Annotated in this window: 52 protein-coding genes and 4 pseudogenes; 28 read left to right on the top strand and 28 right to left on the bottom strand. The window is 69.4% G+C overall.

The features are described from left to right. Window positions 1-50: 50 nt before the first annotated feature. The 6 genes from AB0B64_RS55620 (at window position 51) to AB0B64_RS55595 (ending at window position 8,986) form a co-directional block, all read left to right on the top strand. Window positions 51-3,146 carry a serine hydrolase gene (locus tag AB0B64_RS55620; protein ID WP_358203152.1) on the top strand — a complete coding sequence of 1,032 codons (3,096 nt, stop codon included), beginning with the start codon at window positions 51-53 and terminating at the stop codon, window positions 3,144-3,146. After that, window positions 3,143-3,937 carry a GNAT family N-acetyltransferase gene (locus tag AB0B64_RS55615; RefSeq protein ID WP_358203144.1) on the top strand — a complete coding sequence of 265 codons (795 nt, stop codon included), beginning with the start codon at window positions 3,143-3,145 and terminating at the stop codon, window positions 3,935-3,937. The genes AB0B64_RS55620 and AB0B64_RS55615 overlap by 4 nt, the downstream gene beginning before the upstream one ends. Before the next feature lie 2 nt (window positions 3,938-3,939). Then, window positions 3,940-5,067, top strand: a complete 1,128-nt coding sequence (menC, locus tag AB0B64_RS55610) for an o-succinylbenzoate synthase (protein ID WP_225301994.1) — start codon at window positions 3,940-3,942, stop codon at window positions 5,065-5,067. A 24-nt stretch (window positions 5,068-5,091) separates the two neighbouring features. Beyond that, window positions 5,092-6,642: a GMC oxidoreductase gene (locus AB0B64_RS55605; RefSeq protein ID WP_357961196.1), complete on the top strand. Its 1,551-nt coding sequence runs from the start codon at window positions 5,092-5,094 to the stop codon at window positions 6,640-6,642. Window positions 6,643-6,672: 30 nt separating this feature from the next. Further along, on the top strand, window positions 6,673-8,100 hold the full coding sequence (locus AB0B64_RS55600) for an aldehyde dehydrogenase family protein (protein ID WP_357961193.1): 1,428 nt from the start codon (window positions 6,673-6,675) through the stop codon (window positions 8,098-8,100). Between the two features lie 184 nt (window positions 8,101-8,284). Beyond that, window positions 8,285-8,986, top strand: a complete 702-nt coding sequence (locus tag AB0B64_RS55595; RefSeq protein ID WP_357961191.1) for a hypothetical protein — start codon at window positions 8,285-8,287, stop codon at window positions 8,984-8,986. Here AB0B64_RS55595 and AB0B64_RS55590 read toward each other — a convergent pair whose 3' ends face one another. The 4 genes and pseudogenes from AB0B64_RS55590 to AB0B64_RS55575 all read right to left on the bottom strand — a co-directional run bounded on the left by AB0B64_RS55590 (window position 8,987) and on the right by AB0B64_RS55575 (window position 11,116). Next, window positions 8,987-9,499, bottom strand: coding sequence for an NAD(P)-dependent oxidoreductase (locus AB0B64_RS55590; RefSeq protein WP_358203290.1), 513 nt, complete (start codon window positions 9,497-9,499; stop codon window positions 8,987-8,989). 3 nt (window positions 9,500-9,502) lie between these two features. Next, window positions 9,503-9,622: pseudogene (locus tag AB0B64_RS55585) on the bottom strand (IS5/IS1182 family transposase); the annotation flags it as partial. 124 nt (window positions 9,623-9,746) lie between these two features. Beyond that, on the bottom strand, window positions 9,747-10,478 hold the full coding sequence (locus AB0B64_RS55580) for a phenylalanine--tRNA ligase beta subunit-related protein (RefSeq protein WP_357961188.1): 732 nt from the start codon (window positions 10,476-10,478) through the stop codon (window positions 9,747-9,749). Between the two features lie 26 nt (window positions 10,479-10,504). Further along, window positions 10,505-11,116 (bottom strand): LysE family translocator, encoded by a 612-nt coding sequence (locus AB0B64_RS55575; protein WP_358203127.1) that lies wholly within the window; start codon window positions 11,114-11,116, stop codon window positions 10,505-10,507. A 69-nt stretch (window positions 11,117-11,185) separates the two neighbouring features. Here AB0B64_RS55575 and AB0B64_RS55570 point away from each other — a divergent pair, with 69 nt between their 5' ends. The 3 genes from AB0B64_RS55570 to AB0B64_RS55560 all read left to right on the top strand — a co-directional run bounded on the left by AB0B64_RS55570 (window position 11,186) and on the right by AB0B64_RS55560 (window position 13,969). Continuing rightward, the gene (locus AB0B64_RS55570; protein ID WP_357961182.1) at window positions 11,186-12,676 is read left to right on the top strand and encodes a PLP-dependent aminotransferase family protein; all 1,491 of its coding nucleotides are present in this window, start codon (window positions 11,186-11,188) and stop codon (window positions 12,674-12,676) included. A gap of 380 nt (window positions 12,677-13,056) precedes the next feature. Further along, on the top strand, window positions 13,057-13,347 hold the full coding sequence (locus tag AB0B64_RS55565) for a hypothetical protein (protein WP_358203118.1): 291 nt from the start codon (window positions 13,057-13,059) through the stop codon (window positions 13,345-13,347). Window positions 13,348-13,510: 163 nt separating this feature from the next. Next, window positions 13,511-13,969: a cupin domain-containing protein gene (locus AB0B64_RS55560; protein WP_358203111.1), complete on the top strand. Its 459-nt coding sequence runs from the start codon at window positions 13,511-13,513 to the stop codon at window positions 13,967-13,969. Window positions 13,970-14,491: 522 nt separating this feature from the next. Here the strand turns inward: AB0B64_RS55560 and AB0B64_RS55555 are convergent. Both AB0B64_RS55555 and AB0B64_RS55550 read right to left on the bottom strand, forming a co-directional pair. Next, a complete protein-coding gene (locus AB0B64_RS55555) occupies window positions 14,492-14,875 on the bottom strand; it encodes a tyrosine-type recombinase/integrase (RefSeq protein WP_358203103.1) in 384 nt (127 codons plus the stop codon). Window positions 14,876-15,075: 200 nt separating this feature from the next. After that, window positions 15,076-18,303: a BTAD domain-containing putative transcriptional regulator gene (locus tag AB0B64_RS55550; RefSeq protein WP_358203095.1), complete on the bottom strand. Its 3,228-nt coding sequence runs from the start codon at window positions 18,301-18,303 to the stop codon at window positions 15,076-15,078. Window positions 18,304-18,405: 102 nt separating this feature from the next. On the opposite strand from AB0B64_RS55550, the gene AB0B64_RS55545 reads away from it, so the two are divergent. The 3 genes from AB0B64_RS55545 (at window position 18,406) to AB0B64_RS55535 (ending at window position 20,888) form a co-directional block, all read left to right on the top strand. Continuing rightward, window positions 18,406-19,044 (top strand): hemerythrin domain-containing protein, encoded by a 639-nt coding sequence (locus AB0B64_RS55545; RefSeq protein WP_225302058.1) that lies wholly within the window; start codon window positions 18,406-18,408, stop codon window positions 19,042-19,044. Window positions 19,045-19,085: 41 nt separating this feature from the next. Further along, window positions 19,086-19,514 carry a DUF4267 domain-containing protein gene (locus AB0B64_RS55540; RefSeq protein ID WP_357961166.1) on the top strand — a complete coding sequence of 143 codons (429 nt, stop codon included), beginning with the start codon at window positions 19,086-19,088 and terminating at the stop codon, window positions 19,512-19,514. A gap of 63 nt (window positions 19,515-19,577) precedes the next feature. Continuing rightward, window positions 19,578-20,888 carry an FAD-binding oxidoreductase gene (locus AB0B64_RS55535; RefSeq protein ID WP_358203081.1) on the top strand — a complete coding sequence of 437 codons (1,311 nt, stop codon included), beginning with the start codon at window positions 19,578-19,580 and terminating at the stop codon, window positions 20,886-20,888. Between the two features lie 298 nt (window positions 20,889-21,186). Here the strand turns inward: AB0B64_RS55535 and AB0B64_RS55530 are convergent, their stop codons facing one another. From AB0B64_RS55530 to AB0B64_RS55515, 4 genes are all read right to left on the bottom strand, one after another. Continuing rightward, complete coding sequence (locus AB0B64_RS55530; RefSeq protein WP_358203072.1) at window positions 21,187-21,624, bottom strand: Tn3 family transposase; 438 nt, start codon at window positions 21,622-21,624, stop codon at window positions 21,187-21,189. Then, the gene (locus AB0B64_RS55525; protein WP_358203066.1) at window positions 21,537-21,758 is read right to left on the bottom strand and encodes a Tn3 family transposase; all 222 of its coding nucleotides are present in this window, start codon (window positions 21,756-21,758) and stop codon (window positions 21,537-21,539) included. The genes AB0B64_RS55530 and AB0B64_RS55525 overlap by 88 nt, the downstream gene beginning before the upstream one ends. A gap of 4 nt (window positions 21,759-21,762) precedes the next feature. Continuing rightward, window positions 21,763-22,380, bottom strand: coding sequence for a Tn3 family transposase (locus AB0B64_RS55520; protein WP_358203061.1), 618 nt, complete (start codon window positions 22,378-22,380; stop codon window positions 21,763-21,765). Window positions 22,381-22,556: 176 nt separating this feature from the next. Then, window positions 22,557-22,718, bottom strand: coding sequence for a hypothetical protein (locus AB0B64_RS55515; protein WP_357961154.1), 162 nt, complete (start codon window positions 22,716-22,718; stop codon window positions 22,557-22,559). A gap of 41 nt (window positions 22,719-22,759) precedes the next feature. On the opposite strand from AB0B64_RS55515, the pseudogene AB0B64_RS55510 reads away from it, so the two are divergent. Beyond that, window positions 22,760-22,957, top strand: a pseudogene (locus AB0B64_RS55510) (GH32 C-terminal domain-containing protein); the annotation flags it as partial. 257 nt (window positions 22,958-23,214) lie between these two features. After that, window positions 23,215-23,874, top strand: coding sequence for a TetR family transcriptional regulator (locus AB0B64_RS55505; RefSeq protein ID WP_357961151.1), 660 nt, complete (start codon window positions 23,215-23,217; stop codon window positions 23,872-23,874). A 492-nt stretch (window positions 23,875-24,366) separates the two neighbouring features. Here the strand turns inward: AB0B64_RS55505 and AB0B64_RS55500 are convergent, their stop codons facing one another. After that, on the bottom strand, window positions 24,367-25,092 hold the full coding sequence (locus tag AB0B64_RS55500; protein ID WP_357961148.1) for a helix-turn-helix domain-containing protein: 726 nt from the start codon (window positions 25,090-25,092) through the stop codon (window positions 24,367-24,369). 231 nt (window positions 25,093-25,323) lie between these two features. On the opposite strand from AB0B64_RS55500, the gene AB0B64_RS55495 reads away from it, so the two are divergent. The 3 genes from AB0B64_RS55495 (at window position 25,324) to AB0B64_RS55485 (ending at window position 28,837) form a co-directional block, all read left to right on the top strand. Next, the gene (locus AB0B64_RS55495) at window positions 25,324-26,262 is read left to right on the top strand and encodes an alpha/beta hydrolase (RefSeq protein WP_358203046.1); all 939 of its coding nucleotides are present in this window, start codon (window positions 25,324-25,326) and stop codon (window positions 26,260-26,262) included. Window positions 26,263-26,335: 73 nt separating this feature from the next. Further along, a complete protein-coding gene (locus AB0B64_RS55490; protein ID WP_358203040.1) occupies window positions 26,336-27,346 on the top strand; it encodes an NAD(P)/FAD-dependent oxidoreductase in 1,011 nt (336 codons plus the stop codon). A gap of 249 nt (window positions 27,347-27,595) precedes the next feature. Beyond that, window positions 27,596-28,837, top strand: a complete 1,242-nt coding sequence (locus AB0B64_RS55485; RefSeq protein ID WP_358203033.1) for an FAD-dependent monooxygenase — start codon at window positions 27,596-27,598, stop codon at window positions 28,835-28,837. 140 nt (window positions 28,838-28,977) lie between these two features. Here the strand turns inward: AB0B64_RS55485 and AB0B64_RS55480 are convergent, their stop codons facing one another. The 6 genes and pseudogenes from AB0B64_RS55480 to AB0B64_RS55455 form a co-directional block, all read right to left on the bottom strand. Beyond that, complete coding sequence (locus tag AB0B64_RS55480; RefSeq protein ID WP_358203022.1) at window positions 28,978-29,187, bottom strand: hypothetical protein; 210 nt, start codon at window positions 29,185-29,187, stop codon at window positions 28,978-28,980. A 112-nt stretch (window positions 29,188-29,299) separates the two neighbouring features. After that, the gene (locus AB0B64_RS55475) at window positions 29,300-29,503 is read right to left on the bottom strand and encodes a hypothetical protein (RefSeq protein ID WP_358203017.1); all 204 of its coding nucleotides are present in this window, start codon (window positions 29,501-29,503) and stop codon (window positions 29,300-29,302) included. A gap of 108 nt (window positions 29,504-29,611) precedes the next feature. Beyond that, on the bottom strand, window positions 29,612-30,832 hold the full coding sequence (locus AB0B64_RS55470) for a serine hydrolase domain-containing protein (protein ID WP_358203008.1): 1,221 nt from the start codon (window positions 30,830-30,832) through the stop codon (window positions 29,612-29,614). 323 nt (window positions 30,833-31,155) lie between these two features. Next, entirely contained in the window at window positions 31,156-31,818 is a 663-nt protein-coding gene (locus AB0B64_RS55465; protein ID WP_358203002.1) for a DUF4097 family beta strand repeat-containing protein, read from the bottom strand. Between the two features lie 207 nt (window positions 31,819-32,025). Next, a pseudogene (locus AB0B64_RS55460) lies at window positions 32,026-32,519 on the bottom strand (SDR family oxidoreductase). Window positions 32,520-32,774: 255 nt separating this feature from the next. Then, entirely contained in the window at window positions 32,775-33,521 is a 747-nt protein-coding gene (locus AB0B64_RS55455) for a TetR/AcrR family transcriptional regulator (protein WP_357961127.1), read from the bottom strand. 133 nt (window positions 33,522-33,654) lie between these two features. On the opposite strand from AB0B64_RS55455, the gene AB0B64_RS55450 reads away from it, so the two are divergent. Then, window positions 33,655-34,230: a dihydrofolate reductase family protein gene (locus AB0B64_RS55450; protein ID WP_357961124.1), complete on the top strand. Its 576-nt coding sequence runs from the start codon at window positions 33,655-33,657 to the stop codon at window positions 34,228-34,230. Between the two features lie 432 nt (window positions 34,231-34,662). Here the strand turns inward: AB0B64_RS55450 and AB0B64_RS55445 are convergent, their stop codons facing one another. The 5 genes and pseudogenes from AB0B64_RS55445 to AB0B64_RS55425 all read right to left on the bottom strand — a co-directional run bounded on the left by AB0B64_RS55445 (window position 34,663) and on the right by AB0B64_RS55425 (window position 37,479). Further along, complete coding sequence (locus AB0B64_RS55445; RefSeq protein ID WP_357961121.1) at window positions 34,663-34,779, bottom strand: TetR family transcriptional regulator; 117 nt, start codon at window positions 34,777-34,779, stop codon at window positions 34,663-34,665. Beyond that, a pseudogene (locus tag AB0B64_RS55440) lies at window positions 34,776-35,195 on the bottom strand (recombinase family protein); the annotation flags it as partial. The pseudogene AB0B64_RS55440 and the gene AB0B64_RS55445, both read right to left, overlap by 4 nt. Before the next feature lie 88 nt (window positions 35,196-35,283). Continuing rightward, complete coding sequence (locus AB0B64_RS55435; protein ID WP_358202988.1) at window positions 35,284-36,507, bottom strand: hypothetical protein; 1,224 nt, start codon at window positions 36,505-36,507, stop codon at window positions 35,284-35,286. A 178-nt stretch (window positions 36,508-36,685) separates the two neighbouring features. Beyond that, complete coding sequence (locus AB0B64_RS55430; RefSeq protein WP_357961112.1) at window positions 36,686-37,012, bottom strand: helix-turn-helix transcriptional regulator; 327 nt, start codon at window positions 37,010-37,012, stop codon at window positions 36,686-36,688. Further along, complete coding sequence (locus AB0B64_RS55425) at window positions 37,009-37,479, bottom strand: tyrosine-type recombinase/integrase (RefSeq protein WP_357961238.1); 471 nt, start codon at window positions 37,477-37,479, stop codon at window positions 37,009-37,011. Before AB0B64_RS55425 ends, AB0B64_RS55430 begins: the two co-directional genes overlap by 4 nt. A gap of 894 nt (window positions 37,480-38,373) precedes the next feature. Between AB0B64_RS55425 and AB0B64_RS55420 the strand changes: the two genes are divergently transcribed. From AB0B64_RS55420 to AB0B64_RS55385, 8 genes are all read left to right on the top strand, one after another. Continuing rightward, window positions 38,374-42,276 carry a DNRLRE domain-containing protein gene (locus AB0B64_RS55420; protein WP_357961109.1) on the top strand — a complete coding sequence of 1,301 codons (3,903 nt, stop codon included), beginning with the start codon at window positions 38,374-38,376 and terminating at the stop codon, window positions 42,274-42,276. A 400-nt stretch (window positions 42,277-42,676) separates the two neighbouring features. Further along, complete coding sequence (wecB, locus tag AB0B64_RS55415; protein ID WP_358202975.1) at window positions 42,677-43,939, top strand: UDP-N-acetylglucosamine 2-epimerase (non-hydrolyzing); 1,263 nt, start codon at window positions 42,677-42,679, stop codon at window positions 43,937-43,939. After that, window positions 43,936-45,771 (top strand): DUF2334 domain-containing protein, encoded by a 1,836-nt coding sequence (locus tag AB0B64_RS55410; RefSeq protein WP_358202964.1) that lies wholly within the window; start codon window positions 43,936-43,938, stop codon window positions 45,769-45,771. The genes wecB and AB0B64_RS55410 overlap by 4 nt, the downstream gene beginning before the upstream one ends. A gap of 63 nt (window positions 45,772-45,834) precedes the next feature. Beyond that, a complete protein-coding gene (locus AB0B64_RS55405; protein ID WP_225302465.1) occupies window positions 45,835-45,984 on the top strand; it encodes a hypothetical protein in 150 nt (49 codons plus the stop codon). Further along, entirely contained in the window at window positions 45,981-47,216 is a 1,236-nt protein-coding gene (locus AB0B64_RS55400; RefSeq protein WP_358202957.1) for a glycosyltransferase family 2 protein, read from the top strand. The genes AB0B64_RS55405 and AB0B64_RS55400 overlap by 4 nt, the downstream gene beginning before the upstream one ends. Continuing rightward, complete coding sequence (locus tag AB0B64_RS55395) at window positions 47,213-47,890, top strand: hypothetical protein (protein ID WP_357961097.1); 678 nt, start codon at window positions 47,213-47,215, stop codon at window positions 47,888-47,890. The genes AB0B64_RS55400 and AB0B64_RS55395 overlap by 4 nt, the downstream gene beginning before the upstream one ends. Window positions 47,891-47,989: 99 nt before the next feature. After that, the gene (locus tag AB0B64_RS55390; protein WP_357961094.1) at window positions 47,990-48,742 is read left to right on the top strand and encodes a response regulator transcription factor; all 753 of its coding nucleotides are present in this window, start codon (window positions 47,990-47,992) and stop codon (window positions 48,740-48,742) included. Then, entirely contained in the window at window positions 48,705-49,052 is a 348-nt protein-coding gene (locus AB0B64_RS55385; protein ID WP_357961241.1) for a hypothetical protein, read from the top strand. Before AB0B64_RS55390 ends, AB0B64_RS55385 begins: the two co-directional genes overlap by 38 nt. A gap of 331 nt (window positions 49,053-49,383) precedes the next feature. Here AB0B64_RS55385 and AB0B64_RS55380 read toward each other — a convergent pair whose 3' ends face one another. Then, window positions 49,384-50,679, bottom strand: a complete 1,296-nt coding sequence (locus AB0B64_RS55380) for an alpha/beta fold hydrolase (RefSeq protein WP_358202943.1) — start codon at window positions 50,677-50,679, stop codon at window positions 49,384-49,386. A gap of 135 nt (window positions 50,680-50,814) precedes the next feature. Here AB0B64_RS55380 and AB0B64_RS55375 point away from each other — a divergent pair, with 135 nt between their 5' ends. Beyond that, complete coding sequence (locus tag AB0B64_RS55375) at window positions 50,815-51,423, top strand: class I SAM-dependent methyltransferase (protein ID WP_357961087.1); 609 nt, start codon at window positions 50,815-50,817, stop codon at window positions 51,421-51,423. Between the two features lie 30 nt (window positions 51,424-51,453). After that, window positions 51,454-52,077, top strand: coding sequence for a DUF2218 domain-containing protein (locus AB0B64_RS55370; RefSeq protein WP_357961084.1), 624 nt, complete (start codon window positions 51,454-51,456; stop codon window positions 52,075-52,077). On the opposite strand, the gene AB0B64_RS55365 is transcribed toward AB0B64_RS55370, so the two are convergent. The 5 genes from AB0B64_RS55365 to AB0B64_RS55345 all read right to left on the bottom strand — a co-directional run bounded on the left by AB0B64_RS55365 (window position 52,074) and on the right by AB0B64_RS55345 (window position 56,019). Then, entirely contained in the window at window positions 52,074-52,661 is a 588-nt protein-coding gene (locus AB0B64_RS55365; RefSeq protein ID WP_357961081.1) for a TetR/AcrR family transcriptional regulator, read from the bottom strand. The two genes, AB0B64_RS55370 and AB0B64_RS55365, sit on opposite strands and share 4 nt — an antisense overlap. 186 nt (window positions 52,662-52,847) lie before the next feature. Continuing rightward, window positions 52,848-53,012 (bottom strand): hypothetical protein, encoded by a 165-nt coding sequence (locus AB0B64_RS55360; protein ID WP_357961079.1) that lies wholly within the window; start codon window positions 53,010-53,012, stop codon window positions 52,848-52,850. Window positions 53,013-53,251: 239 nt separating this feature from the next. Next, a complete protein-coding gene (locus tag AB0B64_RS55355) occupies window positions 53,252-54,166 on the bottom strand; it encodes a group II intron maturase-specific domain-containing protein (RefSeq protein ID WP_358203283.1) in 915 nt (304 codons plus the stop codon). A gap of 895 nt (window positions 54,167-55,061) precedes the next feature. Continuing rightward, window positions 55,062-55,610, bottom strand: a complete 549-nt coding sequence (locus tag AB0B64_RS55350) for a glycosyltransferase (RefSeq protein ID WP_358202924.1) — start codon at window positions 55,608-55,610, stop codon at window positions 55,062-55,064. 277 nt (window positions 55,611-55,887) lie between these two features. Then, on the bottom strand, window positions 55,888-56,019 hold the full coding sequence (locus AB0B64_RS55345) for a hypothetical protein (protein ID WP_357961070.1): 132 nt from the start codon (window positions 56,017-56,019) through the stop codon (window positions 55,888-55,890). Window positions 56,020-56,322 lie beyond the last annotated feature (303 nt).

Below are 56,322 nucleotides of genomic sequence, written 5' to 3'. Positions count from 1 at the left end.
TGACCCACGGGCCGACGGATCGAGCACCTCGCATCGTCCCAACGGGGATCATGTTCCTGCGCGATGTCGACGGATTCCCGCAGTTGCATCTCCTGCCGCACATGGGTGAGCCGACGCGGTTGACCGAGCTGCCGCTGGGGGCCGGGGCCGCGGCCGTCAGCCGGGACGGTCGCCGGGTCGCGTTCTCCGCACCCGTGAACCGCGCGCCCGGCGACGCCGCTGCGCCCATCGTCATCGACACGCTCGACCAGAAGGCGGACGAGATCGGCTGGATCGGCAGTGTCCGCCGCCAGATCTTCGTGATGGACCTGGGATCCAGGCAGATCAGACAGGTCACCGACGGCGACTACGACGCGGACGGCCCGGCATGGTCGCCCGACGGCGACCGCCTCGCATTCACGGCCTCCATGGCCCACCGCGCGGACGTCGAGCTCGAACGCCGCGCCTACGCGGTCGAGGTCGACGACCCGCTCGCTCCGGTGCAGGTGCTCGGACAGGCCACAGGAGTGACCGGTCCGGTCATGTGGGCTCGCGACGGCGCGTCGCTGCTCGCCGTGGGATCACCCGCGATGGTGGCAGGTCATGCCCGGCTTCTCCGGCTGTACGGCGACGGCAGGCCCGACACCGACATCACGGCTGGGCTGGACCGCAATGTGCTGCCGGGCGCGACGGGCTACCCAGGTGGCCACCCGGCGCAAAGCCACGACGGCAGCGAGATCGTCTTCTGCCTGCGTGACCGTGGCTGGACCCATCTGTACGGGGTCGGTCCGGATGGCGGAGAGGGCAGGCCGATCGTCGCGGAGCCGCATCAGGTCGTCTCCGCGCTCTCGGTGGCCGCCGAGACACCCCGTGCCGCGATCGTCCTGACCACTCCTGAGTCGTTCGCCGAGGTCGCGATCGTCGACCTCGCCACCGGCGAAGTCGAGGTCCTCACCTCGCTGATGGAAGAGAGCCTCCCCGGGGTCCAGCTCTGTCGACCGGAGCCACGAGAGTTCACGATCAGCGATGGCGTCGTCGTCCACGGGTGGCTGATGGCGGCACCGGACACGACCGGAACCGCTCCGCTCCTGCTCGACATCCACGGTGGGCCGCACAACGCCTGGGCCGGTGTGGCCGACGAGATCCATCTGTACCAACAGCTCCTCGCCGCACGCGGGTGGCGTGTCCTCACGCTCAACCCCCGTGGATCCGACGGGTACGGCGAGGAGTTCTACCGAGCCGTCGACGGCGGCTGGGGACGAGCTGATCTGGCGGACTTCATCGAGCCGATCGACCAGTTGATCGCCGAGGGGATCGCCGACCCCGAGCGACTCGCTGTCGTCGGCTATAGCTACGGCGGCGTCGCGACCTGTGCCCTCACCGCCCACACCGACCGGTTCGCGGCTGCGGTGGCCGGCGGCCTGATCTGCGACTTCGCCTCCATCGCCGGTCAGCGACTGCTGCCGGAAGGCTTCTTCGCCTCGGCGACCGCAGGTGCCGCGCCGACAGACGTGGTCCGGCTCATCGAGAGCTCTCCGATCGCACGCGTCGAGCAGGTGAAGACACCCACGCTCGTGCTGCACGGCGAGAACGACAACACCTGCCCGATCGGACAGGCGCAGCAGTGGTTCTCGGCACTGCGGATCCAGGGTGTGCCGACTCGCCTGGTGGTCTATCCAGGAGGCAGCCACCTCTTCATCGCCGACGGCGAGGTCGATCACCGCGTCGACTACCACGCCCGGGTCGTGGAATGGGTCGAGCTGCACACCCGCGCCGCCGCACGGCCGGCCGCGCTGTCGCCGGCCCCACGTGGGGAGCACTACTGGCGCCGCCGTCTGGACCTCCTCCGAGAACGGCACGGAGTCGTCGGGGCGCAACTCGGGATCGTGCAGCTCGATCGGAGCGGAACGGTCTTCGACCGCATCACGGTCAGCTCCGGGGTCCTGAACGTCTCGACCCGGGAACCCGTCATCGACGACGCCGTCTTTCAGATCGGGTCGATCACGAAGGTCTGGACGACGATGCTCGTCATGCAGCTCGTCGACGAGGGGCTGCTCGATCTCGACGCTCCCGTGCGCGAAATCCTGCCGGACTTCAGGCTGGCCGATGACGAGTCGCCCTCGGTGACGGTACGGGCGTTGCTCAACCACACCAGCGGCATCGACGGGGACGTCTTCACCGACACCGGGAGGGGAGACGACTGCGTCGCGCGGTACGTGGAGCACCTCGCCGCCGTCTCCCACATCCACCCGCTTGGAGAGAGGTTCTCCTACTGCAATGCCGGCTTCGTCGTCGCGGGCCGCATCGTCGAGGTGCTCCGCGACATGACGTGGGACGAGGCGCTGCTCCACTATTTGATCAAGCCGATGGGCCTGCGGCACACCATCACCCTGAGCGAGGACGCACCCAAGTTCGCCACGGCGACCGGCCACGCCGGCTTCGGCGACGAGTCGGCCCCGGTGCCCCAGTGGTCGATCACCCGATCCATGGGACCCGCGGGCCTGATCGTGGCGAGCGTCGGCGACCTGCTGACGTTCGCGGAGATGTCACTGCGCGGAGGGGTGACCCGGGAAGGCGTTCGTCTGCTGTCAGCCGGCAGCGCTCGCCTGATGACCATCGAGCATGTCGATCTGAGACAGAGCGTCGCCACCGTCCAAGGCTGGGGACTGGGCTGGTTCCTCGAGGACTGGCGGGGAACCTTCGTATACGGCCATGACGGCGGCACGATCGGCCAACGTTCATACCTGCGCTTGATCCCCGGTACGAACTACGCGGTGGCGTTGCTGACCAGCGGTGGTCAACCGGATGGTCTCTTCTACGAGCTGTTCGCGGACGTCACGTCGTCGATCGACGGCAGTCTGCCCCCGGTCCGGGTCCGGGCCGACATGACACGTCCGCCCGAACCGCTGGAGGGCGCCTGGGAGTGCGCTGGCTATCGCGCGGAGGTGGCCCCCGACGCGGACGGTCTCAGACTGACACTGTGGGAGCGGAAGGGGCATCTGCGCGACGGCACGGCAGCAGAGCCGGAGTTCGTCGCGCTGCATGCCTCGAACATCCCGGGCGGCTACGCCTACACCACCGCTGAGCTCGCGGGGGAGAAGCAGTTCCGGCCCGTCGCCGGCGGCGTCTACAACGGATCCCGCTTCCTGCGGCAGGAGTGCTCATGACGACCCAGGCGCCGAGCTCGACCTCCATGGAGTTGCGGCTGCTTCACCGCCCGGAGGAGATGTCTGCCGCCTCCGAGCTCGTGGCGCAGATCTGGAAGGTCCAAAACACCCAGTCGCATGTCAGCCCGGAGCTCCTCACGGCGTTCGCGCACGCGGGCAACTACGTCGCCGGTGGTTTCCGCGGCCATGAGCTCATGGCGGTCTGCATCGGGTTCTTCTACCCGCCCCGGGAGAATGCCCTGCACTCCCACATCGCCGGCGTGCGACCAGACGCGGCGGGCACAGGATGGGGCAGAGCCCTCAAGCACCACCAGCGCGACTGGTGCCTGGCCCGCGGTGTCACTCGCGTGACGTGGACCTATGACCCCCTGGTGGCCCGGAACGCGTACTTCAACCTCCACAAGCTCGGCTGTGAGGTCGAGGTCTACCTGCCCGACTTCTACGGACCGATGGGTGACGGGCTCAACCAGGGCCAGCACAGCGACCGGATCATGGTGGCCTGGCACATCGGGCAGGCCACGGCGCCCTCACGAGCCGAGAAGAAGCACGGCCCCGCCGTACTGAGGTCCGTGGACCGGCGACCCCAGCTCGACCTCGGCCGGGCGGAGTCGCTGACCCGATGCGTCGTGGAGATCCCCTCGGACATCGAGGCTCTACGGCGCCACGAACCCGAGCTCGCGATCTCATGGCGGCTCGCGCTACGACGGGCGCTGGGTGGGCTGCTGGAAGAAGGCTGGGTCGTCGTCGATTTCGACCGCCGGGGTCACTACTGCCTCACGAGGAGCACCTGAGAATGCACATCGAGCGTGTCGAGCTCATCACGGTCCGGATGCCGCTGATCCACCCGTTCACCACCTCGTTCTCCACCCAGACGGAGCGCCTTCCGCTCCTGATCCGGGTCACGGCCTCAGACCACGGCGGCACCGTGACAGGGTGGGGTGAGTGCGTCGCCCTCGCCGAGCCGTTCTACTCGCCGGAATACCTTGAGGGAGCACGAGAGGTCCTGCGGCGATTCCTCGTGCCCGCGCTGTTCGAGTGGCAGGCCGCGGGTCACGCCGTGTCGGCATCGACGGTCGGCGCGGCACTTGAGCACGTGGTCGGCCACCGCATGGCCAAGGGCGCTCTGGAGATGGCGATCCTGGATGCCCAGCTGCGGCTTCGGAACATGTCGTTCGCAGCGCAGCTCGGTGTGACCCGCGTCTCGGTGCCCTCGGGGGTCAGCGTCGGCATCGAGAAGTCGATTCCCGACCTGCTCGGCCGGGTGGCCGACTTCGTCGACCAGGGCTACGCGCGCATCAAACTCAAGATCCAGCCCGGGTGGGACCTCGAGCCGGTCAAGGCGGTGCGCGAGCGGTTCGGCGACATCGCGCTGCAGGTTGACGCGAACACCGCCTACCGTCTCTCCGATGCCCAGCGGCTGCGCAGACTCGACCCCTTCGATCTGCTGCTGATCGAACAGCCGCTGGGCGAGGAGGACCTGCGGCAACACGCTCTGCTCGCGGGCCTGCTCACCACGCCGATCTGCCTGGACGAGTCGATCGTTGACGCGCGGTCGGCCGCCGACGCGATCGCGCTGGGGGCGGCGAGTGTCATCAACATCAAGCCTGGAAGAGTGGGGGGATACCTCGAGGCGGCACGCATCCACGACCTCGCGCTGGCGCACGGCGTCGCAGTCTGGTGCGGCGGCATGCTCGAAACCGGCATCGGCCGAGCCGCCAACGCGGCGTTGGCCGGGCTCCCGGGCTTCACGCTGCCCGGCGACATCTCGGGCTCGGATCGGTTCTACGCCCAGGACATCACCGAGCCGATCGTCATGAAGGACGGCGCGGTGTCGATCCCCGGCGGACCCGGGTTCGGCGTCGAACCCCTTCCCGCGGCACTCGGCGAGATGACCGTTCACACGCTCGACCTCACCGCCTAGCGACGAGACCAAGGATCAGGCCAGATGGGATCAGCAGGCAGCTACGACACCATCGTCGTCGGAGCGGGCTCGTCCGGCTCGGCACTCGCGGCACGGCTCGCCGACGCGGGACAGCGGGTGCTGCTGCTCGAGGCCGGCCGGGACTACGCGGCCTCGCAGCTTCCGGAGGCATGGAGGTCGCCGAATCCGTTGAACGCGATCCTGAACTCCGACTACAACGCGTTCTTGTGGGACGGGCATCTGGCCACCAGGACCGAGGCCCAGGAGCCCTACCTGTACTGGCGAGGCAAGGGCCTCGGCGGAAGCTCGACGGTGAACGGGCAGATCGCGATCCGGCCGCCCATCGAGGACTTCGACGAGTGGGCGGCCTCCGGTTGCACCGGATGGTCGTCCGCGGAGGTCATGGCGGACTTCATCGCCCTGGAGTCCGACGCCGGCTTCGGCGACGAGGACTACCACGGCACCGCCGGCCCGATCCCCGTCTACCGGGCCCCGGTCGACACGTGGGGCTCGGTCGACCAGGCGCTCCGCGCGGCAGCGCTCGCCTCGGGTTTCGGGTGGGCCCCGGACGTCAACGCACCCGGCGCGACCGGCGTCTCTCCCTACCCCATCAACTCGATCGACCGTCGACGGGTCTCGTGCCACGACGCCTACCTGGAGCCACGTCGCGACAACCCGGGCCTCACCATCCGCGGCGACAGTCTGGTCGACGTGGTTCTCTTCGAACGTGCTCGGGCAGTCGGCGTCCGGCTGGCCAACGGATCGGCCTTCCACGCGAACCAGGTCGCGCTCAGCGCGGGCGCCACGGCCTCGCCCTCGATCCTCATGCGCTCGGGCATCGGCCCCGCCGATGACCTCCGACGGCTGGGCATCGAGGTCCGTGCCGATCTGCCGGTGGGCCGTGGGCTCCAGGACCATCCGATGGCCCTGATAGGCATCCCGCTCACCGAAGCGGCCTCGGCCGGCCCCGCCGACCGGCACACGAACTGCTGCGTGCGCTACAGCAGCGGCACCGTGCCCGGCGGGAACGACATGATGCTGGCCGCCCTCAACCAGAACGCGCTGGCCATGGCGGCGGCCGAAGTGCGCGCCGGCGCCGGTGCCGTCGGGGTGTTCGTCAACCGGACCTACTCGCGCGGAACGCTGAAGCTTCGAAGCGCCGACCCGAGCACGCAGCCCCGGGTGGCGCTGAACATGTTGTCGGACGAGCGCGACATCGACCGCCTGGAAGCGGGCATCAGGCTCCTCGGCGACCTGGTGGCCCACTCCAGCTTCGCGGAGATCGCCGACGGCGATCTCTGGCGGGTCAATTCGTCGCTGCGCGATGCCCTGGACACACCAGGGCGACTGCGCGACTACCTGCGCGCCAGCGTGGTCGACACGCAGCACGCGACGAGCACGTGCCGGATGGGAGATCCGAACGCGCCGGAGACGGTCGTCGACCCCCGGTGCGAGGTCCTCGGTTTCGAGGGTCTCCGAGTCGTCGATGCCTCCGTCTTCCCCTTTGTCCCACGCGCCAACACCCATCTCGCCTGCGTGATGTTCGGCGAGCATATGGCCCGCAGGCTCCACTGAAGCCGGCTTCGATCCAGAAGGAATGAGCAGATGAAGCGCCTGAGCAACATCATCGACGGCACCCCGGTCGAAGCCGCGGACCCGGAACTCCGCAGCGTCGTCAACCCGGCCACCGAACAGGTCGTCGCACTGATTCCGGCCGGATCGGCCGCCGACGCCGCGGCGGCGGTGGAGTCGGCGCAGGCCGCGCACGCGGGCTGGGCGAGGCTCGACCTCGAGGACCGCCTCGGCCGGCTGAGCCGCACCGCCGACCTCCTCGAACGGCATGTGCGTGAGCTGGCGGAACTCGAGAACCGGGAGATGGGCAAGCCTGTCCCGCTCGCCGAGCAGTTCATCGCGGGCGGAATCGCCTCGTTCCGGCTCGGCATCGAGCGGGCGCGGTCCTATCCGTTCGTCGCCGACGTCACAGCTCCGGGCGAGTCCGGACGGACAGTGGTCATCCGTGAGCCGCTGGGCGTGCTGGCACTCATCGTGCCCTGGAACTTCACGGTGACCTCGATCCTGGGAGCCCTGGGCCCCCTCCTCGCCGCCGGCAACACAGTGGTGATCAAGCCCTCGGAGAAGGCGCCGCTGTCCGCGGCCCGGCTCGTCGAGCTGTGCGACCTTCCGGCAGGCGTGGTGAACCTTCTCCTGGGCGACGCGCGCGCCGGCAAGCCCTTGGCCGAGCATGAGGCGGTCAAGCTGGTGCACTTCACCGGGTCTGTCGAGGCGGGCCGCAGCGTCGCCGTCGCCGCGGCCAAGCGCCTTCAGCGAACGATCCTGGAACTGGGAGGGAACGACCCCGTCCTCGTCGACGCCGACGTCGACGTGGCCGCCACCGCCAAGGCGGTCGCGACGTCGACGTTCCTCAACAGCGGACAGATCTGCACATCGTCGGAGCGGATCTACGTGCACCGCGCGGTCGCGGACGAGTTCATCGCCGCCCTCGTGGCCGAAGCCGAAGGCTGGACGATGAGCGACGACCCCTACTCCCCGGGCCTGGGACCACTGGTCGACGACACCCAGAGGAGGATCGTGCACGACCACGTCCACGAAGCCGTCGACCGCGGGGCGACGCTGCTCTGCGGTGGCGGGCAACCAGACCGGCCCGGATACTTCTACCCCGCGACGGTGCTGACCGAGGTCACCTCGGACATGCGCATCATGAAAGAGGAGACCTTCGGGCCGGTCGCCCCCGTCACCGTGGTCGACTCCTTCGCCGAAGCCATCGACCTGGCCAACACCACAAGCTTCGGACTCGCGGCGACGGTCTATTCCTCGACCCCCGAGAACCTGCGGCGCTGCAGGGAGATCAACGCCGCTCTCGTGTGGATCAACGAGTGGCAACACGGTGGCGTCAACATGGTCTACGAGCCGTGGGGGGTCAGCGGGATGGGTGCGACCGGGGCAGCGGCGTCGTTCGACGCCGCCACCCGCCCGGTGTCGATGCTCTACTCGCCGTCCACGAACCACGGGTAGTACAGGGCCGTGCTCCAGGCAGGGGTCGCGCCGGTCGTGGCGGCCTGAGCAAGGGCCCACTCCGGAGAGCCGAATATGAGTAGGGGCTACTCATGTCCGGCGGTGGGCCGCGGGACAGGATGCGATCACGGGGCTGGGAGTGCCCGCCCGCGATCCGTTCCTTGATCTCTCCCAGAGGAAGAACATGCTCACACGTTCCGGCAAGCTCGCGGCGATGACCGCGTCGGGATGCCTGGCGATGTCGGTGCTCGGGGTCACGGGAGCCGCCGCCGAGACGGCGTTCGCCCCTGACACCTGCGCCAGCGGGTACGTCTGGCGCGGCGCGCGGCCCAGCGACCACGTCTGCGTGGACCCGTCCGTACGCGACCGTACGCGGTCGGAGAACGCCTCCGGCGTCTGGCACGCGTGCACGACCGGGTTCGTCTGGCGGGAGGCGTACACCGGTGACTACCGGTGCGTGGTCCCCAGCTCCCGCTCCCAGGCGCGGCAGGACAACGGCAGCGCGGCCCGCAGGCTCGCCTGGGTCGTCATGGTGAAGCGCAACCACGCCGGTAACGGGCCCTCGTGCGACGGTGAAAGCTGCTCCACCACCAACGAGGGGCCGTACCAGACCGTGGGCGTCCGCGGCTACTACCTGACGCCGGGCACCCAGGTCGCCGTCCAGGTCAGGCGCGCCTCGGATGACCGGGTGCTGTGGCAGGGCCGGGCCACGGCGCAGCCGGGCGGTAACGGACCGGCGGGCAACTACTCGGTCGACACGGGGCGGGTCCTGTGCGGTGGCAGCTCGTTCGCGGCGCCGCTCACCGCGTACGTGGTGGTGCGCGGCGACGGCGGGCAGTGGTCGCCGCGCGTGCCGATCGCCTGGCGGTCCTGCGGACTGGTGTGATCAGCGTGCCAGGGGTTCCGGCCGGGGCCCGGTGAGGATCCTCGCGTTGAGCACCGTGGTGACCTTGAGGGCCCATTCGCTCGGCTCTCGTACGAAGGTTCCGTGTCCCGGCCGTCCCGGGCCGTCGTCACGCGATGCGGGGCGCGTTACCGTGGCGTGGTCGGGGAGCAGCGCGAGGCGGTCGGCGTTCAGCAGGTTCCGGGTCTCGGGCAGCGACGGCGCGTGCAGGGGCACGATGTCGCTGCGGTGCAGCAGGTCAGGCAGCGGAACGAGGGTCGTGCCGAGGGCCTGGGCGTCCGCCTCGGTGGCGTAGGGGTCGCTCGCGAGCACGGTGAGGTCGAAGGACCGCAGCAGGTGTGCCACCCGCCGGCCGGTATGCGACAGGCCGACGATGCCGACGACGCGACCGTAGTTGGACCGACCACCCCCCCACAACTGCTTGGCTGCGACGCAGGTCAGAGACGGATTCGTTGTTTTTTCCGCGATTGCTACCGGGACCCCCGTTACCGACACCCGATGTTCGAGGTGGAGGAGAACTTGGGCGGCTTTGAGGATGGCACCGATCCGCCGAAGGTCGAGACTGACTCGGCGGAGCGCCCTGGAGGTGGGCTTCAGCAGGGAGTTCGTTCGCTCGGCGACCCCGTGGACGCCACGTATGAGCCCCTCCCTGCCAAATGGACAGAGGTAGCAAACGGCGCGATCGGCCGCCCGTCGCAGAAGACGGGCCACAGGTCCGCTACATCTTGCCGGTACGGGTCGGTCAGTGTTGCGTCTCGTCTCCCGCCCCGCTTGGCTGGATGGCGAAGTCAAAGCGCGGCGTGGAGCGGCTCAACGTCGCGGTCGGCATCGAGATCGGCCAGACGCTGCTCAACGCGTCCGTCAGCGCGGCAATGAGGTCCGGGACGTCCTTGGCCGCCGAGGAGTGCAGCCCCTCCGCGATGATCAAGGCCGTATGGGTCTTGTCGCGAACGGCCGAGTGGCCGCTCTGCCGGTTCGTCCATCGCCGGGCGTGGGCGTGCTCCGCGGCGTCGACGAAGGTCACCTCTCCCGGTTCTGGGTTTTCCAGCTCTCCCGACAGTGTCAGGTACTTCTCGTCGCCAGCCGCACGCCGGACTTCGAGGTGCCCGGAGATCCTGGCGACGTCCAGCGCGGCCACCGGGATCGCGAAGGCGAGTGAGGCGGCGTTGCAGAGGTCGACCAACGGGTGGATCCGCGGCAGTGCGCCTTCTTTGCGGAAGCGCCGCAGCAGTGACTCCGAGGCGCATCGATACCGCGTTGGCTTGAGTCCCATCTTCGAAAAGGTGCGCCGCCAGGCCTGGATCTCGGGCAGGTCGGCCTCCGTGCCCGCCGCGAGCCGCGCCTTGGCGAGCAGGTTGAACGCCTCGATCCGGGGCTCGACGACCGCGTCGGCGGTGATCCCCGTGGCGACGAGCACGCCGGCGACGAGCTCGGGGTGCTCAGACCAGATCTCGTCCGAATGCTGGAAGTACATGTTCGGCTCCGTCGTGGGCTCGGCGGTCATCGGACGGCGAGCGCGAGCTTGGCGCCGAGGGCGACGAATGATCCGGCGAAGCCCCTGCGCAGCCAGGCCATCAGCCGCGGCCGCGCGATCACGCGGTCCCGTACCGAGGCAGCAAAGACGCCATAAACGGCGAAGATCGCGAGTGTGGCCAGCATGAACACGGCGCTGAGTTCCAGCATCCGCAGCACGTACCCCGGCTCGCCGGTGTCGACGAACTGCGGCAGGAAGGCGAAGAAGAAGATGGTTAGCTTCGGGTTGAGAAGGTTGATCAAGATGCCGGAGGCGATCACGCGTCCGGCTGGGAGCGGCGTGGTTTCCTCCTCGGCGACGATCGGATCTGTGTCCTTCAGCGTGGCCCACGCCATGTACAGCAGGTAGGCCACGCCCAGGTACTTGACGAGCTGGAACGCCGTCTCGCTGGTGTGCAGCAGCGCCGCCATGCCGGTGATCGCCGCCACCATGTGGGGAACGATGCCCAGCGTGCATCCGATCGCGGCGACGACGCTCGCGCGGCGGCCGTGCGATAGCCCCGCCGACAGTGTGTAGATCGCCCCGGTGCCAGGCGTGGCGACCACGATGAGCGTGGTGACCAGGAACGCGATGCTCAAGGTGGTCCTCCTGATGGGCTCTGGTGATGGCCGTTCTCGTGACCGGAACTCTGCCGCCACAATGGCCTCATGAACAGGTCCAATGAAGACCTCGTCGAGAGGGCCATAAAGGCCGGCTCCGACTTCCTCCAGCTGAACGTCGAGGACGCGCCCGTCGGTGGGCTGTCCGAATGGCTCGCCGACCGATTGCGGTCGGCGATCTGCGACGGCCGCCTGACCGTGGGGAGCAGGTTGCCTGCGAGCAGGGTGCTCGCGCGGGATCTCAGCGTGTCCCGCGGCGTCGTCACCGAGGCCTACCAGCGTTTGAACGAGGAAGGCTATGTCGCAGGGCGCCGCCGGAAGGGGACGATCGTCGTCGGCGCTCCGGGCCGGACGCCACCGGCGCGGCCGCCGTCCCTTCCGGCGGACGTGGTGCCGGAGGACGCGGTGTTCACGGCGTCGCCCGGCGTCGAGGTCTTCGACTTGCTGCGGGCGGCCGCAGCGCGGATCGACCTGTCACCGGGCGTGCCCGACCTGGCCGCCTTCCCGCGGTCAGCGTGGCTGCGTGCCGAACGCTCACTGCTCGCCGACCTGGCATTCTCCGCCCTTGGATACGGAGATCCGCGCGGAACCCCGGCGTTGCGCGTCGCCGTGGCGAACTGGCTGGCCCGCAACCGCGGGATCCTCGTCAACCCGGCAGATGTGATCATCACCGCCGGCACCGCTCAGGCGCTCGGACTGTTCGCCGAGATGCTCGCCGAGGCCGGGATCCGCGAGGTGGCGGTGGAGGATCCCGGATCGCTGGGCGCCCGCCAGCACCTGCACAACCGGCGGCTGGTCACCCCACCGGTGCCGGTCGATGCCGACGGGATAGAGGTCGGCGCGCTGCGCGCGACAGGCGCACCGGCTGTCCTGCTCACGCCGGCGCATCAGTTCCCGACAGGCGTGGTGCTCGGCGGCGATCGGCGCCGCGAGCTGATGCGGTGGGTCGATGACGGCGGCCTGATCATCGAGGACGACTACGACGCCGAGCACCGTTATGACCGGCCTCCGGTTCCGGCGCTACGGTCGGCGCTCGGCGAGCGCGTCTGCTACGCCGGGAGCGTGTCCAAGCTACTGGCGCCGGCGCTGAGGATCGGATGGGTCCTCGCGCCGCCGCGGTATCGGGACGCCGTCGTGGCCGCCAAGCGGTTTGCCGACCTCGGCAACGCAACACTGCCGCAACTGATACTGGCCCGCCTGATGGAGTCGGGGGAGATGGAACGCCATCTGCGACTGCTGCGCGGACGCCACCGCCGCCGTCGGGACGCCATGATCGACGCGATCAGAGCACAGCTACCGGACGCGGCGGTCCACGGCGCCGCAGCGGGCCTGCACCTGACGATCACATTCGACGCCGGGTTTTCCGACGTTGACCTCGCCGCCGCGTCGCTCGCGTGCGGGGTGAAGGTGCAGCCGCTCTCGTGGCACCGGCAATGCCCCGGCCGCCCGGGGCTCGTGCTCGGCTACGCCGCGAGCACCCCGACCGCCATCGGCGAAGCCGTGGCGATCATCGGCGAGGCACTGCGCCGTGTGCGCTGACGCGGCTCCGCAGGGCACCCAGTGCAGCTGATCACACCCTGCCGGTCCACATCCACACTCACACCCTGGACCCGACCGCATCGGAACGGCCAGTATTGGTAACCCGAGCCCCGACGGCTCGCTGACGCGACTGGTCGTTCGGTTCCTGCTCAAGGGCCTGGAAGTCCCAGAGTTCACTGAATTGACGGTTCGTCGGACGGAACCGATGGATCTTCATGCCTCATGACCCATTTCGACCCCTGGGTTCGCCGCGACTGGCGGGGTCTCGCTCTTCAGCTGCGGTGGCCAGCAGGGCGCGGGCGTTCTCGGCACAGCGGATAGCGGATAGCGGTCTTGGGGTCGAGACCGAACACCGCAGCGAGGGGGAGCGGGTCCGGGCCATGCGCGAGGGCTTCTTCGAGCTGCTGATCAACGTGAAGGCGTTCAAGTGCCGCAGCCTGACCGCGCAGCTTCTAAGCGGAATAGATCTTGGATACGAGACCGACGCCGTGGGCGCTCATCTGGTCGATCCACAGGTGAGGATTGACTGTGCTCGGCCAGCGGGTGCGACGGTAGTCGAGCCATTTGAGCAGGATCTGATGGGTGAACTCGTCAATGGGGCACGCGGCGCAGCAGGTCCTCCAGGCCGTCGCGAGCCATCGTGGCTCCGGCGCGCCGATCAGACCAGATGAGCTCCTCGGGAATGCACCGGTGGGACGACGCCCTCTAGCTCATGACCACTCCGCTTGCCCCGCCGACGGATCACGGCTTGACTAACCGGACCGCAGTCCGATAGCTTGCGACCATATTCGGACCATAGTCCGCTTCTCGGATTCTCGCAGCAGAGGGTAAGTCATGCTCAAGAAACTGATTCTGGCCAGCATGGCCAGTTCACTGGCCATGCTGGCGAGCGGAACGGCTAGTTCGCTCGCCGAGTCGCGCCCCGCACAGGCCGCCGGCCAAGTCATCTACCACTCTCACAAGGAGGATGGATCGCCCTGCGAAGGACTGAAGGGATGCACATTCGTCCAATTGAAGGGCGATCCGAAGACCGGCCCTTCGGAGGCGATGTTCACTCTCAAGGCCGGCACTCCCTTCTCCCCGCACTGGCACACCAGCCCAGAGCGCGTCGTCGGAGTCTCGGGGGTCATGCTGTGGCACGTGGAGGGACGCAAGACCTATCGGGTCGGTGCAGGCGATTACCTGTATTACCCAGCGAAGGCGGTGCACTGGGGCAAGTGTGCTCCGGGTGCCGACTGCGTCTACTACGTGTACGACTCCAAGCCCTACGACTTCCATCCCGCCGAACGCTGAAGTGGCGTTGCGTCGACCGACGCCGACTCAGCCGCAAGGAAGCTCAGGCAGAAGCCCGCCGTACAGGAGGGGTGGCCGTTCAGCACACCTGGCGATCACGGGCACAGCCCGACTGATCGGCGACTCCGGCACCGGCAAGTCGCACCTGCTCATCACCTTAGGCACCGAAGCGGCGATGCCTGGATTCCAAGTGAAATAGACCCTGGCCACCTGGCTGGTCAGGGTGGCAGTGGACTCGGCATCGAGGCCCACATCGATGTCGGCTATCAGCGCGGTTCCGGCTGATCAAGGATACGCGGCTGGACTCTCCCATATTGGAAGAGTCCATGCTGGGGCATAGACGAGGAACTGTTGCCGATCGGGCAGTTCGCCAGGCTCGGTCGGCTGAGCGTCAAACGGCCTCGCTGTAGTCCCGGGGAAATTTCCAACAGATTTGCCTGACCTGCGGCGATACACAGGGCCTGGACGGCAGTCGCGAGGCGTCTACGGTGGGATCATGGGCGATGACGAGCCGAGGTTCGGCTACGGCCAAGGACGGCGGCCGCTGTGGAGCCAGCGCGAGCGCGATGCCGAGCAGGTTCTGCGGGTGTGGCCGGTCAGTAGGCGGGGCAGCAGCCGGGCGGTGGGGGTGGCCCAGTGCACGTACTCGATGGCGCCGCCCTTGGAGACGACCCGGGCGCGGCGGAACTCCAGGTCGAGGTCTTCGACGTTGAGGGTGAGGACTTCCTCGGCGCGGGCGGCCGTGTCGTACAGGAGCCGCCACAGCAGGCGTTCCCGCAGGGCGTGCGCGGCGACCGGATACTGAGGCCCGGTCACGGCGGTCAGGCGGGCGAGGGTCTCGGCGTAGCCGGCGCGGGTGGTGGCCGCCTGCACCGACTCCAGGAAGCGCTCGACCGCGGCCGTCATCGACGAGGCGGGCGGGGGCCCGGCGGCCGGGGAAGGACGACGGACACGGACGTCCTCCGGGCAGGCGATGTGACACATAATGTAGCCGAGTCGCCGTCGTGGCGGCAGACGCCGAGCTGGGCGGACACGGCCCTAAGGCCGCCCACGTGACAGATAATGCAAGTTCTGTGTCACAGATGTGGCGGCGCCATGGGCAGAGACTAGGTGGTCGTTCGCAACCGGGCCTCGGCGGCCCAATGAGGTGCGTTCCACCGGTCGGCGATGGTGGCGGCCTGAGCGAAGTGGGCGGCGGCCTCGTCGTCGTGGCCGAGGAAGACGGCCAGCTCGCCGAGGGTGTGGGCGACCGGGCGCAGCTCCACGGACAGGCTCGTGGCGTCCGGCGGGGGGCCGTCGCAGCGCGCAAGCAGCGTCGCGTAGATCTCCTCGGCCGCGGCGCGGTCGTCCAGGGCGATGGCGGCCATCGCGCGGACGGTCGTGAGGAAGGTGAAGAAGTAGTCGGGCCGGATCGGGTCCGAGGTGCGTACCCGGCGGGCTTCGTCGATCAGGCCGTTGGCGTGCAGGGCGAGGACCAGCAGGTCGGAGGCGATCGGGCCGAACGCCTCGTGGAAGGCACGCACCTCCTCCAGGTGCTCGCCGAGCGTGCCGTTGTTCACCCAGATCGCGGCCAGCGCGAGGCGGAGGAAGCCGACGGCGTGCAGGGATCCGGCGCGCCGCATGCCGTCGGCGGCCTCGGTGTAGAGCCGTTCGGCGTCGGCGAACCGGCCCTCGATGAGGGCCAGGGTCGCCAGCACCACCTCGGCGACGCCGATCGCTTCGGGCAGCCGGTAGGTGCGCGCGAGGTCGAGGGCCTCGGCAGCCGCGCGGCGCATGGTGGCCGGGTCGTTGGCCCCGGCGGCGGCGCTGGCCTGGTTGAGCAGCCCGGTGACGCGATAGACGGGCAGGTCGTGCTCGGTGCCGATCGCCACCAGTTCGCGGCAGAGGTTGTCGCGTTCGGGCAAGCCGCGGTGGCCGCGGGTAATGACCTGGAGGGCCGCCGCCCGCAGGCGGGGTGAGGTGGCGAGGTCGAGCGCCTCGCGGGCCGCCGCCAGGGCGGTGGGGTCGTCCTCGCCGACCAGTTCTTCGGCGTAGGCGGCGAGGAGGTGGCTGCGTGCCTCCGGGGCCAGGTCGGTGCGCTTGAGCAGGCGGCTCAGCCTGTCGACGATGGGCCGGTCCACCGTGCCGTACTCGCGGGACTGCCATGGTGTCGGCTCGGTCCAGGCCGTGAACGCGGCGATCATCAAGTCGTCGCGTCCCAGGGACTCGGCGTACTCGACGGCCTGCAGGCGGGTCTGGCGCGCGGCAAGCAAGGCGCCGGCCCGGATCTGCGCCCGCAGCAGCCTGCCATGCAGGTCTATGCGCTCCTCCGGGCCGGTCGAGTTCGCGACCGCGTCGGTGAGGAGATCGGCTGCGACGTCGTGGGCGTAGCGTGCTTCGGCCAGTTCGGCGGCCCGGAGGCAGTAGCCGACGGCCTTGGGGGATCCGGCTCGCGCGTAGTGGTGCGCGAGCGCCGGGATGTCGCCGGTGGCTTCCAGTGCGGCGGCGATGCGGGCGTGCATGCGGGATGCCCGCAGGCGGCTGACGCCGGCGATGAGGGTGTCGCGGACGAGGGCGTGGACGAACCGCACCCGTCCGGGGCCGGGCTCGCTCAGCAGCCCGGCGATCACGCCTGCGTCCAGTGCGTTCAGCACGCCTTCCTCGTCGGTGTCGGCGGCGTCCACGAGGACGTCCACCGAGCTCTCCCGGCCTGCGACCGCGGCCAGTCGCAGCACGGCCACGCCTGCCTCGGGCAGCCGTGCGAGGCGCCGCCGCAGCACGTCCCGTACGCCTTCGGGGACCTCGGAGAGGGCGACCAGCGCGCCCTCTCCGTTCAGCAGTCGCGCGCTCTCCCGCACATAGAACGGGTTGCCGCCGGTGCGCTCGGCGATTCCGGCGACGGTCTCGTCATCGGCCTCACACTCATTCCGTACGATCTGCGCGACAGCCACATCGTCCAGGCCGGGCAGGGGGAGCCGCAGCGGCGTGGCGCGCGCCAGCGAGGCCAGCGTTTCGGCGAGGTGCCCGCTCTCGTCCGCCCGGTAAGCCGCCACGACCAGAACGGGGGCCCGAATGCCGAGGCAGCCGCCGAGCAGCTCCAGCGTGACGGCGTCCGCCCAGTGCAGGTCGTCCAGCACGACGGCGACCGGGCGTTCCGCGGCGACGGCCGCGAGCCACTTCCACACGGCCTGACGCAGGCGGAACCGTCCCGCGGTGGCGTCGACGTTCACCGGCTCGGTGTCGGTGAGCAGCGGCGCGAGGTCGTCCGCGAACTCGCCCGGGGACCTGGTCGCGGCAACGCCTCTCAGCGCCTCAGTCCAGGCCCACGCGGGCGGCGCGCTGTCGACCTCCGAGCAGTGGCCGACGGCGACCAGCCATCCGTCACGTTCGAGCCGCCTGCCGAGGCGTTCCAGAAGCGTCGACTTGCCGAGCCCGGCCTCGCCGGTGACAAGGGCGATGCGCGCTCCGTCGGCGGCGGCCTCGGCAGCGGCCGCGACCAGTGCCGCCAGCTCCTCCTGGCGTCCGACGAACGGCGCCTCGGTGATCGGAACCGTCTGCGGCAGCGGGACAACAGGCGGTGGCAGGAACACGGACGCGTGAAGGACGTCCGTGCGCTGGGTGAGGATCGCCTCCTCCAACGCCGTCAGGTCCGGGCCGGGGTCGAGCCCGAGCTCCTCGGCGAAGATCCCGCGAACGCGGCGGAGCGTCGCCAGCGCGTCGGCTTGGCGGCCACTGCTCCACAAGGCCAGGGCGTGCAGCCGCCAGCCCTCCTCACGCAGAGGCTCGTCGCGGGTGAGCCGCTCAGCCTCGGGAACCACCGCGGCGGGGTCGCCGATGCGCAGACCGGTCGCGACGTGCAGTTCGGTGGCGACCAGGCGCAGCTCGTTCAGCCGGGCCGTCTCCGCGGCGGCCCACGGCTCGTCGGCGACCTCGGCGAACGCCGGTCCCTGCCACAGGCCCAATGCCTCGGCGAGCCGGGCCCGGGCGGCGCGCGGGTCGGTGTCCGTACGGGCCTGGTCGAGCAGGTCCTCGAACCGCCACGCGTCCACCGACTCGCGGGGCAGCCGCAGCGCATAGCCGGGCGCCGCGCTCACCAGCAGCCGGGCCGGCGTGCGTGACGGGCGGCCGGGCTCCAGCAGCCGGCGCAGGTTGGACACGTACGCCTGCAAGGACATCAGCGCCCGCGCGGGCGGCTCCCCGCGCCACAGGTCCTCGATCATCCGGTCGACCGGCACGACCTGCCCGCGCGCCGCCACCAGCAGGGCCAGTACGCCGCGCTGCCGCGGCCCGCCGAGGTGGACGGGCTCACCGTTCACCTCGGCGGCGAATGAGCCCAGTACGCGGATGAAAACCATGATCCGGACATAGTACTTGGGCGGTTCCAAATCGGCTCCAAGTCCCCTCCAAACACCCGAGAGCAACCTGAACACGTCGCAACCGATGAAGGACAGGAACAGATGAGCGTCAATACCCAGGACATGGAGATCGTGCACCGCGTCTTCCGCCGTGAAACACGGCTGCTGGTGGACCTCGTCGCGGCGGTCGCCCCGGGTGACACTGCTCGCGCCAAGGTGATCGCCGACCACTTCCGCATCTACCGGCTGGGCCTGCACCACCATCACGAGGGCGAGGACGAGCTGCTGTGGCCGCCGCTGCTCGCCCGGGTGGACCTGGAGGCCGACATCGTCCTGCGCATGCAGGCCCAGCACGAACGCATCGCGGCCACCCTGACCAGACTGGCCGCCGCGGTCCCCGCCTGGGAGGCCACCGCGGGCGCCGACGAACGCGACACCCTGGTGGCCGCCCTCGCCGAGCACCGCGCGGTCCTGCTGGAACACCTCGACGACGAGGAGGCCACCCTCCTCCCGCTCGCGGCCAAGCACATCACCCAACAGGAGTGGGCCTCCCTGGGCGACCACCTGGTGAACAACACTCCCAAGCTCACCCTGCTCACGCTCTTCGGCGCCGTCCTGGAAGACGCGAACCCGGCCGAGCGCGCCATCGTCCTCAGCGGCCTGCCCGCCCCGGTCCGCGTCATCTGGCACGTCATCGGCCGCCCCCGCTACGCCCGCCACATCCGCCGTGTCCGCGGCTGAACCCTGCTCCGACCCCGTCTGAACATCAAAGGAGAACAACCATGTCGCAGAAGAAGCTCAACACCGTCCTGGCCGCCGCCGTCGTCCTGTTCACCCTCTACCTCGGGTTGTCCTTCGTCCTGCCCCTCGGGACGTCCTTCCCGGGCCTGCCGAACTGGCCCTCTGGCGACAGCGGCTTTCCTATCGTGAAGGGCAGCCGCGAAATCGCGATGGGCCTGGCCATGGGCATCCTGCTGGTGACGGGCCACCGCCGCGCCCTGGGCTGGGTCCTGCTGATGGTGGCCGTCGCCCCGTTCGGCGACATGGTCAACGTGCTGGCCCACCACGGCTCCATGGCCGCCGCGTTCGGCATCCACGGCCTGACCTCGGCGCTGATCGCGGTCACGGGGTTGCTGATCCTCCGCGAGACCAGCAAGGCGCGCAAGGCCCAAGAGACCGCCACCCCAGCGCCCGCCGCGCAGCCCGCCTGACGTTCCCGCAGTGCGGCACGGTGTTCCTTCGCATTTTCTGAGAACTCGAAAAGGGAGACGACGATGACGATCAACGATTTGCGCGGTGTCCTCAAGGGGCGCGTGCTCCTGCCCGGTGACGACGGCTTTGAACAGGCGGCCACCGCGTGGAATCTGACCGTCAGGCAGCCGGTGGCGGCCGTGGCGGAGGCCGTGGATGCCGATGACGTGGCGGCGCTCGTGCGTTACGCGCGGCGGGCGGGTCTGACGGTGACCGCGCAGCCGAGCGGGCATGGCGCCTCGGGTGATGTGGAAGGCCTGATCCTGTTGCGTACCGGCCTGCTGAACGAGGTGGAGGTACGCGCCAAGGAGCGCGTGGTCCGGGTGGGCGCGGGTGTGAAGTGGGGGCAGGTGCTGGCGGCGGCCGGTCCGCTGGGTCTGACCGGCCTGTCCGGTAGCGCGCCGGGGGTCAGCGTGACCGGCTACACCCTGGGCGGTGGGGTCGGCTGGTTCAGCCGCAAGTACGGCTTCGCCTCCGACAGCGTGCGGGCTATCGACATCGTGGACGCCGATGGCGAGCCGGGCCGGGTGAGCGCCGAGTCCGATCCCGAGCTGTTCTGGGCGCTGCGCGGCGGTGGCGGGGACTTCGCGGTGGTGACCGCCCTCGAACTCGAGCTGTATCCCGTGCCAGTCCTGTACGGCGGGCGTGTGATCTGGCCGGAGCACCGGACCAGGGAGGCGTACGACGCGTTCCTGGAGATCACCGCCGAGGCGCCGCGTGAACTCAGTGTCTGGATCAACCGGCTCCAGCCACCCGGCGCGTCGCCGATGGTGACGCTGGATCTGGCTTACCTGGGTGAGGCGGTTCAGGGGGAGGACCTGCTGGCGCGCCTCGACAAGATCGAGGGCGCGATCTCCGACAGCCGCGGCGTCGTCCCGGTTGCCGACCTGGGCGGCATCACCGCCGAGCCCACCGATCCGGCCCCGTCCATCGCTCGTGCGGAGCTGCTCACCGGCCTGGACGCGGACGCGGTGGAGCTCCTGCTGGCCAAGCCGGTCGAACCGCTTATCAACCTGCAGATCAGGCACCTGGGCGGGGCGCTCGCCGAGCCGGAGGGCGGGGCCGGTGCGAGCGGCGCGGTGGCCGAGCCGTACCTGCTCGGCCTGCTGGGTCTCGGCCTGCCGCACGCGGCCGACGCGACGCGCGCCAAGCAGGCCGAGGTCGTGGCCGACCTGGAGGCCTACATCAGCGGCCACAAGCCGTACACCCTGCTGTCCCCCGGTGACACGGCGGCGAAGTCCTTCTCCGGCAGCGCGCTCGTGCGGCTGCGGGAGATCAAGCGGGCCCGTGACCCGCACAACGTGTTCCGCGCCAACTACCCGGTGCACGGATAGATCGGTTCCCACTGCGCGCACGGCACCGCAGATGCGACGGCGACTCGACCGCAGCCCGCGCCCGCCAGGAGCCAGCACCTTCGGTGCCACGTCCGCGAACAGGTTCTCGGATAGCCCCGATCGCGCGGATCGCGGTCAGCTTGTCGATCTCACGCAGCATCGACTCCAGGCTGATGTTGCCCGGCATCGCCTTGATCAGCGCCATCACCGAATCGCCCGTCCGCAGTGACCGGGCCCCGCACGAGGCTGGGCGGGGGACACCGGCGCGGCGCGCAGGCCAGGCGCCGGGAAGCGGCGATCACATCAGAGCTATCTCCGTAGCCACCGGACGCAGTGGCCGCCAGCCGCCGCCATCCAGCTTGGCCAATTCCGCCTCCACGTCGACATTGATCACGCCGAAGAAGTCGATGTTCTCGCTGTGCGCCGGAGAGATGTGGGCCGGCAACTCATCCGGCACGTCCCGGCTGGTCGCCCGCAGTTGCCGCACGGCGAGCGAGTAGTACTCTGTGGTCCAGGTGGTGACGGCGTTGGTCAACACGGTCAAACACCACGCCTGATCGGTCTGATCGGCCAAGGCCGGCTTGGTGACGGTGCCCTGCTGGGCGTAGTGCAGGTCCCGGCGCAGCGCGTGCAGGCTCTCGCCCTTGTTCAGCTGCCGGGCGATCTTCCTGCGGTAGGCCGGGCCGGATCCGACAGATACTTCGCCGCATGCAAGGTGCGGCGCAGCATGCCCCACTCCTTCAAGGCAGCGGCCAGGGTGTTCTGCCGGGAGGCCGCCGACCACTTGCCCACCACCAGCGACGCGGTGGCCTGGCCATACTTCAGCGACCCGGCCATGCGCAGCAGATCGGGCCAGCACTCGGTGATCATGTCTTCATTCCAGCGCGCTCAGCAGCGGCCCGGCATGTGTCTCACGCAGCGTCTCCTCCCGCACGTACCACTCCTGCGTCCAGCGCAGCACGTCATACGGGATGCCGCAGGCCTCCGACATCCTGGACAACCCCAGATTCGTGGCGTTGGCGATGAGCACGCTGAGGATATTGCGCTTGAGATCGGCCGAGCGGGCCTGGTTACGGCCGCCGGCGTGAGTGAAGCAGTCCAGAAAGTGCGTGCGCACGTCAAGCTCGATCAGCAGGGAGGCGATCGGCGCGAACGGCAGCATCCCGGCCGGCTCCGCCCTCAGCTCCTTGGCCTCGCCTGGCACGTCTTCGGCCGACAGCGGCGGGATGACGAGCTTGTCGTCGTCATCGAGCCGGACCGCGCCGGTGTCGTCCGGCAACGCCTGGGCCAGCGTCTGGTCGAGCTGCGTCAGCGCGGCGTGCAGTTCCTCCTTGCTCTGTTCGATCGACTCGGCCGCATCGGCGGGCTTGCCGACCAGCTTGCAGAAGTCGGCCCGCCGCGGCGCCCACTGCTCGGGCGAGTACAGGTAGGTGGCCGGGTCGGCGTAGCGGCGCGAGCCGGGCACGAACACGTCCCGAGCGCAGCCCGTCACGCAGCGCCAGCACCACGCACAGCTCCCAGTAGTGGCGGTAGGCGGTCTCGTCGCCGTCCTTGCGCGCTTTGGCCAGGTACTCGGCGTAGCGGGCCGGGACGAACGAGGTGGGTGCGCCCTCGGGCACCTTGCGGCCGCCGCCCTCGTTCAGCCGCTTCAAGATGGCCACGCCTCCATCAACTCCGCCGTGCCGGTCCCGCCCTGGAAGTCGATCGCCGCCAGCACCTCGGGGTGAACTGGCGCAGGTAGGTGTAGGAGGCGTGCAGCGCCGAGAGCCGGCCGTGATCGCGTGGCAGCTTCTTCCAGCCTTCGGTGACGACCTCGCGCAGCTTGCTCATCCCGATCGTGTTGCGCAGCCCGCTGGCAGGAGAGCCGGACGCCCTTCCACCTGTCCGCCCGCACGGTCCGCCTGCGCGTCCTCGTCGACCGCACGTCCGTCGAGATGTTCGTCGACGACGGCCGGTACGCGCACTCGACCGAGGTCTTCCCCGACCCGTCCGACACCGGGCTGGCCCTGTTCACCATCGACGGGCAGGCGGTGTTCCGGAACATGGTGATCCGGGAGTTCGCGGTCTGATCCGACGGGGGGTGGCCGGTGGGATGGCCGCGACGGACGAGGTCGGCGGCGGCGCCCGGCGCACCGGGGCTCTCGTCGAGGAACAAGCGCGAGGGCCGCACCGGGCGCGCTCGGTTCCGCGTCGGCCGAGCTTCGGGCCACGAGGTGGGGCCGGTCCCGCGTGAGGGAGCGGCCGGTGGGGCGTGATACGGGGGCTTCGGCTCGGCATGACAAAATGGGGGGCCGTTCGTCCGTCCTTTGATGCTGCGAGGTTCTCCGTGAGCAAGCCCGTGGCCCGCGAGCCCCTGCGCCGTAATTCGCGGTCCAACCGGGCGCGCATCCTGGCCACGGCCCGTGAGGAGCTGGGGCGGAACCCCGATGTCACGCTGGAGGAGCTGGCGCGGGCCGCCGGGGTCGTCCGGCGCACCCTCTTCGGGCACTTCCCGGGGCGGGCGGCGCTGCTGGAGGCGCTCGCCGAGGAAGCCGCCGAGACGTTGCGGAGCACGGTGCAGGCCGGGCCGGAGTCGGGGGAGCCGGCGGAGTCGGCCGAGTGGGCGTTGGCGCGGTTCGTACTCAGGATGTGGCCCGTGGGCGACCGCTACCGCATGCTGCTGGCGCTCACCCGGCGGGACCTCGGCTCCGAGCGCCTCGACGAGGTGCTCGCGCCGGCCCGGGAGGCCGCCATCGGGATCCTGGATCGCGGGCAGCGGGACGGCGTCTTCCACTCCCATCTGCCGCCGGCCGTGCAGAGCGCAGGCCTGATGGCGTTGATCGTAGCTCTGGTGGAGTCCGTCAACACCGGCGCGCTGGAGGACGACGGGCACCGGATCGCCACGGCCACCCTCATCGCGGCCGGCGTGCCGGAGGATCGGGCGAGCGCGGTGGTCGAGGAGGTTGCGTCGGCGATGGCTACGGCTCTTCCGGCCCACGGCACCTGATTTCTCTCCGGCCGACCCGTTCGACGAGGTGTCCCGGGCGTCGTCGCGGCCCGCGACCTTGAAGTCCTTGAAGGTGACGCGGTCGCCGGAGGCCGCCGAGACGGTCGTCGTCGCGGTGACCTCGAAGCCGAGGGTGGTCAGGACGCGGGCGCGGATCCGGTCGGAACCGTAACCCCGGGTCAGTTCCAGGCACAGGGCGTCGGACAGGTCCGCGTACGACAGGAAGACGGTCGCCTCCGACGAGCGGGTCCGAGCCTCGCTGTCGTCGTCCGGCTTCGTCAACCCGTCCATCCGCAGGGCGAGGTCGGTCACCGGCAGCGGGCGGTCGGAGCCGTCGGCGGGTTCGTGCGAGTACGAGTACGAAAACTCGCACTCCTGGTCACGGTCGTGCTCGGGGCGGGGGCGGTACATCGGCCCTCCTCCAAAGGGCTTCGGGGGACAGGGAGTTGGGGGCGGACATGTGTGAGTGCGAGGGGGGTGCGGGCACGGGTTTCAGACGGGACTCGGGGGCGACCCGGTCTTCCGTACGTGATCGACCTTCGCGGCGGCGGTGTCCGGGGCGACTCCGGCGGCGATGAGGGCGGCGGTTGCGGCGCCGGTGCCGTCGTCGGGGCACAGGCCGCGGTCGACGCAGTCGAGCAGGGCCAGCAGTTGGGCCTCGATGGCTCGGGCGAGCGGGTCGGGCGGGACGGTGATCTGGAAGACGCCCTGTCGGCGGCCGTGGGCGAAGACTCTCGTGGCCATGTCGCGGGCGGGGGTCAGCAGTTCGTCGACGCGTGCGGGGGCGAGGTCCTGGCCGCGGGCCAGCCGGATGAGGGTGCGGTAGCGGTCGCCGACGGGCCACATCATGAGGACGAATCGCGCCAGGTCCGCGACGGCGTCGGGGGTCGGGGCCGGGGCACCCGCGACGGCGCGCCGGATCGCCTCCGCGGCCTCGGCGGCCAGGCACTCGACGAGCGCGGTCCGGCCGGCGAAGTGGACGTACACGGTGCGCCGGGCCACACCGGCGGCGGCGGCGATGTCCTCCAGGCGGCTGTCGGGGTCGCGGGTCAGTTCCCGCCGAGCGGCGTCGAGGATCCGGGCACGGGTGGCCCGCGCGTCCCGACGCTGCGCCGAAGTCGAGGTCGAAGTCGGAGCAGGAGGGGGCGGCGTCTCGTGGGGCCGGGCCGGAGACCGCCTCGGCCTCGTCGTCGGTGTTCGTGCTGGTCGGCTGGTCACGTCGGTACCTCGAAGGCGGGTGGGAGGAGGGAGTCATCGCGATATTTGCACATCGACGGGCAACAAACTAGTCTGCACATCGATGGGCAATTAAGCGATTCCGCTCAAACATGGTCCAGCAGATCGGCTCCGTGATCGGCGTCAGCGTCCTGGTCGCCGTCAGCCGTACTTGCTGCTTGGTCCGGGCTTGCCGGACCGCGACGCCGCGAAGGCGGCTTGGGGGTTGAACTCATGACACAGGTGACCCAGCGACCGTCGTCTGGCGAGGACTCCCCGGCCAGGGGGTCCCAGGCGACCGACCGCGTCCGTCATCGGACGGTTCAGGCAGGCGGGCTGGACGTTCCGATCCTTGAGGCCGGCAGCGGGCCGCTCGTGGTGTGCCTCCACGGGTTTCCCGACCATGCCGCCAGCTGGGCGGGGATCCTCGACCGCCTTGCGCAGGAAGGGTACTGGGCGGTCGCGCCCGCACAGCGCGGATACTGGCCCGGCGGCGCGGCTCCCGACGGCTCCTATCGCATTGCCTCGACCGGCCAGGACGTCCTGGCCCTGATCGAAGCGCTCGGGCGCGAGCAGGCGGATCTCATCGGCCACGACTTCGGAGCCGCGGCGGCGTACGCGGCTACGAGCCTCGACGCGAGGCGTGTCCGCAAGCTTGTCACCATGGCGGCTCCCCATGGCCGTCAACTGCTGACCGCATTGGTCACTGACGGTGACCAGCAGCGGCGCAGCTGGTACATGTTCTTCTTCCAGACAGCCATGGCGGAGGCGGCCGTCGAGCTCGACGACTTCGCCTTCATCGACCGGCTCTGGCGGGAGTGGTCGCCCGGCTACGAGCTGCCGGATGCGGAGCGTGCCGCGCTCAAGGAAACCCTGGGTGCTCCGGGAGTCCTGACCGAGATCCTGGGCTATTACCGCCAGTTGTTCACGCCGCCGCCCGCGGACGAGGCGGCCCAAGCCCTGGAAGCCCGGGCGTTCGGTGCCATCACCGTCCCGTCGCTCTACCTCCACGGTGCCGGCGACAACTGCTTGTCCGTGGAGGTGAGCGAGGGCATGGACGACCTGTTCACGAACGGCTTCGAACGCATCGTCGTACCCGGCGCAGGGCACTTCCCGCACCTGGAGCAGCCCAAGACAGTCGCCGACCACATCCTGGGCTTCCTGAACAGCTGACCCCCTCCCACCACCCAGAACTCGAAGGGTTGACCGAACCATGACTGACAAGGAAAGGCAGGAGGCCATGGCTGTGACGACTTCTCCGTACGCGAGCGACGCACTGGCCAAGGGGGCCGTCGACGCGGTGGTGATCGGCGGGGGCGCCGCGGGGCTGAACGGTGCACTGATCCTCGCCCGCTCCCGCCGCTCGGTCGTCGTGATCGACAGCGGCTCCCCGCGCAACGCGCCCGCGGAGGCTGTGCACGGCTTGATCGCCTTGGACGGCACCCCGCCGCCCGAGATCCTTCGACGGGGCCGGGAGCAGGTGCGCCAGTACGGCGGACGCGTCGTCCACGGCGAGGTGGTCTCGGCCGAGTCCGCCGCCCCGTCGGCGGACGGGGGCCTGCGGTTCACCGTCACCCTGGCCGACGGCCGCCGCATCACCGCCCGCCGCATCCTGGTGGCCACCGGCCTCACGGATGTGCTGCCCCAGGTGCCCGGGCTCGCCGAGCACTGGGGGCACAGTGTGGTGCACTGCCCGTACTGCCACGGCTGGGAGGTGCGCGACGAGCCCATCGGTATCCTCGCCACCGGTCCGGTCTCCATCGACCACGCGTACCTGTTCCGTCAGCTGACCGAGGACCTGACCTACTTCACCCACGGCACCGACCTGGACGAGGACAGCCGCGCCCGCTTCGCCGCCCGCGGCATCCGCGTCATCGACACCCCGGTCACCGAGGTCGTCGACGACGAGGACGGTGCCCTCGCCGGGGTGCGCCTGGCCGACGGCCAGGTCGTGGCCCGCCGCGTCCTCGCGGTCGCCGCGCAACTGCAGGCCCGCACCCAGGGCCTGGAAGGTCTGGGCCTGCCGGTGCAGGACCTGCCGAAGGGCCGCAGTTTCGCCTCCGGCACGGCCGGCACCACCGAGGTGCCGGGTGTGTGGGTGGCCGGCAACGTCACCGATCTGGTCGCCCAGGTCGGGGCCTCCGCAGCGGCCGGCGCACTGGCCGGCGCCGACATCAACAGGATGCTGGCCATCGCGGACACCGACGCGGCCCTCCAGGGGATCGCCGAGGCAAGCCCACAAGGGGTCACAGGATGATCTTGAAGCCCTGAGATCTCAGCCCGCCACCCGCCCGCCTCACCTTCATCGGCGAGGAAACCGATCTGTTTTCCCGCCTGGAAACTGATCAGTTTCCAGGCGGTTTTCAGTCATGCCCAGCAAGCAGGCAGCAGGAGCGTCCCGCCGAGGTCAACGCCACCCTCCTCGGCTTCCTCGCCCGCCTCGACGACTTCACATCCTCGGCTTCCTGAACGGCCGACCCACCCCAACCAGATGGAGGACACGACAATGTCGGACCGCAATCCCATGGACAAGAACACGACATCGCGACAGCGGGCCCTGGTGGTCGGCCTCGGGATCAGCGGGACCGCCTCCGCGCTGCGACTGCATCGCGCGGGCTGGGACGTGGTGGTGCTGGAGAAGGCCCCCGAGCGGCGCCGCGGCGGATACTTCATCGCCCTGTTCGGGACCGGGCTCGCCGCCGCCGAACGGCTGGGCATCGCCGATGCGGTGCCGAATCGCTTCGCTCCGGAAGGCGTGAGCTACGACGTCGACCGCACGGGCCGGCGCCGCCGCGGTGTGGGCTACGCCGATGTGTTCGGCGGGTCTCGAATGGTGATGCGGGGCGACATCGAAGACGCGGCCTTCACCGCCCTGCCCGACGAGGTCGAGATCCGGTACTCGACCGTGCCGATCGCGCTGGACCAGTACCTCGACGGGGTGGACGTCGAGATCCGCGATCTGACGACGGAGACGACGACCCTCGAACGGTTCGACCTGGTGGTCGGGGCAGACGGACTGCGCTCGACGGTGCGCCGGCTTGCGTTCGAGCCCGAGCAGAGCCCGATCCGTCGGCTGAACTACATGATCGCCGTGTACAGCCTGCCCGAGCCGGTACCCGGCTACCGCCTACAGGACGGGCTGTACATGGGCGAGGCGGGCCGATCGGTGTGGGTGTTCTCGTTCGCCGACCGTCCGCCGTCGGTGCTGTTCTCCTACCGCACCGACGACGTGGACGCCGAGTTCACCCGGCCGGCCATCGACTCGCTGCGCGCCGCCTACGGCCCCGAGCCCACCGGCTCCACGCTCGGTTGGCTGCTCGACCAGTTCGAGAAGGTCCCGGACCACCTGTTCGACTCCGCCGAGCAGGTGCACCTCGACCACTGGCACCGCGGCCGAGTCGTGCTCGTCGGCGACGCCGCGTGGTGCCTGACCGTTTACTCCGGCATGGGGGCATCCACCGGCCTGGCCGGGGCGGACCTGCTCGGCACCATGCTGGAACGCCACCCGCACGACGTGCCACGAGCGCTGCAGGACTGGGAGGACCACCTGCGCCCGTTCATCGACCACCACCTCGGCAGCGGTGTGAGCATGCGCGGTTTCTTCACCCCAGGCAACCGCGCCGAGTTGCTGCTTCGGTCCGCGATGATCCGCCTCGCCCGGCTGCCGATCGCCGGCCGGCTGCTCGCCAAGATGATGACCAACAGGGCGCGAATGAAAAGTCTGGATATCGCCGCCGCTGCAGCGTGAGTGGAGTTCCTCGAATACGAGCGGGAGAACGAGGTCCTCTGGGCCCGCAACTTCGTCGAACGAATGCTCGGACGCAGGTCGCGGGGATGGCCGGGAGGGTCATGTACCGGAGAATAGGCTGTTATCCGGTGCATCGGGGTTCACCCGAGCTGCTTGCTCCACGCGTCGTAGCAGCCGCGGTCGACGAGCCTGGTCCAGTCTGCGTCGAGGGTGGCGACTACCGTGGTCTGGCTGCGGGTGCCGCACCGGCTGCACGCGATCCCGGTCTTGCGGTCGAGGCGGTGCAGCTGCAGCGGACCCTGGGCGGGTTCAGAGCGCACGACGCGGTTGGCGAGGCGGGTCATCGGCACCGCGGCTTGGTCGTGGAATCGCCGCCACCGCGGCGGCCGCGGACGACGAAGGAGCCGGGTCCGATGCTGGTGCGTGCGTTGTTGAGGAACGAACGTGACACCACGCCATGCGCTACCGGAAGAACGCCAGCAGGCCCTGAGCGCGGCCTCGCAGCTGGTTGACCTGCTCGCCGTAGGCCACAACATCCCCGCCGACGCGCAGACTCTGCCCTGCGGGGTCGTCGTGCGCCACGTACTCGACCACCACCTGCGGCACGTCGGCCGGGCCGGAGCCGCTCGAGGGGATCTCACCCTTGGGCGGCCCCGGCCCCGGCAAACAGGGCCAAGCCCAGGCCGCGCGGAAACGTCGACGGTTCTCCCCGGCAATGGCTGACCGTTGTGTGCCGTGGGTTGAGGTCGAGGCCCACCCGGCGCCGGCTCGGTGTCAGTCGTCGATCGCCTGGTACAGCGTGGTCCAGAAGTCGTGGATGAGCCGCGCCGAATCCGGGGTGGACATCCCGACCTGGGTGAGCAGGATGCCGACGAGCTGGTTGTCCGGGTCGGCGTAGACCGCGGTACCGGTTCCGCCGTCCCAGCCGAACTGGCCGATGGGCGCGTAGTCGCCACGGTAGGTGCGCACCGCCATCCCAAAGCCCCAGCCGCCGTGCTGGCCTTGGCCGAACCCCACATGGACGTTGTCGCGGGCCATGGCGGTGCGGGCGGCGTTCTGCTCGGGGGTCAGGCTGTTGGTGGTCATCAGCTCCACAGCGGGCCGCGACAAGATCCGTTCGCCGTCGTGCATCCCGCCGGTGAGCAGCATCCGGAAGTAGGCGTGGTAGTCGTCGGCGGTGGAGACCAGCCCGCCGCCGCCGTCCTGGAACACCGGAGGCCGGCTCCACCGCCCCTCCTTGGCGTCGTCCCATACGTTGAACTCGCCGGTCTGCGGGTCGGGGACGTAGCTCGGCGGCAGCCGGTCGATCTTGTCGGCGGGCACGTGGAAGGCGGTGTCGGTCATCCCCAGCGGATCGAGAACACGCTCGCGCAGAAATGTCGCGAACGACTGGCCGGTGACCCTGGCGACCAGCACGCCGAGCAGATCGCTGCTGGTGTGGTATTGCCAGCGCTCGCCGGGCTGGTCCATCAACGGAAGCGCGCCAAGGCGGCGCATCCACTCATCCGGCTCGAGCATCGGATTGGGGGTGAGCCCCTGCTCGAAGATCGCGTCCATGATCGGAGTGCCCAGGGACGTCAGGTCCATGCCGATCCCGAACGTGCTGGTGAGCAGATCCCGGACGGTGATCGGCCGCCGCGCCGGCACGGTGTCGTCCAACGGGCCGTCGACCCGCTTGAGCACCCGCCGGTCGGCGAGCTCGGGCAACCACGGCTCCACCAGGTCATCCAGCCGCAGCCGGCACTCATCCAGCAACACCATCGCCGCCGCGATCGTGACCGGCTTGGACGTGGACGCCATCCGGAAGATCGTGTCCCGGCGCATCGGCGCGCCGCCGTCATGCCGCATCGTGCCAAGCGCCTCGACGTGCGTCTGGCCGCACCGGCCGACCAGGGCGACCAGCCCGGGGATCTTCCCGGACTCGACATGCCGGGTCAGCACGTCATGCAGCCTGCGCAGCCCACTCGCGGACAAGCCGCTGTCGCTGTTTCCCATGGTGAATCTCCTCACATACAGTGTTCGATTTGTCCGAGCCGCCCCCGGCGTGGCGATCACCGGGCGCGGCATGACTACGCATTCGCCCTGCTCAAGGACGGAGCAGGGGCGAATTGCGCAACGTGTTCTCAACCCGACGGTTCGCAAGGGCTTCGATGAGCGACGTACGGGTGAGCTCGGCGTGGCCCGAGGCCGCGGCCGCCACCGCTCTGATATCGGGTCGTCGCCGTCGTGATGCCGCAGCTGACCTGCGGCGGGAAGGAGCCGGCCGAGCGTGCCCCCGTGGCCGGGCAGTGCTCGGGCACTGCGGGCCGAGCTGTGGATCAGAGGCTGCGGGCGGTGATGTCGCCGTTGGAGGTGGTGGCCTGGATGTCGAGTTCGGCGGTGCCGTTGTTCTTGAGGGCGTTGTTGATGCGGCCGTTGGAGGTGCCGGCGTCCAGGGAGGCCGAGACGCCCACGGCGGCGGTGACCAAGATGTCGCCGGACTGGGTGCGGAGCACGACCTTGCCGCCGGTGGCCTCGGCGATCCGGATGTCGCCCCGTGCGGTGCTGATCTCCGCGGCGCCGCCCAACCGGTCGACCTCGACGTCACCGTCGGTCGCGGTGAGGCGCAGGCTTGCGGTCTCCTCCAGCTTGATCTGGCGGTACGCGCCTTCGAAGGTGACGTCGCCGAGGCGGCCGACGGTCCGGAGTTCGGCGCTCTCCGTCTTCGCCTCGACGCGGGAACCGGTGGGCAGCTGGATCGTCACCTCGATGGCCCCGGTGGGGCCGAGGTACTGGTTCTTCTGCGCGGTCTCGATCCGCAGGACGCCGTCGGCGTAGTCGACCGTGGTCTGCTCGGCGGCCTTGACGTCGCGGCCCTTAGCGGCGCTCGCGGGCAGGACCTCGACGGTGGTGTCGGCCCGGTCGGCCGCGATGAACTGAACGCGTCCGGCGGGGATGTTCAGGACAGTGGTGATCGGGGCGGCGGTGTTGAACTTACGCATGGTGTGCTCCCTGTGCTGCAAAATGTCGTTTTCCTGTATGACCACTCAGGCGTTGCGTCCCGTCCCGGGCCGCGATCGCTGAACCGTTCGTGGCTCCACCATCGCCGAACGCTCTGACGCCGGACCGTCGCCGTCCTGACGCAGCCGCTGACACGGCCCCGTAGGGCGATGACGTTCGTGGAGGCAGCGGCCGGCGCTGCTGTCAGCTCAAATCCGGGGGCCGAGAAAGCAGCCGCCGGAAGCGTCGATGATCTGCCCGGTCACCCAGCGGCCCGCCTCGGAGGCCAGGAAGGCCACCACGTCGGCGATGTCGGCGGGGTGCCCAACCCGGGGATGGCGTTGCCGCTGCCCACCACCTGCTGCACCTCGGGGTCATCCAGCATCCACGGGTTCATGTCGGTGACCGTCGGCCCGGGCGCCACGGCGTTGACCGTGATACCGCGCCCGCCGACCAACTGAGCGAGGGAGCGGCTGAGCACCTCGACGGCGGCCTTGCTCATCGCGTCCGGCTGCTCGGGCATCGCGATCCTGGTCGCCGCCGTGGACAGGTTGATGATCCGGCCGCCGTCGTTCAGCAGCGGCAGAGCCCGCTGGATGATGAACAGCGGCGCCTTGGTGTTGACCGCGATCAGCCGGTCAAACGTCTCCGGGGTGATCGTCTCGATCGAGTCGGCGGTGATGGCGGCGTTGTTGACCAGGATGTCCAGCCGTCCGTCCCCCCGGTCGTTCCACCGGCAGCTACTGGGCCCACCACTCGGGTCGGCGCGACCAGCCCCAAAGTAGCTCTATGTAATCATCGCTACTCTTCGTGGTCTCAGAAATGAGGAGTTCTGATAGCGATCATCATCGGTTCCCGCGTCCCGAGCGGAACGCAGTAGTTCAGGCCCCCGTCGTTGTCCGACAACAAGCTCAGCGACCGCACCACTCCATCCATCCCGGTCGGGCGCCGCTGCTCCTTACGGAGGAGCTGGACTCGAAGCTGCTGATTCGTCGCCGCTGTTTCGAGTGCGTTGGGTGATGGTGTGTTCGAGGCCGTCGAGGAGGGTGTGCAGGCCGAATTCCTGGGTCGTGGTGGCCGAGGGGATGGCCATGGTGGTGGCCAGCAGCGGGAAACGGTCGGCGTTGCGGAGTAGCAGGTCGCGCATGATGGGGGCGGCCCTGCCGTCCGTCCAGGTCTGAGTGCCTTGGGTGGCGGCTGGGTGGGTGGCGCGGATGTGGTGGGAGACCAGCATGACCGCGTCCAGCCGTTCGCGTTCGGTCAGGGGCGTGTCGGCCAGAGCGCTGAGGGCTCTTTCGGGCCATCCAGTTTCGCATGGACCCATGACGCGGTCGCCCACGGTGATCGACGGCAGCCAGGGGTGGCGTCGCCAGGCGGCGGACAGTTGGCGGGCGTACTCTTCCAGCTTGGTCCGCCAGCTGGTCACGCCGCTCAAGTCGGGGGGTGTGCCGACCGCCGCCTCGATCATGATTGCACTCAGCTCAGATTTGCCGTTGACATAGCGGTACAGGGCCATTTTGGTGAGGCCGAGCTCGGCGGCTACCCGATGCATCGAGACCGCCTCCAGTCCCTCGGTATCGGCGACCTTGACAGCGGCGTCGGCCACCTGAGCGAGGTCGAAGGCGGGCCTGGGGCCCCTGGTGCGCGGCTTCCGCAGGCCCCACAACAGTTCGGCCAGTGCCATCGGATCCTCGTTAGCCGACATCGCAGCCTCCCACTAGCCCACCCTAAAAAACTGTATCTATGATACACAGTGTTATGGAGACACAGTTAGTCGCCGAACTCGGGAGCAGGCGGCGTGGCTGAGGAGTTGCACCGTCGCAGACAGGGAGCGGACTATGTCCAAATCAGTGCTCGACATGTCAATGTCGCTCGACGGGTACGTCGCCGATCCCAACGACTATCTCGGGGGCGACGATGGCGAGCGGCTGCACAAGTGGGCTGACGCGGGCCCGCAGACCGGTCCATCGTCCGGGCCGATCCAGCAGTTCCAAGGCGAATGGAAGGCGGCCGGTGCGGTCCTCGCAGGGCGGCGGACCGCCGAACTCATGGATCACTGGGGAGGCGACCACGACGGTCTCCCGATCTTCGTCCCCAGTCACCGGCCGCCCAGCCCGGCCGCCCGTTGGGGTCATCCGCTGGTGACATATGTGAACGACGGGATCGAAAGCGCGATGGCGCAGGCGAAGGCCGCCGCCGGGGGCCGGGACGTTCAGGTGCGTGGCGGCGCCTACACGGTGCAACAGGCACTCGAGGCCGGGGTACTGGATGAGGTGCAGATCCATCACATCCCGGTGCTGCTGGGCGCCGGCCGCCGGCTGTTCGACGTCTTGCCGTCGGAGATCGAACTGGAGATCGATCAGGTGATCGACACACCGGAGGCCACCCACATCCGCTACCGCATCCGCCGCTGAGCCGATCGGTCACCGACCCAGGCCAGCGCTGAGGCCAGCGGCGCTCCGCCTCTCCTTCCCGGAGATGGGCACCGAGTACGAACTGGTGCGGTTACCTGTCAATCTCTTTGAGGTGACTTCGGCTAATCCTGTGTGGTGTTCGGTGGCTCTTCTCGGCCGACGGGCGTGTCGATCTGTAGGCGGCCCGGGCGACATAGCGGCTCCCTTGCAGCCAAGCCTCAACAGCCCCTCAACTCAAGATTAACCTCTGAGCTGGGACTCTTCTCTCGCGGCGCGGTTCTGGTTCGTCTTGTTCTCGGGGGACGGGTGACGTGGGTTGGGCCGGAGCGTGATTCGACGTAGTGGGTGTGCTCGCGCAGCATGACGGCGATTTGCTCGGCGAGCTTGGCCTTGCCGCCGTAGTAGGTGATGGGGGGCAGCACCGTGCTCCTCCTACGCCGAGACCGGCTTGTCGGGGTCAAGGTGGTGGTAGATCGTGGCACGACTGACGCCGAGCCGGTCGGCGATCTGCTGGACGGTGTAGCGCCGCTTACCGTCCTCGCCTTTCACCTCGTACAGCGCGCGGCCATCTCCACGCCGTGCTCATCCAGGGCGGGGGGACGTCCGCCGACGCGGCCGCGTGCCCGCGCCGAAGCCAGCCCTTCAAGGGTGCCCTCCGCGATGAGCTCGCGGAGGAACTCGTCGAACGCGCCGAACATGTGGAACTGCAGCCGCCCCGACGGTGTCGAGGTGTCGATGCCCTGTTTCAGTACCAAGAGATCGACCTCGCGCGCGCCGAGCTGGGCCGCCAGGTCCAGTAGATGGCGCAGCGAACGGGCCGCCCGGGAAAGGCGGGTGATGACGAAGGTGTCACCGGGCCGGAGGTAGTCCAGCGCCTTGTCGAACTCGGGACGGCGGTCGATCTTCCCTGAGGCCTTGTCGACGAAGATCCGGTCACAGCCTGCTGTCGTGAGGGCATCGCGTTGGCTGTCGGGGTTTTCCTCAACCCCGAGGAAGTCCCAGAGTTCATGCGAACTGAAGGTTCATCGGATTGAACCGAAGGGTCTTCATCCCTCATGGACCGTTTCGACCCTTGGGTTCGTCGCGACTGGCGGGGTCTTGCTCTTCGGCTGCGGTGGCCAGTAGGACGCCGGCGTTCTCGGCATAGCGGATGGCGGTCTTGGGATCGAGGCCGAACACTGCGGCGAGGCGGAGCGGGTCCGGGCCGTGCGTGAGGGCTTCTTCGAGCTGCCGATCAACGCGGAGGCGTTCGAGCGTCGCAGCCTGACCGCGGAGACTCTTGGCGAAGTAGATCTTGGAGACCGGACCGGTGCCGAGGGCACTCAGCTGATTGATCAACAGGTGAGGATTGGCTGTGTTCGGCCAGCGGGTGCGCCGGTAATCGAGCCATTCGAGCGGGATCTGATGGGTGAACTCATCGATGGGGCGGGTGCGGCCGGCGATGGTGAGCCGTCGGTTGCCGAGGTCGACGTCATCGAGCAGCAGGAAGCGGATGGCGCCGGTGCGGGCGGCGTGAACGGCGGCGAGCATGAGCACGAGCCCGGGCGGCCGGGGTAGTGGCGGCTTCGGTCGCCCGGTCGATGTCGTCCTGGTCGGGCCGCTGGACAAGCCCGTAAGGATGCTGGCCGATGCGGATGCCGCGGGTCGGGTTGCGGAAGATAAGCGCAGCGCCCGCGCCCAGGCCTCGACGTCGTCTCGGATGCCTGGGGCGAGTCCTTCGAGCTTGGCTTCCAGCCACCCGTCGAAGGCCTGCGGCCGGTCATCGACGAACACCCCCATCTCCTGGAGCACCTCGAGGGTCCGCTCGACGGTGATGCCGAGCGCGCGCAGCGCGGGGAAGACCTCCGAGTAGTAGACGACGTCGAGGCAGCTGTGCCGGGACAACACGATGATCAGGGCGCGCCGGACGGCGAATCGAACACCACGTCGCCACCCGCGCGCCTCGCCCCGCCGATAGGCAAGATAGAGCGCCCAGCTCAGCCACGGATTGGCGAGATCGACATCGGCGCTCTCGTCGAACCGAGTGAAGTCCCGGCGTGCTTCGAACAGTCTCAGCTGGGTCCACCGCTCGGTGGGCCGGACCGCAGGCGGCGGAGGCGGCTTGGGCCGCGACCGCCATCCCTGTTCATGGACTGGGCTTTCGGGGCGGCGTCGTTTCATCCGGTCGAAGAACGGCTGCTGGAACGGCAGTCTTTCCCCGGATTCCAGGACCGAGACCGCGCCGCGGGGCAGGCCGCCTGCGGCCTTCGACTCATAAGCGGCCTGCTGCCAGCACAACCTGCAGTAGCCCTTCTTTAGCGCGACCGTTCGGTTGCATCCGGCGCATTCGCCCTCGCTGCCCGGGTAACAGTGTCGAAGCACGGTGCAGGCCGAGCATCGGCGAGCGCCGAGGACTCCCCAGGCCAGGCAGTCCATGCAGCTCTGTGGACCATGCAGAACCCGTCGCGGCGGCATGTCACGCAGGCGGCAGAGAACGACCGTCCTTCCGCTTCGGAACCACGGGTGGGCCACCCGCGGCTGCTGCCGTGACCTGCTTGTCCTGCCCGCCATCGACGCGTCTGACCTTGTCGGGCTCGGGGATGAGGAGCTCTTCGACCCCGCAGCCCAGCACGGCGCAGAGGACGTTGAGGTCGTCGAGCTTGATGCTGGCCGGCTCGCCCGACCACAGGCCGGATATCTTTCCAGCGCTGATCGTCAGGCCGTGCTCGGCGAGCATCCGCTGCAGCTCAGAGGCTTTCCAGATGCCGCGGGTGGCGGCGGCCAGCCGCAGGTTCCATCTCATCGCCGTAGTCCTTCCAGCCGGGCGGCGGCGCGCTGCTGGCCCGCTGCCCAGGCGTCTTCGATGTGAGTGCCGGTGACGTGCACATACTTCATCGTGGTCGCGATCCACGCGTGGCCGAGCAGCTGCTGGACGGCGATGAGGTCCATGCCCTGCTGATAGAGCTGGGAGGCGCAAAAGTGCCGCAGCACGTGCGGGGTCAGGGCATCGGCCCATTCCGGCAGGTGCGCGGCGGCGGCCTTGGCGAGCGCGGCCCGCAGCGTTTCATCGCCGACCCGGGCCACCGATCCGTCAGCGTTCTTGCGCTCCGACAGCAGCAGCGCCACACCGGGCCGGGTGTGGTCGTCACCGAAGTGCCCCCACACGTCTTCGACGAACCACCGCAGTGTCGCCGCGGCGTTGTTGATCAACGGCACCATGCGCTCGCGTGGCCCGGAGCCACGGGCGCCCTTGCCGTGGCGGACGTGCAGTTTGCCGATGCGGCCCAGGTCCCACTTGATGTCGGCCAGGTCGAGCTTCCAGGTCGAGCTTGCAGGCCTCGTTCACGCGCGGCCCGACCTCGGCCATCAACCGGCAGGCGGTGTAGTTGCGGGCGGTCGGGGCGAACTTCCGGCAGGTTGTCAGCTCCTGCCGCCATCCGGCGAACAGCCGATCGACCTGGTCAGTGGTGGGCGGGATGCGCAGCTTGCCCTGCGTCCCGCCGCGTGGCCGGTTCATCTCGTCGATCGGGCACTCGATGACGCGGCCGGTCATCTGGTGGATTTCGACCTTGTGACGCAGCTCCAGGAACGCAAAGAACGTCTTGATCGCCTGGGCCCGAGCCAGCCGGGTGCCCCTGGCGGTGGCGCGTAGCACCTTGCCGAAGTACGTATCGGCGTCGGCCGGTTCCATCTCCCACAACGGCTGGCCGAACCAGACCCGCACCTGCTCCAGATGCACCACGTCGGAGGAGATCGTCCCGTCCGACAGCCCCGCTGCCGTCCGGGCCGGCACGAACCCGGCCAGCACGTCGGTCTCCAGCGCCTCCAGGTCCTCCGCAGTGGCCGGGGCACGCGCCACCCGCAGATCCTTCACCACCGCCAGCGCCAACTCCGGCCACCTCGCCTTCACTCTCACAGCAAGACGAACGACCAGGACGATAGACCTTCAGAATCCCCGAAATCTCATCAACCTCTGCAGAAGCCGGAGCACGCCGCGACCAGGGCATTTGCACTCAGGGGCAAACATGTACCCCCCAACCGGGCTCACGCCGAAAATGGTGCCGTTTCGAGATTCCGACTGACGGCCTGTGACGGCCGAGGTGACAAGGGAGCACAGTGAAGAAGTCTCGAGGGGTACGCGGCCATCCAGCGAGCAGTCGGGCCGTGAGGGAGCGCCGTGGTGGCGCCGTCGCCGGCCTGGCGGTGTTCATGGTCGCCGCGTCGTTGACCGGGCAGGTCGCGATCTCGCAGGCCGCGCTGGCGGACGATGCCACGCTTCGACCCGGTCAGGTTGCCACCATGCCTCAGCCCGCCCTGACGGCCGCCACGTTCAAGCCCGACGACCGGGCGGTGGCCACGCGGACGGCGAAGGCACAGGGAAGGCGGGTGGAGGTGGAGAGCGAGAAGACCGAGAGTTCCTCGCTCTGGGCCAACCCCGACGGCACGTTCACCTTGGAGACCTTCCCAGGGCCGGTGCGGGTCAAGGACGGCGACACGTGGCGCCCGATCGACACCTCCCTCGTCCGCGACGGTCAGGCGGGCCTGCACCCGAAGCGCACCGCCTCGGACGTTCAGGTGTCAGACGGCGGCGGCGAGCCGTTCGCCAAGGTCCAGCGGGCGGATCGCTCGTTCGCCGTCTCCTGGGGCAAGGCCCTGCCCGCGCCGCAGGTCAAGGGGGACACCGCGACCTACAAGGACGTCGTGCCCGGCGGCGACCTTATGGTAAAGGCGCTGCCGAACGGGTTCAGTCATTCGATCGTCTTACGCAAGCCCCCCACCCATCCCCTGGAGATCACCTTGCCGGTGGCCACCAAGGGCCTGAAGCTCTCGGAGGCCGCCGACAAGGGCCTGAACCTGCAGGACGCCTCCGGCGAACTGCTGGCATCCGCTCCGGCCCCGCGCATGTGGGACGCCACGACCGATCCGCGCTCCGGCGAACCCGCCCACCAGGCCGCAATCGACATGACGATCAAGCAGACCGGCCAGGGCACCGTCCTGGTGCTGAAGCCCGACGCGAAATTCCTCTCCGACCCCGCGGTGAAGTACCCCGTGACCGTGGACCCCACCAGCACGCTCACCGTCGAGACCGACACGTGGGTACAGAGTGACATTCCCGACTCGCAGCGCGGTTCGACCGAGCTGAAGGCCGGCACCTACGACGGCACCCACATCGCCCGCTCCTACCTGAAGTTCCGGCACGTCGACGATTTGCTCGGCACCCAGATCGTCGACACTGACCTGCGCCTGTGGACGTTCTGGTCGTCGGTCTGCGTTGACCCGAGCGCCGGCGTGCAGGCGCGCCGGATCACCTCGGCCTGGGACCCCGACACCATCAGGTACGGCTCGGAGCCGGCCACCACCACCACAGGCGCCGTCACCACCAAGACGGCCTACGGCGCGGCGAGCTGCCCGCAGGACTTCATGCACTGGGACACCGACGCCATCGTCCAGGCGTGGGCCGACGGCCAGCCGAACTACGGCATCCAGCTGCGCGGCGCCGACGAGAAGGACGCCTCAACCTGGCGGCGCTACTACTCGTCCAACTACGTCTCGGGCGCTCAGGGCGACAAGGAACCTGCTCTCACCGTCACCTTTTCCTATAAGCTCGCCACCCCCACCGGTCTGGACGTGACCCCGAGAGCCTCCACGGACCCGGCGGTCACCACGGTTGCGAGCCTCACGCCGACCCTGTGGGCCAAGGCGACCGATCCCTCCGGGAAGCCGCTGGACTACACCTTCGAGGTGACCGAGGCCGGCAACGGCGACGTGATCGCCACGGGCGGCCCCAAGGGCGTGGCCTCAGGAACGACGGCGACCTGGAAGGTGTCGGGGAACGCCTTGCGCAACCCCGGGTCGTACCGGTTCCGTGCCAGGGTGACGAGCCAGACCGGCGCGAGCGGCTGGTCGTCCTGGACGCCGTTCGCGACGGACGTGCCCAGGGTGCCCACCGGCCTGGCCACCGGCGCGAGCGACCCGTCGGCCGTGGTGCTGTCTGGTCTGCTCTCACGCCCCTCAGGCGAATGGCTGACCGCGAGGTTCTACCTCTTCGACAGCGCCGGCGCGGCGGTGGGGACCAGTCCGCTGGGAACCGCCGACGCTCAGGGCGGGCAGCGGGCGTCCTTGAAAGTCTCTCCCGAGCTGCTCACACCCGGCGCTTCCTACAAATGGCAGATGGAGGCATGCGTCGTGGCGGCCTGCGGCGCCCGCACCGCTCCCGTCACCTTCATCGCGCCGCAGGCTGCGGCGGAGAAGCCCACCCAGACCAAGACCTTCGACGCCGACGTGCTCAGCGTCCGCGCGGCCAGAACGGCGTCCGACGCCTGCGACGGGAACCCGTGCACGCTTGAGGAGGCCTCCGCGTTGCAGGTGGGAGGAGGCCGGATCTCCACGTTCGAGGCCGACCTCGGCGCGATCCCGGCGGGTGCGGAGATCGCCTCGGCGACACTCGACCTCGGCACCCCCATGTGCGCCATGGCCTGCCCCACCGGTGGGAAGGTGTCTGCGTACGAGCTGAAGGGCGCCCTCGCCGCCGACGCCTCGGGCGCCGACGTCTCCGCCAGGCTGCTGGAGGAGCCGTTCGCCGAGGTTGACCAGACCGACCCGAAGATCGACATCACCGGTTCCGTGCAGGGGGACCGCCAGGACGGCCAGGGCTTCGCCGAGCTCGCGCTGCGGGCCACCGACCCGGCGGCGCCGGAGATGGCCTTCGGCTCGGCGAGGATCACCGTCACCTATGTCCCGCCCGGCGTGCCGGGAGCTCTGCAGAACGTCAGCGTGCGCGCCGGAGACGGCGGAGCGCTCGTCACCTGGGGGCCTCCGTCCGAGGCGACCGGTGACACGCGGACCACGGGGTTCGACCTGGAGGTCCTCGACGGCTCGGGGAACGTCGTTCAGACGCTGACGCCGTCCGAGGCGAGGGCGATCGTCCCTGGGCTGGCCAACGGATCGGCCTACGTGTTCCGGGTGCGCGGGAAGAACGAGCAAGGTGCCGGAGCCTGGAGCACGACCGCGGCGGTCAAGCCGCAGGCCGTGCCCGACCGGCAGGAATACGTCGACGCGGTGGCCCAGTATCTGGACAGCCGGGAGGGCATCGTCGAGGGACGTTTCGCGAGCGCCGCAGAGGCGATCGGGAAACACGACCAAGGCTACCGGTTCGAGTCGCTGCTCCAGGCGGACGAGCAGGAGCTGCTGACCGCGAAATCCAAGGCCGAGGTCGGCGGAGGGGCCCAGGAAAGCTCAATCACCACGCTGGGAGACCCGCTCGTGTCCCTGTCGGCCGACAGCGCTACCGTGACCGTTCGGGCAACTGTGCACCAGAACCGTGTCGTGCGTGACGAAACCGGCGAGAAGACCACCGAGGAGGAGGAGAATGCCACGGACTATTCCTTCAACCTGGTGGTAGCGGGGCAGGGACAGCGTACGGACGGCTCCGCCGACGGCCTGATCGATCGGACGGACGGCGACTCGGTCGACTCCCAGGCTCACCCGGAGGGATGGGTCAGCGCGGATACGAGCGAAGACCTCACCGTGCCCGTACCGGACGACACCCCCAGCGACACGGTCTCGGCCAACTCCGTGAGCCAGTCGGGCATCGCCAACTGGGCCAGGAGGAACGTCAACAGCCACGTGGAATACACCAACAACGACTGCACCAACTTCGCCTCCAAGGCGCTTCGGTTCGGGGGCGGCGCCTGGGAGATCCGGAACTACGGGAGAACTGCCAAGCAGAAGCGCGAGAACCTGAACAACTGGTTCTGGGCGGCTCCCACCGGCAAGGATTCGCAGACGTTCGTCCTGGTCCACAAGAGCATGTACCACATGGCCAACCGGCACCGGATCCAGTGGCGCTCCACGTTCTCACAGGTGCAGGTCGGCGACATCATGTACTGGGACTTCGACCCGTGGCTGCACGACGGACCCGAGCACATGTCGATCGTCACCAAGAAGACCGCCAACAACGAAAGAGGGATCTTCTACACCGCGCACAGCTACAAGAGGCTGGACGCCAGAGTCTCCGACGCGAAGAAGAACGGCTATACGATCGGCTACGCGAGGCTCGTCGTCTGACGAGGAAGAGGCGCCGAAACCCCCAGCGTGCTCGTCCTGCCGCCTTCCGGGGTCACGGAAAACGATAATTGATCTTTAAAAGAGGGCGTCCGGCCGGAAGTCCGGGCGCCCTGCCCGTCCGACGTCCATGACCAGGGCATGGACGTCGGGCCGTGCGTCGTAGGCCTCGGGGTCGAGGAACGAGAGGACAGCCATTAGCGGTGAGATGGATCATGGTGCAGATGGTCACGGTGGGACGAGGAGTCGTCGCCAGAAGGGGTGGGCGAGGAGTTTCCAGGACAACCCAGACGATCCCCAACCCCTGGCATCGCGGACGAATTGAGGTAGTCCTGAGGCAGTCTTGAGGATTGCTGAATGTTTTAGTGCGAATTGTCGTTTTATGTGCTCTTCAACGAGGCTCGTGGGCACCGGGCGTGCGGGGTCGGGCGTACGTCGCGTCATGGTGGTGTACGGCACGCGGCCCGAGGCGATCAAGATGGCTCCCCTGGTCATTGGTCTGACCGAGGCGGCGCTCTTCGAGCCGGTGGTGGTCGTGACAGGGCAGCATCGGGAAATGCTCGACCAGGTCCATGAGACGTTCGGCATCGAACCGGACGTCGATCTCGGGATCATGCGGCCGGGACAGACCCTCGCCGAGCTGACGAGCCGGGCGGTCTGCGGGCTGGACGGTCTCGTGGCCGCGTACCGTCCCGACGCGGTGGTCGTGCAGGGGGACACGACGACCACGCTGGCCGGAGCGCTAGCGGCCTTCTACCACCGGGTGCGGGTCGTGCATCTAGAGGCCGGGTTGCGCAGCGGCGACCTGTACTCGCCGTTCCCGGAGGAGGCGAACCGCAGCCTGACGAGCCGGATCGCCACCCTCCATCTGGCGCCGACCTCGGGCAGCGCGGACAACCTCCTTCGTGAGGGCGTGTCCGCCGAGTCGATCGTCGTCACCGGAAACACGGTGATCGACGCGCTCCTGCAGAGCACCTGTACGGGTCACGGGTACAGGGAACCGAGGCTGGCCGCGCTGGAGCAGGACGGCCGGCGCGTCATCGTGGTCACCACGCATCGCCGGGAGTCCTGGGGGGACCGTATGGAGGGCATCGCCCGGGCCCTGTCGCGGCTGGCGGCGGCCGGTGAAAGGGACGTGCACCTCGTCTTCCCCATGCATCCGAACCCGGAGGTGAGGCGCGCCCTGCTCCCGCGTCTCGACCGGCATCCGAACATCACGGTCACCGAGCCGCTCCGCTACGGCGACTTCGCCCGCCTGCTGCGCCGCTCGTACCTCGTGCTCACCGACAGCGGCGGGATCCAGGAGGAGGCGCCGAGCCTGAACAAGCCGGTGCTCGTGATGCGCGACACCACCGAACGGCCCGAGGCGCTCCGCACCGGGGCGGCACGGCTGGTGGGGACCGAGGAGGACGGCATCGTGGCCGGTGTCAGCGGCCTGCTCCACTCGCCCGAGGACTACCGGCGCATGGCGCGGGCGCGCAATCCCTACGGCGACGGGCGGGCCACCGAGCGGGTGCTGGCGGCGCTGGCCCACCTGTTCGGCCTCGGTCCGCGCCCCGTCCCGTTCGGAGCGCTGCCCGAACAGGGCGTGCCCCGACAGGACTACCGGGTCGTGGTCGAGGTCGAGGCGGCGAGCCATGGCGTGAGGCCGGTGATCGTGCGATGAGCGACGGCGAGCGCGCGGGCGGGCTCCGGCGGCACGCCGGGCTCAGGTGGCTGGCGGCTCTGCTGCTGAGCGCTCTCGTCGTGTCGGGCGCCAGCCTGGGGATCTTCTCCAGGAAGGAGCCGGTGACCTTGCCCGCGCCCCGTACGTGGCCGGCGTGCAGCACGAACGGCTCGGACGCGCCGGACGGACGGTCCGCGAACCCGGCGGCGACAGCACGCGCGGGCATGGACCAGAACGGCACGCACCATAACGGCAGGGACCAGAAGAGCACGCCTCAAAACGGCACGGACAAAGGCGGCACGAACGCGAACGCGACGCTGATCGCCGTCGACGACGCCGACGGGCCGGCCGCGTTCCAGGTGTACGCGGCCCGCGCCGCCAACCTGGTCTCGCACTTCGGGCCGGTACGGGTGATCCGGACGAGCACCTACCGGGCCGGCATGCTGGCCGGCCACCGGGCCCTGGTGTACGTGGGCATGTCGAGCACCCAGCGGCTTCCGGCGGCCCTGCGCGGCGACGTGCTCGCCGGCCGGCGCCCCGTTCTCTGGCTGGGCGGCAACATCGGCACGCTCACCACGGCGGACGACTTCGCGCGGCGCTACGGCTGGCGATGGGGCGGCGAGGGCCTGGCGCCCCGCCGGGTTCCGCGCCAGGGAACCGACGCCCAGCCGCCGATCCCGCAGTCCGGGCAGGTCGTCCAGCGCGGCGCGGGCCTGGAGCGCGTCACTGGCGTCCAGTACAAGGGGGTGCTGCTGAGCCGCGACCCCGGCCAGGGACCGATCAGCACGTTCGCCGCTCTCGACCCCAGCAGAGCCCGGGTGCTGGCCACGGCGGTCACGACGGATCGCCGGACGGGTCCCTGGGCCGTCAGGTCCGGGAACCTCACCTACGTCGCCGAGGTCGCGTTGAACATCGACGAGGACGACGACCGCTTCCTGGCCGTGTCCGACCTGCTGTTCGACCTGCTCGCTCCCGGAACGCCTGCCCGCCACCGCGCCCTGGTCCGCCTGGAGGACCTCGGACCGCAGGCCGATCCCGAGGCCATCCGCGCGGCGGGGGAGACGCTGTCCCGGCTCGGCGTCCCGTTCAGCTTCGGCGTCATCCCGGTCTACCGCGGCCCGCTGAAGGACGGTCAGGAGCGGGCGACCATCCGCCTGCGGGACCGGCCGGAGCTGGTGCGGGCCCTGGTCTACCTTCTGGAGCACGGCGGCACGATGGTCCTGCACGGCTACACCCACCAGTCGGACGGCCCGCCCAATCCCACGAACGGGGAGAGCGGGCAGGACTTCGAGTTCTTCCGCACCCACTTCGACGCCCAGCAGCGGCTCATCTACGACGGAGCGATCCACGGCGACTCGGCCACCTGGATGGAACACCGTCTCGACCAGGCGGTGGCTGAGGTCCGCGCGGCCGGCCTGCCCGAGCCGCACGTCTTCGAGGTGCCGCACTACGCCGCCTCGCCGGACGACTACCGCGTCATCGCGCGCAAGTTCGCCGCCCGCTATGACCGCGGGGCCTACTTCACCCCCGGCTGGGAGGGCCACGCGCCGGTGTCGCCGTACATGGACGAGCAGTTCGCCCCGTACGTGATCCGCGACGTCTATGGCAGCGTCGTCGTCCCGGAGACCCTCGGCATGGTGGAGCTGCACCCGGTCATGGAGGACGAGGGGACCCCAGAGGCGATCGTGGAACACGCCCAGGCGCAGCTCGTGGTACGCGACAACGTCGCGGGGTTCTTCTACCACCCCTTCCTCGGCGCCGACCGGCTGAAGGACATCGTCGGCCGGCTCAAGTCGATGGGATACCGCTTCGTGGCGCCCTGTCAGCTATGAGAGTGGCCCCCTTCAGCTAGGAGAGAGGCCCCTGTCAGCTAGGAGAGAGGAAAGGCAAGCGCCATGACTGAGCTCCTCGCGCGGGCCGTGGACGTCGGGGCGACGGCGTTCGGCGTGGCCCGGCTCGCCCTGGCGGTCGCCGGACTGCTGTTCGCGCTGTACGTCGTCGTCCTCGGCACGCTCGTGCTGGCCGCCCACAGGAGGCGCCGATGATCACCGTGCTGGTCCTGTGCGCGCTGTCGGCCGTGCTGCTGGTGTTCACCTACACGCTGGGGATGTACCTGGAATCGGCGGGCATCGCCGAGCACCCCGCCGGCGACGGCGGCGACTTCTCCGTCGTCTTCCTGGTGCCCTGCCTGAACGAGGAGCGGGTCATCGCCGCCACCCTGAGCGCCCTGCCCGGCGGCCAGGTCCTGGTCGTGGACGACGGCTCCGACGACGGGACGGCCGAAGTCGTCCGGCGGGTCGCCGGCCCGCTGGTCCGCCTGCTCAAGCGCGAGCCGCCGGACGCCCGCCAGGGCAAGGGCCGGGCGCTCAACCACGCCCTTCGCCACTTTCCGGAGGAACTGCTGGACGACGCCGACCGTGTCCTGGTCTGCCTGATGGACGCCGACGGCCGGCTCGACCCGCGGGCCCTGGACACGGCGCTGCCGTACTTCTCCGACCCCCGGGTCGGCGCCGTCCAGATGGGGGTGCGGATCGGCAACCGGACGCAGAGCCTCCTGACGCGGATGCAGGACATGGAGTTCGTCGTCTACACCTGGATGTTCCAGCGCACCCGCACCCGCATCGGCTCTGCGGGGCTCGGCGGCAACGGCCAGATCATGCGGCTGAGCGCCCTCCTGGACCTGGGTGACGACCCGTGGTCGCCCAGCCTGACCGAGGACCTGGACCTGGGCGTGCGGATGGTGCTGTCCGGCTGGCGTACCGCCTGCGTCCCGGACGCGACCGTGAGCCAGCAGGGGCTCGTCAGCGTGCGCGCCCTGGCGCGGCAGCGCTCACGCTGGTTCCAGGGGCACCTTCAGGCGCTGCGGCTCGTGCCGTCGGTGGTCGGGCGGGCGTCCGGCCGGGTGGCGACCGACCTGCTGAACGTGCTGCTCAGCCCGTTGCTGATCTTCGTGGGCGCCTTCATGACGATCTCGCTGGTCGCGTCCCTGGTGGGGGTGGCGTTCTCGCCGGTGGCGCGCGAGCAGCTCATCCAGCCGGTGCCGATCGCGTCGTGGTACGCGCTGACGTTCGGCGCGGCCTTCCTGCTCGGGCCGCTCTACGCGCGCATCAGCGGTGACATGGGGCGGTTGCGCGGGCTCTGCTACGGTCACCTGTTCATCGTCTACAACCTGGTCTGGCTCGTGGCGGCCTGCCGGGGGCTGTGGCGGGCGGCGCGCGGCCGGCGGGTCTGGATGAAGACCGAACGGCTGGCCGATCCGTCACCGGGACCCGCGTGAGAGCGCTCGCGGGCCCGGCACTGGCCGCCGTCGCGCTGCTCGCCCTCCCGGTGGCGCCCGCCGCGCCCGCCCCGTGCGTCCCGTGGCCGGAGGGGACCGTCCGGGCGGGGCTGTTCCTGACCTACGACGGGTACGGCAGGGCGTGCACGTACCAGGCCGGCGGCCGGTGGGTGTGGCGGCTGTCACCGCGGCCCGCGCGAGCCCCGGCCGAGACGCACGCCGCGCTGGCCCTGACCACCGGCCGCTACACGGACGTCCGGATCCGCGTACGGGCCAGGACCCTGCACCAGCTACGGCGCCCCACGCCCAACGCCTGGGAGGTCGCCTGGGTCGTGTGGCACTACACGGACGACGACCACTTCTACTACCTCGTGCCCAAACCCAACGGCTGGGAGCTCGGCAAGGTCACCCCCGGCTACCCGGGCAACCAGCGTTACCTCGCCACGGGCGCCCGGTCCTACGCGCTCGGCGTGTGGCACACGATCGAGATCCACCAGGTGGGCGCCACGATCACGGCCAAGGTGGACGGCCGTCACCTGGTCCGCTTCCACGACCGTGAACGGCCCTATCGGGGCGGCCACGCCGGCCTCTACAACGAGGACGCCACGACCTGCTTCACCGACCTGCGCGTCGCATCTGCGGCACGGCGGTTTCGCGGCGGCTCGCTGCGGTAAGTGAGGCCTTGAACGGGGGAGGGATCGCCGGGGTCACGGTCGTGCGACCGCGCCGCCACCGCGCTCGCCGGCGATCGGTGGCTGACTCGAGGTGATGGCGTGGTGGAACGGCCGGGGGCACTGGTCATCGAGGACACCGCGGAGATGCGCAGGCTGTTGTGCGAGGTCCTGCGGATGGCCGGTTTCGAGGTGTCGGAGGCGGCCACCGGGGCCGAGGGGCTGGACCTGGTCGCGCAGAGGCGGCCCGACCTGGTGACGCTCGACCTCATGCTGCCGGACATGGACGGCATCGAGGTGTGCCGGCGGCTGCGGGGGATGACGAGCGCGTACGTGATCATGGTGTCGGGCCGTACGGAGGAGGCCGACCGGCTCATCGGCCTGGAGGTGGGCGCCGACGACTACATGACCAAGCCGTTCTCGCCGCGGGAGCTGGCGGCGCGCGTCGCGGCGATGTTCCGGCGGCCCCGCCGCGAGCCGGAGAGCGCCTTCCCCGAACGGGCGGGGGTCCACGAGTTCGGCGACCTGGTCGTGGACGAAGAGAGCCGCGAGGTGCACCTGGCGGGCCGGCCCGTGCCGCTGACCCGCATCGAGTTCGACCTGCTGGCGCTGTTCGCCTCCAACCCGAGGCGGGTATGGCCTCGCGAGACGTTGACCCGGGCGATCTGGCACACCGACTGGCCGGGCAACGCCCACGTGATAGACGTCCACATCGCCAACCTGCGGCGCAAACTCGGTGACGACGCCCGGTCCGGCCACTGGGTGCGCACGGTGCACGGTGTGGGCTACAGGTTCGGAGACGGAGGGGACATGCGCGATGGTCCCGATTCACGTTCTGCTGTGCGGGAGCGGTGACGACACGGCGCCGCGCGACGCGCTCCGGCTGCTGCGCGAGGCCGCGACGCTCCCGGCCGCGCCGGATCTCGCTGGAACGGCCGGGCTTGGCGGAGGAGATCCAGATCAGGTTGCCGTTCTCGTCGGTGAGGGCGAGGAACAGCAGGCCGTGGACCTTGTGTTTGCCGTTGTAGTTGGTGCGGTTGGCTCGCCCGGTGCGGCGGCGGGTACGCACCAGCGTGCCGTCCAGCAACACGACCTGCCCGCCGGCCTTGGCGATCTTCTTCAGGGCGCGGTCCAGGCGTGGGGCGTGCCGCGAGCAGGTCGATGACCTCCAGCAGCCAGCGGCGGATGGTGGAGGCTGAGACGTTGTTGCCTGCGCACAGATCGTCTTGCAGGACAGCGGATCCTAGCCGGAGCACACCGCGGACAGCACGCCTGGTAGTCGGCGGGCAGCACGTGAACCCCGGCGGCCTCATGCCGGAAGCCGCTGGAGATGGCCATCTGGCGCCGCGACGGCTAGGCCGAAGAGCTGGAGGGACTGGTCCATCACTCCGATCGCGCCTGTTCATCCGCTACACCGACCGGCTCGCCGACGCCGGCGGGGTCGCACACCTCTGGGCCGCACTCGGGTCGTCGCGGGCCGCCTGGGTGGTGCGGTGTCAGGCGTTCCTGGCCGTGAGGTGCCGGGTCAGCTCCTCGGCGAACTCGGCGGCGTGCGAGAGGAAACCGGTGTGGCCGCCCGGCAGCTCGATGACGCCCAGGCCCAGCCGTTCGCCGAGGCGCCCGATGGCCTCGTAGCAGGGATAGCCGTGGGATTCGCGCCCGGCGACCGGGAGGATCCGGTCGGCGTGCTGTGTGAGGGCGTCCAGGTCGAGCTCGGCTGGCGGGTACTGACGCAGCTCGTGTTCGAACCAATAAGCGGCGTTGGCGTCGTTCCTGGGGGCGCGAGCCATGGTCCGCCGGTCGATCTCGGCGAACGTCCGCTCCCGGAACGCCTCCAACGCAGGCTCGATCCCCGACGATCGGTAGAGATCGTAGACGCCGCTGAAGAAGGTCTCCCACTCCTTCCCGTCGGGCAGTTGCCCCAGGGCGGGCGGCTCGTACGGGACAAGCGTGCGCACCGCTTCGGGGTGGCGGGCGAGCGTCTCCAGGCCGACGATGGCCCCCGAGCTGGCGCCGAACACGGTCGCAGAGTCGTCGCCGCCCAAATGCCCGATCAGCCTCCGTACGTCGTCGGCGTCGGTCTGGAGGCGGCGGTCGTAGTCCTGAGGCCCGGCGAGGCGGCTGCGTGAGAAGCCGCGCCGGTCGTAGATGACCACGGTGTAGTGCGCGGCGAGGTGCGCCGCGACCATCCTGAACACGTCGGCCGTGCCGCCGGCTCCCGGGACCATGACGAGGAGCGGCCCGTCGCCGTGGGTCTCGTAGTAGAGCCGTGCTCCGGGGACCTCTACCTGGCCCGCCGCGACGGCCTGCCGCAAGGTCGACAGGTGTTCCGCCTGGTGTGAGAGGGCCACGCCGATCACCTGCTCCAGCGTCCGCTTCCCGTCGGAGAAACGGCTCGTGGCCGGGTCCAAGACGCTGTCGAGCCGCTCGTCTGTCAGGTCGCCGAGCCGGCTGATCTGATCGTTGGCGCGGGTCAGGTCGCCCAGGAGATCGGCCAGGTTCGCGGGCCCCGGCGCTCCGTCGTGGCCGCCCCCGTGCGTTACTGATCCATCGTGCTGTCCGGCCTGGTGTGCCGCCGGGCCGTCCGCAGCACCCCGGACGAGTCCGCCGAGCCGCCCGTAGCCGTCGGCCAGATGACGCCCGGCCGCGCCGACGGTGTCCCCCGCACCGTCGCCGCCCTCGTCGTGGCACGGTTTGCGCAGATCGGCCTCGGTCATGCGACCGAACAGGTCCATCGCTTCGCGCAGCTGGCGGGTCGCCGCCTCCATCAGTGCCTTACCGCGTTCGCTCACAGCAGTGCCCCTTCCTCCGTGGCATGTGAGGATTTTTCGATACACACTGTATGTATCATGAGCGGCATGTAGTGTTCAATTCGATGCTGTTCCACTGCATCACGGTGTATTGATCCACAAGGAAAGGACTCACGTATGAGCGACGCGCCCGTGCACCCGCACGGCCCTCCGGAGGACCTGTACGGCACCACGCCCCCATGGGACGTCGGGCGCCCCCAACCGGCGTTCGCCGCCCTGGCCGAGGCCGGCGAGTTTCGCGGCAGGGTGCTGGACGTCGGCTGCGGCACCGGCGAGCTCGCGCTGCTGTGTGCCGGCATGGGACTCGACGTCACCGGCGTCGACCTCGCGCCGAAAGGGCTCCAGGCCGCCGCGGAGAAGGCGCGCGAGCGGGGGCTCGCCGTCCGGTGGCTGCGCCATGACGTGCTGCGGTTGGGCGAGCTGGGCGAGACGTTCGACACCGTGCTCGACTCGCTGATCTTCCACATCTTCGGCGACGCCGACCGGGCCACGTATGTCGAGAGTCTGCGCGCCGCCCTGCGGCCGGGAGGCCGCTACTTCATGTTGTGCTTCAGCGAACGGCAGCCGGGCGCGGGTGAGTACGGTCCGCGCCGGGTGACGCGGGAGGAGATCGCGGCGGCGTTCTCCGACGGCTGGAAGATCGACTCGATCGACGCCGCCACCATCGACAGCAATCTCGGCCCGGAGGGCCTGGCGGCCTGGCTGGTCGCCCTCATCAGGATCTGACCCCGAGTCCGAACAAGCAGAAGGAGCACGATGCCGACCAGCGAAGCCACGGTCAAGATCGAACGGCCGAGCCGCTATCTCACCCAGCTCTGCCGCCACGCCCAGCAGATGGGCGGGCGCAAGGGCCACCAGATCCCCGGCCACCTCGGCCATCGGCCGCCTGCCGAGCGGCCGCAACGCGTCGAGGCCGAATGGAGCGACACCCACGGCACCATCACGTTCGACTGGGGCACCTGCACCGTGGACGCAACCGACGACACGCTGGAACTGCGGATCGAGGCGGACGACCAGGAGAACGTGCGCCGGATCGAGGAGCTCATCGCCAGGAACCTCACCCGGTTCACCGCCCGCGACCCCGTCAGCGTGGAGTGGCGCTCCAAGGACGGATCGACCACCACGGAGAGATCACGGACCCTGCACGGATCACAGGCTTCGGCGGGCGGTCGCAAGCGGGGACGCGGCCAGGCGATGCTCATCGCCGTGACCGTCGCGGTGGGCGTCGCCATACATGTGGGCGTGGGGGTAGGCCTGCTGGCCATGCCCCAATGGACGGGCATGATCGTCGACCTCCTGCTGCTGGCCGTCGCCGTCAAGCTCGTCTTCGTCGGCGTGCACCTCTACCGCCGCCGCAAGGTTGCCAGAACCCGCTCCTAAGGCCGCATCCCGGCCATGACGACCTCGAGCAGGCGCTGAACGGCCGCCTTAGACGGCATCGCGGCCGCCGCCTGAAGGGCGTGCCGGCAGTAGGCCGCCAGCTCGTCGGCCGGCACGTCCGCCCGCACGTGACCGGCTTCGGCGGCCCCTGCCAGCACGTCGCGGAGCAGCTCGTCGAGCTCCTGATGCGCCCGCGCGACGTACTCCCCTTTGTGCAGGGCGGCGAACACGTCCGCCCCGAAGCTCTCGTGCTCGCCGTGGTGCCCGCGCTCCCGCTGGATGTGCGCGTACGTCCGCAGCACGGCCTCGAGCCGCTGCTCCGCGCCGCCGGCGTGATCGCGGGCCGTGACGAGCTCCTTCAGATGCTCGGCGACCCGGCGGTCGTGCCAAACCAGCACGATCGTCTCGACGGCGGGGAAGTATTTATACAGGGTCGCCCGCCCGATGCCGGTCTGCTCGGCGATCTGCGACATGGTCACCCCGAGCAGGCCGCGCTCGGCCACCAGCGCGGCGGTGGTGTCGAGAATCGCGTCACGCACCGTGCGGCGGTGCGCCTCGATCGTCTCGTTCCACAACTTCGGCACCACACAAGCTTACTGCTACAAAACGCTGTGCATAAGTAACGACATAGTGTCTCGCAAAATCCTCGCGAGCCGGCTGACCAGCCCTTGCGCTCGCCGTCGACCATGCGGTGTCGTGTCAGCGGCCGCGTCAGGAGCCGGCCAGGACAGCGGCGGGCACGACGGCTTTGGGCGCCGGGGCCATGAAGGTCACCCGGCGTGGGTCAGCTCCCGCACGTTGTCGTAAGAGATGGTCTTGGAATCGCCCAGCAGCAGTTCCCGCCGGTCGGCGATCTTCTGCAGTGCCCGCATCGCCCCGACGACCTGCGACACCTCCGCCGCGCCGCCATCGTAGACCCGGGAAAAGACCGGCACCCCGCCATCGGCGCTGGTGCCGATCCCGGCCGGATCTGCTTCAGATCCGGCCGCCGGTCCTTGGGATGGCCGTACTTGGACCGGGGGAACTCCTCCTCGGCCTGGTCATAATCGCCGAACAGGGAGATCGGTCGGGTAGCGGTGGCACGTTACCGCGCCACCGCCCCCTCAGAACCGGGCGAGCGGGCTTTCCCCGCACCTCGGCTCAAGCAAGCCACGAGGGCGTCACGGCGATGATGTCACCGGGTCCTGCGCGCGCGGGCCTGGTGGCTGCGGTTGCAGGAGGCGTGCACCAGGCGGGTTGTGGTTCTGTCCGGCTGGCCGTCCCGCCCGTGGTGGGTGAGGTAGAGGGCGGCTATCGCCCTGCGGGCGGTGCTCAGCCACCAGTTCTCCCATTCTCGGGGGGATTGCGGCGGTTGATCGGCGGCGAGAAGAGCCTCGCCGCAAAGCGGGCAGCGTCCGTCCTGCCTGGCGAGCAGGCGCAGGTTATAGCTGTCCAATGGGGGTTTGATCTTTCGCCGCCGCTTGGCCCAGTACTCGGTCAGGTCCGGGTCGTCGGGAGAGGCCCGCCCCGTCACGAGCTGATGCCGGACGATGGTGGTCCAGGAGAACTTGGCCAGGTGGCGGACATTCCCCCCGTCAGAGACGGAGGTGCGGTCCCCGAACACCCACCGGTCGTTCCTGAACCGGTTGAACCGGCCGAAGTAGCGTCTGACGATCCACTTCTTCGGCTTGTTGGAGTGCGTGTGGCGTGCCCATCGGAAAGTGGGCCACCACACGTGATGGTCCAGCGCGGAGAAGATCTTGCTGGCCACCACTCCTCGGTAGTAGGCGGCCCAGCCCCGCATGATGGGGTTGAGCCTGGCGATGACCGCCCTCGCGTTCGAGCCGCGCAAGGCGCGGACCTCGTCGGTGAGCCTCTTCCGAAACCGCCTGACCGCATCCTGGCTCGGTTTGATCAGCAGCTTGTCGCCTGGGTAGCGACGCAGGTTGAACCCCAGAAAGTCAAAACCCGCTTCGAGGCGCACGACTCTCGTCTTGTCCTCGTTGAAGATCAGCCCTCTAGGACCCAGCCACCGGGCGAGCCGCTCCTTGACCTGCGCCGCGTGCTGCTCGGAATGGCAGCACACGACCAGGTCGTCGGCATACCTCACCAAGATCGGAGAACCGTTCCACCGCCACCTCACCCTGATTGGTTATGGTGCGGTAGCGGACTCCAGCGGCCTCTTCCAGCCCGTGGAGCGCCACGTTCATCAGCAACGGGCAACTTCCAGAATTCCAGGGGAGGCAGCAGCACACTCGGCATATCCGGGGGTGAGGAACCAGCGGACAGCCGTTGGCGCTGAGAAGGATCTTGGCCGCAACGAGTGAGGTCGCTCTTGGCCGTGAAGGTTCTTCAGCGGGTTGCCCGGTCGCGGCGTCGGCGGGCGGCGCGGATCTCGAAGTCGGCGACCTTGTCGTCGAGCAACGCGTACAGCTGCGATCTCGACACCGGCGGCGGCGCAGTAGCTCTGCCGGCGATGGTGGGCGGCGTCGTAGGACAGAGGTCCGCCGCGGCCGTTGATGGAGGCGCGGAACAGCGGTCCGGCGGTGTAGCCGGCGCGGGTCAGGTAGAGCTTGAGTAGGGTGACGTAGCCGCGGTCGTCGAGCAGGACGGTGCGGACGCTGCCGCCCTTGCCGTGGATGCGGACGTGTTCGTCGTCCAGCCGCAGGTCCAGGTCTTCGACGTACAGCAGGTGCGTACAGCAACACGGCCTTACATCATCACACTCCACCAGCCGCTACCCACCGCCTGACCAGGCCGGGACGTCGTTGACAAGGTATCTGCCCTTCCCTACGGATCAGAAGGTTACGGGTTCGACTCCTGTCGGCCGCGCTTATGTGAAAGGCCCGTCACCAGGGGCTCCCTGGGACGGGCCTTCGTGTTTGTCTTGACCATCTCGCGATCTTGCTAACACCCCTGCTAACAGGCGCTCAGAGGATACTTCCGCCTACTCGCCGATCGCCTGAGTGAAGATCTCCGCAGCGGATGCTTCCGCCGTGAGTTTGTCACTTCACGAGTGATACCCCCCGGGTCTTTTTGTCGATCAGGTCGGCGAGGAGTTGGTCCCACATGGCTGCGATGGTGGTGGGGCGGTATCGGGCCGAGGTGTTCAGGGCGCGGGCTCCGAGCTGCCGGCGTAGTTCCTCGTTCTCGATGAGTGTGCAGATCGCGTCGGCCATCGCGTGGATCTTGCCGGATTCGACGAGTAACCCATCGAAGCCGTGGGTGATCAGCTCGGCCGGTCCGGTGGGGCAGTCGTAGCTGATCACCGGCAGCCCTTTGCTCATCGCTTCCAAGATGACCATCGGCATGCCCTGGCGGCGCGAGCCGAGCACGAATAGGGAGGCGGTGTCCAGTTCCGCGCCGACGTCCCTGGCAGCACCTTCCAAGAGCACCCGGTTCCTCAGCCCGCGCTTGTCGATCGCCATCTGGAGTTTGGCCGCGCGGGGGCCTGCGCCGACGATGCGCAAGCTCCAGTCCGGATGTCTGGCATGGACATGGACCCAGGCGCGGATCAGCAGGTCGTGGCCCTTGACATAGGCCAGACGACCCACGGTGACCGCGTTCTTGGTCGTGAGGGCGGCGGGGCCGCCGCTCAGCCGGGTGACGGCGTTGGGGATCTGGATCAACGTCTGCGGGCCGTTGCCCCTCTTCGCCGGTAGGCGTGCTCGTAGCTGAGGAGGTCGGCCTGGGTGAGGGTGACGAGGGCGTCGAGCCTGCCGGAGCGGCGCAAGATCTGTGCGCGAATGGCCGGCCGGTGGCCGGACAGGTTGCCATGCTCCTGGGCGATCGTGATGACCTCGGGCGGGGCGAAGCGGGCGGCGATCAGGTTCAGGGACGCTCACGTTCCCTGAGCACGCTCATGATCTCGACGTCGCGCGTACGCGCGAGGTGTTCGGCGAGGTTGAAGACGGTCCTGATCGTGCCGCCCATACCGTTGGCGTGCAGCAACAAGATGCTCACCGTTTGGCCGTCGGCCGGAGGCGCCGAGCGGGCACGCTGGCGGTCGCGTATCTCCAATGCCCGAAGAAGCGTCGTCACGGCGGCGCGACGTACGAATGACACGTCACATTTCCGTTCACGGTGATGGCGGCCCCTTGCGTGAAGCCGGAAGAAGGCGGCCGTAGCGGTGTGGCCCGGTCCGGGGCCGGGGCGTGGGCAAGCCCGGCCCCGGACCGGGGCCAGTGGTGGGGGTTTGGTCCTGGCCGGGCGCCAGGGGTGGGGGCATGCCCGAGCGCGTTTGCCGGGGGGTGGGCCCCGAGGGAG

Source organism: Nonomuraea sp. NPDC049129, from assembly GCF_040648495.1.
Classification (GTDB): domain Bacteria; phylum Actinomycetota; class Actinomycetes; order Streptosporangiales; family Streptosporangiaceae; genus Nonomuraea.
This window is presented reverse-complemented; position numbering and strand designations above follow the sequence as displayed.

What these genes read in the sequence shown, in the direction of transcription:
- AB0B64_RS55620 (WP_358203152.1), top strand. Translation starts at nt 51, where the DNA reads ATGTTCCTGCGCGATGTCGACGGATTCCCGCAGTTGCATCTCCTGCCG.
- AB0B64_RS55615 (WP_358203144.1), top strand. Translation starts at nt 3,143, where the DNA reads ATGACGACCCAGGCGCCGAGCTCGACCTCCATGGAGTTGCGGCTGCTT.
- menC (WP_225301994.1), top strand. Translation starts at nt 3,940, where the DNA reads ATGCACATCGAGCGTGTCGAGCTCATCACGGTCCGGATGCCGCTGATC.
- AB0B64_RS55605 (WP_357961196.1), top strand. Translation starts at nt 5,092, where the DNA reads ATGGGATCAGCAGGCAGCTACGACACCATCGTCGTCGGAGCGGGCTCG.
- AB0B64_RS55600 (WP_357961193.1), top strand. Translation starts at nt 6,673, where the DNA reads ATGAAGCGCCTGAGCAACATCATCGACGGCACCCCGGTCGAAGCCGCG.
- AB0B64_RS55595 (WP_357961191.1), top strand. Translation starts at nt 8,285, where the DNA reads ATGCTCACACGTTCCGGCAAGCTCGCGGCGATGACCGCGTCGGGATGC.
- AB0B64_RS55580 (WP_357961188.1), bottom strand. Translation starts at nt 10,478, where the DNA reads ATGTACTTCCAGCATTCGGACGAGATCTGGTCTGAGCACCCCGAGCTC.
- AB0B64_RS55570 (WP_357961182.1), top strand. Translation starts at nt 11,186, where the DNA reads ATGAACAGGTCCAATGAAGACCTCGTCGAGAGGGCCATAAAGGCCGGC.
- AB0B64_RS55565 (WP_358203118.1), top strand. Translation starts at nt 13,057, where the DNA reads ATGCGCGAGGGCTTCTTCGAGCTGCTGATCAACGTGAAGGCGTTCAAG.
- AB0B64_RS55560 (WP_358203111.1), top strand. Translation starts at nt 13,511, where the DNA reads ATGCTCAAGAAACTGATTCTGGCCAGCATGGCCAGTTCACTGGCCATG.
- AB0B64_RS55555 (WP_358203103.1), bottom strand. Translation starts at nt 14,875, where the DNA reads ATGACGGCCGCGGTCGAGCGCTTCCTGGAGTCGGTGCAGGCGGCCACC.
- AB0B64_RS55550 (WP_358203095.1), bottom strand. Translation starts at nt 18,303, where the DNA reads ATGGTTTTCATCCGCGTACTGGGCTCATTCGCCGCCGAGGTGAACGGT.
- AB0B64_RS55545 (WP_225302058.1), top strand. Translation starts at nt 18,406, where the DNA reads ATGAGCGTCAATACCCAGGACATGGAGATCGTGCACCGCGTCTTCCGC.
- AB0B64_RS55540 (WP_357961166.1), top strand. Translation starts at nt 19,086, where the DNA reads ATGTCGCAGAAGAAGCTCAACACCGTCCTGGCCGCCGCCGTCGTCCTG.
- AB0B64_RS55535 (WP_358203081.1), top strand. Translation starts at nt 19,578, where the DNA reads ATGACGATCAACGATTTGCGCGGTGTCCTCAAGGGGCGCGTGCTCCTG.
- AB0B64_RS55525 (WP_358203066.1), bottom strand. Translation starts at nt 21,758, where the DNA reads ATGATCACCGAGTGCTGGCCCGATCTGCTGCGCATGGCCGGGTCGCTG.
- AB0B64_RS55515 (WP_357961154.1), bottom strand. Translation starts at nt 22,718, where the DNA reads ATGAGCAAGCTGCGCGAGGTCGTCACCGAAGGCTGGAAGAAGCTGCCA.
- AB0B64_RS55495 (WP_358203046.1), top strand. Translation starts at nt 25,324, where the DNA reads ATGACACAGGTGACCCAGCGACCGTCGTCTGGCGAGGACTCCCCGGCC.
- AB0B64_RS55485 (WP_358203033.1), top strand. Translation starts at nt 27,596, where the DNA reads ATGTCGGACCGCAATCCCATGGACAAGAACACGACATCGCGACAGCGG.
- AB0B64_RS55470 (WP_358203008.1), bottom strand. Translation starts at nt 30,832, where the DNA reads ATGGGAAACAGCGACAGCGGCTTGTCCGCGAGTGGGCTGCGCAGGCTG.
- AB0B64_RS55465 (WP_358203002.1), bottom strand. Translation starts at nt 31,818, where the DNA reads ATGCGTAAGTTCAACACCGCCGCCCCGATCACCACTGTCCTGAACATC.
- AB0B64_RS55455 (WP_357961127.1), bottom strand. Translation starts at nt 33,521, where the DNA reads ATGTCGGCTAACGAGGATCCGATGGCACTGGCCGAACTGTTGTGGGGC.
- AB0B64_RS55450 (WP_357961124.1), top strand. Translation starts at nt 33,655, where the DNA reads ATGTCCAAATCAGTGCTCGACATGTCAATGTCGCTCGACGGGTACGTC.
- AB0B64_RS55430 (WP_357961112.1), bottom strand. Translation starts at nt 37,012, where the DNA reads ATGAGATGGAACCTGCGGCTGGCCGCCGCCACCCGCGGCATCTGGAAA.
- AB0B64_RS55410 (WP_358202964.1), top strand. Translation starts at nt 43,936, where the DNA reads ATGAGCGACGGCGAGCGCGCGGGCGGGCTCCGGCGGCACGCCGGGCTC.
- AB0B64_RS55405 (WP_225302465.1), top strand. Translation starts at nt 45,835, where the DNA reads ATGACTGAGCTCCTCGCGCGGGCCGTGGACGTCGGGGCGACGGCGTTC.
- AB0B64_RS55400 (WP_358202957.1), top strand. Translation starts at nt 45,981, where the DNA reads ATGATCACCGTGCTGGTCCTGTGCGCGCTGTCGGCCGTGCTGCTGGTG.
- AB0B64_RS55385 (WP_357961241.1), top strand. Translation starts at nt 48,705, where the DNA reads ATGGTCCCGATTCACGTTCTGCTGTGCGGGAGCGGTGACGACACGGCG.
- AB0B64_RS55375 (WP_357961087.1), top strand. Translation starts at nt 50,815, where the DNA reads ATGAGCGACGCGCCCGTGCACCCGCACGGCCCTCCGGAGGACCTGTAC.
- AB0B64_RS55370 (WP_357961084.1), top strand. Translation starts at nt 51,454, where the DNA reads ATGCCGACCAGCGAAGCCACGGTCAAGATCGAACGGCCGAGCCGCTAT.